The 43,040-nt window shown below is 43.6% G+C and carries 36 protein-coding genes; 27 read left to right on the forward strand and 9 right to left on the reverse strand.

Annotation, left to right across the window (positions count from 1 at the left end; genetic code table 11):
• The first annotated feature begins 150 nt into the window (after positions 1–150).
• From E2L07_RS00785 to E2L07_RS00820, 8 genes are all read left to right on the forward strand, one after another.
• Positions 151–1,803 carry an extracellular solute-binding protein gene (locus tag E2L07_RS00785; protein ID WP_053431693.1) on the forward strand — a complete coding sequence of 551 codons (1,653 nt, stop codon included), beginning with the start codon at positions 151–153 and terminating at the stop codon, positions 1,801–1,803.
• Between the two features lie 101 nt (positions 1,804–1,904).
• Positions 1,905–2,858 carry an ABC transporter permease gene (locus E2L07_RS00790; protein ID WP_053431692.1) on the forward strand — a complete coding sequence of 318 codons (954 nt, stop codon included), beginning with the start codon at positions 1,905–1,907 and terminating at the stop codon, positions 2,856–2,858.
• Positions 2,859–2,870: 12 nt separating this feature from the next.
• Entirely contained in the window at positions 2,871–3,752 is an 882-nt protein-coding gene (locus E2L07_RS00795) for a carbohydrate ABC transporter permease (protein ID WP_010897236.1), read from the forward strand.
• Between the two features lie 12 nt (positions 3,753–3,764).
• A complete protein-coding gene (locus tag E2L07_RS00800; protein ID WP_134228580.1) occupies positions 3,765–4,610 on the forward strand; it encodes an SDR family oxidoreductase in 846 nt (281 codons plus the stop codon).
• A 19-nt stretch (positions 4,611–4,629) separates the two neighbouring features.
• The gene (locus tag E2L07_RS00805) at positions 4,630–6,138 is read left to right on the forward strand and encodes a GH39 family glycosyl hydrolase (protein WP_053431690.1); all 1,509 of its coding nucleotides are present in this window, start codon (positions 4,630–4,632) and stop codon (positions 6,136–6,138) included.
• A gap of 110 nt (positions 6,139–6,248) precedes the next feature.
• The gene (locus E2L07_RS00810; RefSeq protein WP_010897239.1) at positions 6,249–7,145 is read left to right on the forward strand and encodes a manganese catalase family protein; all 897 of its coding nucleotides are present in this window, start codon (positions 6,249–6,251) and stop codon (positions 7,143–7,145) included.
• 357 nt (positions 7,146–7,502) lie between these two features.
• Positions 7,503–8,564 (forward strand): tartrate dehydrogenase, encoded by a 1,062-nt coding sequence (locus tag E2L07_RS00815; RefSeq protein WP_053431689.1) that lies wholly within the window; start codon positions 7,503–7,505, stop codon positions 8,562–8,564.
• An 11-nt stretch (positions 8,565–8,575) separates the two neighbouring features.
• Positions 8,576–9,253 carry a fumarylacetoacetate hydrolase family protein gene (locus E2L07_RS00820; protein WP_134228581.1) on the forward strand — a complete coding sequence of 226 codons (678 nt, stop codon included), beginning with the start codon at positions 8,576–8,578 and terminating at the stop codon, positions 9,251–9,253.
• Positions 9,254–9,369: 116 nt separating this feature from the next.
• Here the strand turns inward: E2L07_RS00820 and E2L07_RS00825 are convergent, their stop codons facing one another.
• The gene (locus E2L07_RS00825) at positions 9,370–10,599 is read right to left on the reverse strand and encodes an IS4 family transposase (RefSeq protein WP_134228582.1); all 1,230 of its coding nucleotides are present in this window, start codon (positions 10,597–10,599) and stop codon (positions 9,370–9,372) included.
• 209 nt (positions 10,600–10,808) lie between these two features.
• On the opposite strand from E2L07_RS00825, the gene E2L07_RS00830 reads away from it, so the two are divergent.
• From E2L07_RS00830 to E2L07_RS00870, 9 genes are all read left to right on the forward strand, one after another.
• Complete coding sequence (locus E2L07_RS00830) at positions 10,809–12,020, forward strand: PucR family transcriptional regulator (RefSeq protein ID WP_134228583.1); 1,212 nt, start codon at positions 10,809–10,811, stop codon at positions 12,018–12,020.
• 139 nt (positions 12,021–12,159) lie between these two features.
• Positions 12,160–12,615: a GNAT family N-acetyltransferase gene (locus E2L07_RS00835; RefSeq protein ID WP_134228584.1), complete on the forward strand. Its 456-nt coding sequence runs from the start codon at positions 12,160–12,162 to the stop codon at positions 12,613–12,615.
• Positions 12,616–12,999: 384 nt separating this feature from the next.
• The gene (locus E2L07_RS00840; protein WP_053431687.1) at positions 13,000–13,812 is read left to right on the forward strand and encodes an HAD-IIA family hydrolase; all 813 of its coding nucleotides are present in this window, start codon (positions 13,000–13,002) and stop codon (positions 13,810–13,812) included.
• Complete coding sequence (locus E2L07_RS00845; protein WP_010897245.1) at positions 13,805–14,410, forward strand: glycerol-3-phosphate responsive antiterminator; 606 nt, start codon at positions 13,805–13,807, stop codon at positions 14,408–14,410. The genes E2L07_RS00840 and E2L07_RS00845 overlap by 8 nt, the downstream gene beginning before the upstream one ends.
• Positions 14,370–15,506 carry an ABC transporter ATP-binding protein gene (locus E2L07_RS00850; RefSeq protein ID WP_134228585.1) on the forward strand — a complete coding sequence of 379 codons (1,137 nt, stop codon included), beginning with the start codon at positions 14,370–14,372 and terminating at the stop codon, positions 15,504–15,506. Before E2L07_RS00845 ends, E2L07_RS00850 begins: the two co-directional genes overlap by 41 nt.
• Before the next feature lie 22 nt (positions 15,507–15,528).
• Entirely contained in the window at positions 15,529–16,440 is a 912-nt protein-coding gene (locus tag E2L07_RS00855; RefSeq protein WP_134228632.1) for a carbohydrate ABC transporter permease, read from the forward strand.
• Positions 16,437–17,249 (forward strand): carbohydrate ABC transporter permease, encoded by an 813-nt coding sequence (locus tag E2L07_RS00860; RefSeq protein ID WP_053431686.1) that lies wholly within the window; start codon positions 16,437–16,439, stop codon positions 17,247–17,249. Before E2L07_RS00855 ends, E2L07_RS00860 begins: the two co-directional genes overlap by 4 nt.
• A 29-nt stretch (positions 17,250–17,278) precedes the next feature.
• Positions 17,279–18,658 (forward strand): ABC transporter substrate-binding protein, encoded by a 1,380-nt coding sequence (locus E2L07_RS00865; RefSeq protein ID WP_134228586.1) that lies wholly within the window; start codon positions 17,279–17,281, stop codon positions 18,656–18,658.
• 98 nt (positions 18,659–18,756) lie between these two features.
• Positions 18,757–19,509 (forward strand): glycerophosphodiester phosphodiesterase family protein, encoded by a 753-nt coding sequence (locus tag E2L07_RS00870; protein ID WP_134228587.1) that lies wholly within the window; start codon positions 18,757–18,759, stop codon positions 19,507–19,509.
• Positions 19,510–19,650: 141 nt separating this feature from the next.
• Here the strand turns inward: E2L07_RS00870 and E2L07_RS00875 are convergent, their stop codons facing one another.
• The 7 genes from E2L07_RS00875 to E2L07_RS00905 form a co-directional block, all read right to left on the reverse strand.
• Complete coding sequence (locus E2L07_RS00875; protein ID WP_134228588.1) at positions 19,651–20,475, reverse strand: ABC transporter ATP-binding protein; 825 nt, start codon at positions 20,473–20,475, stop codon at positions 19,651–19,653.
• A gap of 11 nt (positions 20,476–20,486) precedes the next feature.
• Positions 20,487–21,476 (reverse strand): FecCD family ABC transporter permease, encoded by a 990-nt coding sequence (locus tag E2L07_RS00880; protein WP_053432017.1) that lies wholly within the window; start codon positions 21,474–21,476, stop codon positions 20,487–20,489.
• 14 nt (positions 21,477–21,490) lie between these two features.
• Positions 21,491–22,507 (reverse strand): FecCD family ABC transporter permease, encoded by a 1,017-nt coding sequence (locus E2L07_RS00885; protein WP_053431682.1) that lies wholly within the window; start codon positions 22,505–22,507, stop codon positions 21,491–21,493.
• 161 nt (positions 22,508–22,668) lie between these two features.
• Complete coding sequence (locus E2L07_RS00890) at positions 22,669–25,116, reverse strand: glycogen/starch/alpha-glucan phosphorylase (RefSeq protein ID WP_134228589.1); 2,448 nt, start codon at positions 25,114–25,116, stop codon at positions 22,669–22,671.
• Positions 25,113–26,543 carry a glycogen synthase GlgA gene (gene glgA, locus E2L07_RS00895; protein WP_134228590.1) on the reverse strand — a complete coding sequence of 477 codons (1,431 nt, stop codon included), beginning with the start codon at positions 26,541–26,543 and terminating at the stop codon, positions 25,113–25,115. The genes E2L07_RS00890 and glgA overlap by 4 nt, the downstream gene beginning before the upstream one ends.
• A 30-nt stretch (positions 26,544–26,573) precedes the next feature.
• On the reverse strand, positions 26,574–27,680 hold the full coding sequence (gene glgD, locus E2L07_RS00900; RefSeq protein ID WP_134228591.1) for a glucose-1-phosphate adenylyltransferase subunit GlgD: 1,107 nt from the start codon (positions 27,678–27,680) through the stop codon (positions 26,574–26,576).
• Positions 27,681–27,700: 20 nt separating this feature from the next.
• Complete coding sequence (locus tag E2L07_RS00905; protein ID WP_276399871.1) at positions 27,701–28,852, reverse strand: glucose-1-phosphate adenylyltransferase; 1,152 nt, start codon at positions 28,850–28,852, stop codon at positions 27,701–27,703.
• Positions 28,853–29,299: 447 nt separating this feature from the next.
• On the opposite strand from E2L07_RS00905, the gene E2L07_RS00910 reads away from it, so the two are divergent.
• The 8 genes from E2L07_RS00910 (at position 29,300) to E2L07_RS00945 (ending at position 39,229) form a co-directional block, all read left to right on the forward strand.
• Positions 29,300–29,758 carry a chemotaxis protein CheX gene (locus tag E2L07_RS00910; RefSeq protein WP_010897258.1) on the forward strand — a complete coding sequence of 153 codons (459 nt, stop codon included), beginning with the start codon at positions 29,300–29,302 and terminating at the stop codon, positions 29,756–29,758.
• Between the two features lie 470 nt (positions 29,759–30,228).
• Entirely contained in the window at positions 30,229–31,752 is a 1,524-nt protein-coding gene (locus E2L07_RS00915) for a GNAT family N-acetyltransferase (protein WP_041821321.1), read from the forward strand.
• A 557-nt stretch (positions 31,753–32,309) separates the two neighbouring features.
• A complete protein-coding gene (locus E2L07_RS00920) occupies positions 32,310–32,816 on the forward strand; it encodes a FixH family protein (RefSeq protein WP_243854875.1) in 507 nt (168 codons plus the stop codon).
• A gap of 78 nt (positions 32,817–32,894) precedes the next feature.
• Positions 32,895–33,446 (forward strand): glycerol-3-phosphate responsive antiterminator, encoded by a 552-nt coding sequence (locus E2L07_RS00925; protein ID WP_134228595.1) that lies wholly within the window; start codon positions 32,895–32,897, stop codon positions 33,444–33,446.
• A 195-nt stretch (positions 33,447–33,641) separates the two neighbouring features.
• Positions 33,642–34,472 carry an MIP/aquaporin family protein gene (locus E2L07_RS00930; protein WP_134228596.1) on the forward strand — a complete coding sequence of 277 codons (831 nt, stop codon included), beginning with the start codon at positions 33,642–33,644 and terminating at the stop codon, positions 34,470–34,472.
• Positions 34,473–34,500: 28 nt separating this feature from the next.
• Complete coding sequence (gene glpK / locus E2L07_RS00935; RefSeq protein ID WP_134228597.1) at positions 34,501–35,994, forward strand: glycerol kinase GlpK; 1,494 nt, start codon at positions 34,501–34,503, stop codon at positions 35,992–35,994.
• A gap of 163 nt (positions 35,995–36,157) precedes the next feature.
• Complete coding sequence (locus E2L07_RS00940) at positions 36,158–37,381, forward strand: ROK family transcriptional regulator (protein WP_010897264.1); 1,224 nt, start codon at positions 36,158–36,160, stop codon at positions 37,379–37,381.
• A gap of 186 nt (positions 37,382–37,567) precedes the next feature.
• The gene (locus E2L07_RS00945) at positions 37,568–39,229 is read left to right on the forward strand and encodes a glycerol-3-phosphate dehydrogenase/oxidase (RefSeq protein WP_134228598.1); all 1,662 of its coding nucleotides are present in this window, start codon (positions 37,568–37,570) and stop codon (positions 39,227–39,229) included.
• Between the two features lie 53 nt (positions 39,230–39,282).
• On the opposite strand, the gene E2L07_RS00950 is transcribed toward E2L07_RS00945, so the two are convergent.
• Complete coding sequence (locus E2L07_RS00950; RefSeq protein WP_053431673.1) at positions 39,283–39,786, reverse strand: hypothetical protein; 504 nt, start codon at positions 39,784–39,786, stop codon at positions 39,283–39,285.
• A gap of 333 nt (positions 39,787–40,119) precedes the next feature.
• Here E2L07_RS00950 and E2L07_RS00955 point away from each other — a divergent pair, with 333 nt between their 5' ends.
• Both E2L07_RS00955 and E2L07_RS00960 read left to right on the forward strand, forming a co-directional pair.
• Positions 40,120–41,190: a spore germination protein gene (locus E2L07_RS00955; protein WP_243854876.1), complete on the forward strand. Its 1,071-nt coding sequence runs from the start codon at positions 40,120–40,122 to the stop codon at positions 41,188–41,190.
• Positions 41,191–41,418: 228 nt separating this feature from the next.
• On the forward strand, positions 41,419–42,921 hold the full coding sequence (locus tag E2L07_RS00960; RefSeq protein WP_134228599.1) for a transposase: 1,503 nt from the start codon (positions 41,419–41,421) through the stop codon (positions 42,919–42,921).
• Positions 42,922–43,040: the final 119 nt, after the last annotated feature.

Below are 43,040 nucleotides of genomic sequence, written 5' to 3' on the forward strand. Positions count from 1 at the left end.
GGGGATTGATGTCGTGTGGTTACCTCATCAATACCTTAGAATTCAGGGGGGTGGCAAGTTTTTTGCTTATAAAGCCCTCTAATATAGGATTTATTAACCTATTTCTATATAAAGTTTTGACAATACGCAAATTTGAAAAGGGGGAGAAACATGAAAAAGAGGATCGTTCACTCATTTTTAGTAGGATTATTAGCAGTTGGTATTCTAACAGCTTGTTCGCAAGAAGGATCCACAACGGAAGATGAGACGAATACGAATGAAGACGGAACAGTCACAATTACGACCGCACGTACTCTTGATGATGGCACCGTTTTTAAAGATGGTGAAGATGTTCATGATAACGTCGTCACGAGATGGGCTGAAGAGGAGTTGGGAATTAAATTCGTGACAGAGTGGACGCAGCCAAATGATGAACAATTCAATACACAATTGCGTCTAATGATGTCTTCAGGTGAGAAGCTGCCAGATGTATTTCAAGTCAATGACACGGCCATTAAGGCTGATTTGCTTGCCTCTGGTCTCGTGATGCCGGTTGATGAAGCGATTGAGACATATGCTTCTCCGAGGTTAAAACAATTATTTGAGCAATTCCCACAAGCGTTTTATCCGTCAACAAAAGACGGGGTTCGCTACGGAATTCCTCGATTTTCAGGCGGGAACGGGTCTGACACTCTTCTCTGGATTCGCCAAGATTGGCTAGATAAATTTGACCTAGAACCGCCAACAACATTGGAAGAATTAGAACACATCATGGATGTATTTGTAAACGAAGATCCGAATGAAACAGGAAAAAACGATACGATCGGAATTACTTTTGCTGCTGGTGATTATGGGTTTCGAGGTGGAAACATTGCCGATAGTAGCTGGGTTTTTGGAGCGTTTGGCGACTTTGTTCCAGGGGCATGGAGTAAAGGAGACGACGGCTCACTCGTATATGGATCTATTCAGCCATCGGTGAAAGATGGGTTGGCGAAGATTCATGAATGGTATGAAAAAGGGTACCTTGCAACTGACTTTGCCATTTTAAGTGCTGGCGATGCACAGGAAAGCTTTATTTCCGGTCGATCTGGTATTATGGCTGCCCCTCCTTGGGCCCACGGATATCCAATCGGTGAAATGGCTCAAGTCGTTCCAGATGCGATTGTGAAGCCTTTCCCTCATGTAAGTGGGCCTAACGGTCAAGCGGGACGAAGAGGAGAAGGATATGTTGTCGGATCGTTTTTGTTCAACAAAGATTTTGAGCACATGGATAAATTTTTTGAGTATTGGGATGCCATTTATGGTTATACGTTCGGGGAATCAGACTATTTTGAATACGGATTGTTTGAAGGCTATGACTATGTAATGGAGGACGGAGAGCCTGTATATGATCATGCTCAATTTGAAGAGATCACTGGTGAAGAAGTAGTCGACCCAGGGCGTTATTTCTTACCAACGAACGTTCCGACCATTCCGTTTGAAATGTATAGCCTGCTGGAAGAGTTTCATGAGACAGGAAGGGAGCCTAAGACAGGGTATGAGGCAGGACTTGCTGGTCGGGATCCAGACTACATTGAAGCTGCTGCGATCGTCAATCGGCAAAACGACCTTCGGATCATTAATGAGTTTAACGGACCACCGACACCAACCATGGTTTCAAGATCTGAGCATCTAGAGCGAATGGAGGACGAGTTGTTCGTCGATATTATTTATGGCAACAAGCCGCTGGATGCTTTCGATCAATTCGTTGAAGAATGGCGTCAATCAGGTGGAGAGGCGATAACAGAAGAAGTTAATGAGTGGTATGAATCTGTGCAACAGTAGTACCGGATTTTGTTATGGAACAAAAAGGTGCAGCCCCATTTCCGCTGTTTGCTGGGAGGCACCTTCTGTTCCATTCATTTCTTCGTAAAGGAGGGAACGCGTTGGAAAGCCAAGCTGTAACTAGCAACGCGAAAACGGTAGAACGGAAGCTAAAGAAACAAAAGTGGAATTTTCGTAGGACGTGGCAGCTCCATGTGTTGTTAATCCCTGCCCTCATACTTGCCTTGATCTTTCAGTACGGTCCGATGTTTGGCATCGTGATGGCTTTCCAAGATTACAAGCCGTGGCTCGGGTTTACTGGGTCGGAGTGGGTTGGACTCCAACATTTCATTACGATGTTTGAGTATGATTACGCGAAGCAGGTCATTTGGAATACGCTTGTCATTTCTGTGTTAAAAATGATCTTCGGCCTCATCGTCCCAATCATTGTCGCTTTACTATTAAATGAAATGTACCAGATGGTCGTCAAGCGAACGGTGCAAACGATCATCTACTTACCTTATTTTCTTTCATGGGTTATTTTAGGTGGAATCTTAATTGATGTTTTGTCTCCAGATGGAGGAATTGTCAATCAAGCGCTAGGTTTATTCGGAATCGATCCAATCTTTTTCTTAGGGAGCAACGACTGGTTTCGGACGACGGTCGTGATTAGCGATCTTTGGAAGGAAACAGGCTTTAATACCATCGTCTTTTTAGCAGCTATTACAGCGGTTAACCCTAATTTATATGAAGCAGCCGTGGTCGACGGGGCGAATCGATGGAAGCAGACGCTTCACATCACGTTGCCAGCGATGCTGCCAATTATTATTGTTGTCGCGACCTTGTCGTTAGGAAACATTTTAAACGCTGGGTTTGATCAAATTTTTAACCTTTATAACCCTCTTGTGTATCAAACGGGAGACATTATCGATACGTATGTTTACCGAGTCTCGCTCGTAAACGGTGACTTTAGTTATGGAACAGCGGTAGGGCTCTTTAAATCACTCATCAGCTTAGTGTTAATCATCATCGGTTACCGTCTCGCTTACAAATATGCGAATTGGAGAATTTTCTAGGGGGAATTTTCGATGCGTGTCTACAAAACGAAGGGTTATAAAGTGTTTACAGCTTTTAACTATACTTTTTTGCTATTATTTGCTGTTCTTTGCATTTTGCCGCTCGTGCATATTTTTGCTGTTTCTTTAAGTGGCAGCGGTGCCGCGGCAGCTAATCTCGTGATGTTTTTGCCGGTAGATTTCACTTTGGATGCGTACGAGCGGACGATTGCCAACGATAATTTTATTCGCTCTTTTTTGATCTCGGTGGTCCGTGTCGTTCTTGGGACTGTCATTTCCATGGGCGCGATGCTCTGTGCGGCTTATGCCTTATCAAAAGAGGATCGTGACTTCAAGGGACGAAAATTTTACATTTGGTTTTTTGTTATTACGATGTTGTTTAATGGAGGTCTCGTTCCGACGTATATGGTCGTGACAGGATTAGGATTAACGAATACGATTTGGGCACTCGTATTACCACCGGCGATTAATGCCTTCAATCTCATCCTGCTACTCAACTTCTTTCGTACAGCGGTCCCTAAATCATTGGAAGAGTCGGCTTTCATTGATGGAGCCAATCACTTTCAAATCTTTCTCAAAATCTATTTACCGATTTCTGTCCCAGCGATTGCGACGGTTTCATTGTTTACGATGGTGTTCCATTGGAACTCATGGTTTGATGGAATGATATACAACAACGATGCTCGCAACTACCCGCTACAAACCTTTTTGCAAACGATCGTTGTCCAGCAAGATTTCAGCCAAATTACAGATGCGGAAACGCTTCGAAATCTATCACAGCGAACGGTTCAAGCGGCGCAAATCTTTATTGCTGCTCTGCCGATGCTGATCGTCTACCCATTTATCCAAAAATATTTCGTCAAAGGGATTGTATTGGGCGCGGAAAAAGAATAGGAGGGATCACATTTGCTACCAATCAATGAAAATTTAAAAGGAAAAGTAGCTGTCATTACAGGTGGAAGTGGGGTGCTCTGCCGGGCGATGGCTTATGAATTAGGGAGACAAGGTGTGAAGGTAGCCATTCTCAATCGAAATCGTGATACAGGAAACGAAGTAGCTGAAACGATTCGAGAAGCAGGGGGAGATGCGCTTGCCATCTCTTGCGATGTGTTAGAGGTAGACCAAGTGAAAGCAGCTGAAAAACAGATCAGAAAGGAATTTGGTGCTTGCGACATTCTCATTAACGGGGCAGGAGGCAATCACCCTGATGGGACAACAGACGAAGAGACTGTTCGTATGGAAAACGTGGCAAAAGAAACGAAGACGTTTTTTGATTTGACGGTCGAAGGGTTTCAGCGCGTGTTTGAACTGAATTTAATTAGCGCGATGGTAAGCTCACAAGTGTTTGCAAAAGGAATGGCCCATCGGAAAGGGGCTGTCATCATCAACATGTCCTCGATGAGTGGGCCCACTCCGATGACAAAGGTTCCTGCCTACAGTGCAGCAAAAGCAGGAATTGATAATTTTACGAAGTGGTTAGCGGTGCATATGGTGGAGGTTGGCATTCGCGTGAACGCGATCGCGCCTGGTTTTTTTCTCACAGACCAAAACAAAAAACTGCTGCTTCAGGATGACGGCTCATGGACAGAGCGTTCAAAAAAAATCTTTTCTCATACGCCAATGAGGCGATTTGGAAAGCCTGAAGATTTACTAGGTACGGTCATTTGGCTAGCAGATGAGACGATGTCTGGATTTGTAACTGGTGTAACCGTACCAGTCGATGGTGGGTTTATGGCGTATTCGGGCGTGTAGAGAAAGGAGGAAGGATAAGATGAAAACAGTAGTTGTAAATGATCATTCATTTGCTTATTTTCCAAAGAAATGGAAGTGTTGCATCGGCACGGGAAGGTTAGGCTTAGCGTTGCAAAAAGAATACGTGGATCATCTCGCGCGATTGCAAAAGGAGCTGAACTTTCAATACATACGAGGACATGGGCTTCTTCATGATGACATTGGTATTTATCGCGAGCGAAAGCGGGCCGATGGCACAGTTGAGCCGTTTTATAATTTTACGTACATTGACCGAATTTTCGATACGTTTCTTGAATTGAACATTCGTCCGTTTGTTGAGATTGGCTTTATGCCAAAGCTATTGGCTTCTGGGGAACAAACGATTTTCGATTGGCAAGGGAATGTGACCCCGCCAAAAGACTATGACCAGTGGAAACAACTTATTCAAGCGGTTATTTCCCACTTTATTGACCGATATGGGGTAGAGGAAGTGACAAAATGGCCGTTCGAAATATGGAATGAGCCGAATTTAATCAACTTTTGGCAGCATGCCGATAAGAAAGAGTATTTTAAATTGTACAAAATAACCGCCCGTGCGATCAAAGAGGTTCACCCGTACATTCAAGTGGGTGGCCCGGCTATATGCGGCGGTTCAGATGAATGGATCACAGACTTTTTACAATTTTGTCATAAGGAAGAGGTTCCTGTAGACTTTGTTTCAAGGCATGCGTATACGTCGGCAAAACCGCACAAAGTAACACCTGACTATTATTATCAAGAGCTTTATGAAAATACCCATATGCTAGATGAGTTAAAGAACGTAAAGGAGCTCATTCAACAATCACCATTTCCTAATTTGCCTTTTCATATTACGGAGTATAATACATCCTACAGTCCGATTAACCCGGTTCACGATACGGTTCTTAACGCCGCTTATTTAGCGCGAATTTTAAGCGAGGCAGGTGACATTGTTGATTCATTCTCCTATTGGACGTTCAGCGACGTATTTGAAGAAGCAGGAGTCCCTACTGCACCTTTCCACGGAGGCTTTGGGTTAATCGCTCTTCATGGGATCGCGAAGCCGACCTACCACTTGTTTTCGTTTTTTAACCAGCTTGGAGAACAGTTGCTTTACCGTGACTCACAAATGGTAGTGACGAAGAAACAAGATGGTTCAATCCAACTCGTCGTCTGGAATCTTATCATGGAGAAAGGTGAAGGGTTAGAGCAAACCGTGCAAATCGAATTGCCAACTCAATCAGACGCTGTTTTCATTAAGCGAAAAACGATTGATGAAACGAATGGGAACCCTTGGCGTGTATGGAAGGAGATGGGGCGTCCTAGGTTTCCGAAAAAGAATGAAATTGACACGCTTCAGGAAGTCGCTCAGCCTCTTATCCGTACCGAGAGAAGGGATGGATTAAGTCGAACGCTCAAGCTAGAGCTAACGCTATCGAAAAACGAAGTAAGTTTGGTCGAAGTTTTTCCAATCATAGATGAAACGAACACGTATCCTGGTCTGGATGATCGGCTGATTCCTTCGTATTAACGAACGGAAGCAGATATGGATTTTCGTCATCGGTAAACGATTTTAGCATAAGACAATCTATTTTCCTCATAAATGGTAGAGAAGGCTAAAACCCATTGGAGGGAATTGTTTTGTTTAAACGGATCGATAAGTTGTTAATTGACCTGCCGAAGCCTGATCATCCAGATGCAAATGCAGCCGCCGCCGTTCAAGAGCTGCTTGGTGGTCGATTCGGAGAAATGTCGACCTTGAATAATTACATGTATCAATCGTTTAACTTTCGCCAAAAACACAAGCTTCGTCCGTTTTATGAATTGGTAGCGAGCATTACGGCGGAAGAGTTTGGGCACGTGGAGCTCGTATCGAATACGATCAACCTGATGATTGAAGGAACCACCTTTCCCGGAGATCCTGACATTACCCCGATGCAAGATGCAAAGGATAAGCGAAACACGTATCATTTTATTTCAACAGCACAAACGTCCTATCCGATGGACTCGATGGGGGCTTCATGGCGCGGTGACTACGTCGTCAACAGCGGGAACCTAATCTTTGATCTTCTGCATAACTATTTTCTTGAAATCGGGGCAAGAACGCATAAGATGCGCGTGTATGAAATGACCGATCACCCGGTTGCTCGAGAAATGATCGGTTACTTGCTCGTTCGTGGCGGCGTTCATATTATCGCCTATGCGAAAGCACTTGAGATTGCAACAGGGGTCGATTTAACGAAAATGTTACCAGTTCCAAACTTAAGCAACCGTCAATTTGATTACGCGCGAAAGTTTGAAGATCAAGGAGTCCACCGTAAGCTCTATACGTGGAGCGACATGGATTATCGGACGATTTCGCAAATTTGGAAGGGAGAGCATCCAACAGAAGGTGGTCCGCTCGAAGTGGTAAAAGGAACACCAGAGGGTGCACCGATTCCTGATTTGGAGGAATTGCCTGAGGAGTTTGCGCCAGGTATTTCGCGCGACGACTTTCTTGAAATCGCCAAGCGACTCAAACGAAATGCAGGGTTGTAAGAACGGGATCTAACGGTAATAAAAAGGTTCGGAATCATTTTAGTTTGATGTTCCGAACCTTTTTTCTGTTGATTCATAGGGTTGCCTATTGTTTGATCGGCGTTCATGGCCGTGGACTTACGTAAGTTCACAGCTATAAAAGGCAAATTCTCATTCATTTTTCACATTCACGTTGCCCCTTATGGACATTCAAGTGAGCCTTCAAGATAACCAAAAGCTGGTTCTAAGTCCCCCTTAGCTGTCAATAGATTTCCCACGTTTTCCCGTCTCCCAATGAAAAGAGATCGCTTTCAGGAATGAATGAAATCCGTTATCATAGAAAGGAAGGTTAGAAGACGGAACGAGGAGATGGAGCGGATGAAGAAAATTACCTTATCGGTCATTCCTGGAGATGGCGTTGGTAAAGAAATTATGCCCCATGCCCTTCGTGTGCTAGATGCGGTCGCCGAGGTTCATGGTGGTCTTACCTTTGAAAAGGTCGAATACCCGTGGAGCTGCGAGTATTATTTGGAACATGGTGAGATGATGCCAGAGGACGGACTTGTCCAGCTTACTGAAAGTGATGCTGTATTCCTAGGCGCGGTCGGTAACCCACAACTCGTGCCCGACCATGTTTCATTATGGGGGCTGTTAATCGCGATACGCCGCGGCTTTCAACAGTCGTTGAATATTCGCCATGCGAAGCAAATTCGTGGAATTGATCCACCGATTAAACATGCTAATCAGTTTGATTTGCTCGTTGTACGAGAAAATAGTGAGGGAGAATATAGCGAGGTGGGGGGACGGATTCATCAAGGGGACGATGAAGTTGTCGTTCAAAATGCAATCTTTACAAAGAAAGCGACGAAACGAGCGATTGACTATGCGTTTCAGCTAGCGGCCACCCGGGGAAAACGAGTGACGAGTGCGACAAAATCGAACGGAATCGTCTTTTCGATGCCTTTTTGGGATAACGTCTTTCAAGAGGTAGGAAAGCAATACCCAGATATCGAGCAACAGTCGGTTCATATTGATGCGTTAACCGCTTTTCTCGTCACAAAGCCTGCTGAATTTGATGTGATTGTAGCGAGTAATCTTTTTGGTGATATCTTGACCGATGTGAGCGCAGCGATAATGGGGAGTATTGGAATTGGACCTGCTGCGAATTTAAATGTGGAAGGAACATACCCGTCTATGTTTGAGCCTGTACACGGATCAGCACCAGATATTGTCGGAAAAGGAATGGCCAATCCGATCGGACAAATATGGGCGGGGAAAATGATGCTCGATCACTTTGGTGAAGAAGAGCTTGGGAAAACGTTATTAGACATTGTTGAAGATGTAACGGAAGCGGGAATTAAGACCCCTGATATTGGTGGGCGAGCAACAACAGGAGAAGTTGCTGACGCGATCATTGAACGGGTAAAATCATTAACGTAGGAGAGTGCAAAATGGACATTCGTAACATTTATTGCATTGGCCGAAACTATGCAGACCATGCGAGGGAGCTTGGCAATGCAATACCGGACAAACCAATCTTATTTTCAAAACCGACCCATTCCCTTACGATTGCCAATGGACAGATGCTAGAATTTCCGAGTAACCGTGGAGAGATCCATCATGAACTAGAAATAGTTTTGCATATTGGTAAGCCCTACGAAAAAGGAATTTCGCTCGAGGAACTCGTTGATGTCATGGCGCTAGGAATCGATTTTACGCTTCGGGATGAACAAAACGAATTAAAGAAAAAAGGCCACCCATGGCTGCGAGCGAAAGGATTTAAGCATGCGGCAGTGGTGACCGACTTTTGGTCATTTCCTGGAGAAGAAACGTGCAAGGCTACCGACTTTTCTTTATTGATTCATGATCAGGTCGTTCAGAAAGGAAACATACAGCAGATGCTCTTTTCTTTTGAACAAATGGTTGAAGAAGTGGGTGAAGCCTTTGGATTAGGAGAGGGAGACCTCTTGTTTACAGGAACGCCAGAAGGGGTTGGACCGATCCAATCAGGAGACCAGCTTTCGCTTTTTTGGGGGACGGAACGAAAAGGGCATTTTTCTGTTCGTATCACTAGCGTTGCACAAAAAAGTGAAGACAAAGTCAAGGGTACAGAAATGGAATATTATTGATAATTATTACATTTTATAACTTTACGAAATATTCAGTTTTATTTTTTTCTTGGTAATCAAGTCAAAAGGATAAGGGGGGTCTGTTTGAAGGTAGTCCTTATCCAATTTTTTACAAATTAGTAGATAGGGTCATAACTTAGGTCGTTTAAATGTTGGGTATCACCATCTTCAAATTGTGCTAAGGTTTCGTTGAAAATCCGGTCATGATCAAGTCGCCTTCGACCCTTTGATGATCGCTTGGGCTTTTTAAATAGCTCCTTTAGAAAAACAGAGAAGCTTCTCCACCAATATTCTTTTATAAACTCAAGCATCTCAAGGAGAGTTCCTTGATAACGCACTTTCTTCTTCATTAATAAAGTTAAACAGAAAGTAATCATGGCGATATAGACTTGGTTGTAAACGGCATTGGCGCTCTTTCCATAACATTTTTTCAGAACCATATGCTGCTTCATCCATTTGAAGAACAACTCGATTTGCCAGCGGCTTCGATAAAGATCACTGATTTCCTCTGCGCTCATCTTTGCATCATTTATGATAATCGAGATCTTGTTTCCTTGACTGTCCAGCGTTTCAATCAATCGTAGAGGGTATTTCATTTTTCCTAGCTTGACCACCGCCTCACGAAGAATATCGGAAGATGGGTCCACAGGCAGTTCTTCAATAACCTTGATGACCGTGTTATCTTTTATTCGAGTACAAAACCGAACGTTATTTTTACAGTAATCGTCAAACTTATCGAAATCGAAATATCCCCGATCAAATACGTGAAGGGCATCCTTTTCGATGACCATCAAGGCATCCAGTTGTGTGGAATCTGCCCGCCTGGCAGGGGTGATGATGATCTTATCCGGGGAAATCTCCCCTTCATGAATAACGACACGGGTATGTATTTTCACTCCCGCTTTTGTATTTCGGAAATGAGCCCATCGATACTGGCTAAGACAAAAAGAGATGGTAGTAGAATCAATGAGATGGATTTTGCCTAATAAAGCATTTCCCTTTTCCTTCCCGAATTCCCGGTGGATCTGTTGGACTAAATGATGAAGGATGGATTCAAAAATCTCTGGTGGCAAATCAGAAAGTTTACGGGATAATTGGGATTTACTGATGCTTTTTAATCCAAGTTCTTTTTGTAATTTTTTCTTATGCCGCACTTTAAAACTAATTTCCTTTAGACTTGATAACTGTTTCAATTGAGCATAAATAAAGAGTTTGATAAAGGTGAGGCTATCTAGTTTTTTAACATATTTATCCACTTGCATTTGATCAATGATTTTAGAAATGACTTTCATGTCTGTCGGTTGAATGTATTCCTTAAAAACCGTTTTTGTGTTATTCTTGTCCATAGGTTTACTCCTTATAATTAGGATATGGACAGGACTTCGTACCTTCTGTCATCTAATTATAAGGATTTTTTTATGAAGTTGAAGACTAGTATTTACCATAAATTCAATAAAATTGAATTTAATTACACCTTGACAAATCTTTTTTTATTTAATGCAACGCTAGTGTGTTCGTATGTAGAAATTATCTTGTGGATAAGAGAGGGGCAAGCATGAAGGACCGTTCGTTTGACACGTTGCAAGAAGCGGTGGATGTATTAAGCTTGACGTTAAATGGTCCGGTGACATTAGAAGACCGAGAACATCGTTTGCTTGCATATAGTAAACATTCACATGAGACGGATTCGGCAAGGATTGAGACGATTATGAATCGACAAGTGCCAGATCGTGTCATTGAAGGGCTGTGGTCCAGCGGATTACTTCAAAAATTAAATCAAACAGATGAGCCCATTCGCATACCTGGGATCCCTGCTGTCGGATTAGGGAATCGAGTGGCTATCAGCATTCGCCAACAGCAGTTCGTTCTCGGCTACATATGGGTGCTAGAATTAGAGGAACCGTTGACAGATGAGCAGTTAAACGATTTAAAGGACATGGTGAGCTTAATTCGAGCGATGCTCATTAAACAACAGGAAACACGATTTCGTAGACGGTTGGAGCGTGAGGAGAGATGGCGTCATCTCTATCAAGGAACGGAAACAGTAGCTGAAGTAAAAAGACGCTTTCAAGCCGAGGGAGAGCCTTTGCCTGAACGAGGGGTTGTCGTCCAATTTTTTTGCGAACGGACCATTAAGGAGGAACATGAGCAGGCTCTTTCCTTCATATCGGAAAAAGTGAAGAGCCGAATTCTCGTCACATTTGCGATGCTGATCGACGGGAAATGGACGGTCTACTTAACCGATTCGTTAAAAAAACCTCTAGATGAGCAAGTGGTCAAACATTTTATTGACCAGTGGATTCGCTCGTGGAATGATCAATTCTCTTATGCGAACGTACTTGCTGGAGTTGGGCAGCACTGCTCCCAGCTAACCGACGTCTCAGAAAGCTTTCATCAGGCTGAAAAAGTGATTGAACTAAAAGGTGAGTTCGCGTATGAACTGGACAAAGTCTATTATTTTCATGAATTAGGATTTTATCGGATAATAGTTGATTCGGTTCCGATACTAGAAAGTGAGACGGTACAAACGCTCGCTGCCTATGACCAGAAGCAAGGAACAGAGCTATTGCAAACGCTAGAGGCCTTCTTAGATGTGGATGAACGGAATCAAGCAGCGGCTGCCTTGCTCCATGTTCACCCAAACACGCTGAACTACCGAATGAAGCGAATTTATGAGTTAACCGGTCTTGATGTAAAGAACATGAAAGATAAAGTCAGTCTTTATCTTGAGTTGAAACTAAGAAGGTGGAGAAATCGGGTTGAGTAGAGCTTTTACTAATACTGGAATAATAGGGTTTTTGCTGATTTTAGTATCAGATCGTCATAAAATCTAACAAACAGCTGGCTTGTGATGAGGGTGAGCCGTATACTATGATCAAGCTTAACATAGCCGAGGAGCGATTTTGATGAAAATAAAAATTGATGATTTGCGTAGTAATCAAGTAGTCGAACTCATAAGGGAACATCTTCACGGTATGACGCTACACTCCTCGCCAGAAAGTATCCATGCGCTAGATTTAAGTTCGCTTCAACAACCTGAAATCACGGTTTGGAGTGTATGGGAGGGGGAAGACTTGGCTGGCATTGGTGCCTTGAAACAGCTTGATGATCATCACGGTGAGATCAAATCGATGCGAACATCGAAGGCATATTTAAGAAAAGGAGTAGCGAAAAGACTCTTAAATCATCTCATTGAAGAAGCAAACAGCCGTGGCTACAAACAGATTAGTTTAGAGACCGGTTCAATGGAAGCTTTTGAGCCAGCTAGGAAATTGTATGAAGCATTCGGTTTCCAGTATTGTGAGCCGTTTGCCGATTATACGGAAGACCCGAATAGTTTGTATATGACAAAGGCATTATAGGCCAAAATAGTTCTTAAAAGGAAACAGATGAAAGCCTCTTTTTAAATAAGGGGCTTTTTTGCACTGAGTAGGCTTCCCTTTTACTAGAAAACATCGTAATGTGTATTTGCCAACTTGTCAGGGACGTGATAAAAACAGGTGTCAGCCTTTCCGTGGCTAGGGTCTTAACATTTCTTTTGCAAAACATTCACCCTAGCTTCATATCAGTTTTACAAAAACAGCGTAAGGTAGAAATCAAAGAAATACATTAGCGACACGATCGGGTGGAGACGTGATGAGAGAACCCTAATGGTTGCAAAAAGGATACAGACATGTCAGTTGTATTCTTCTTGTAGCGATTAGGGTTTTGTCGTGTTTACCGATTGACTTAGGATGGTGAAGCGCGTGAAAGAATATCGAACGTACTTTTTTGATCTGGATGGAACGCTAGTCAACGGGAAAACGCTCTTTCCTTATGCGAAAGAGATCATTGCCGAACTGACGGCCCAAAAGAAACAACTTTATTTTTTAACGAATCATCCGATCCGGTCGCGAAAAGAATTAAAGCAGCATTTGCAGCAAATGGGTTTAACAGTTTCCATGCAGCAGCTATTGACACCGACGTTAGCGATTTTGGAATATTTCGGGGAAAAGCAGGGACCTGTTAGTCTATACATCGTCGGGTCTCCAATGATTAAGGAAGAAATTTCAAGAGAGGGGTTGCACCTTCTTCATTCGTCGCGAGATCCTGTGTGTGGCGAAGTGTACGTCATTTTAGGGATGGCGCCGAATATCGGTTATAACCAACTGCAAGAAGCGTTTTTTCTTCTACAACAAGGGGCGAGGCTCGTACTGTTAAATCCTGATTTGTTTTGCCCGACTCCCAATGGATTGCTCCTTGACACAGGGTCCATTGCAAGGGTGCTCATGAATGAAAAAATGGACATTCACCAAGCGGAGACTGTGGGGAAGCCGTCGATTTGGATGCAGCAAGTACTTTTGAAAAAAATTCGCCATGCGCGCAGCAGGTCAGTGATGATTGGAGATTCGCTCACTAGTGATATTGCGATTGGACAAGCTGTCGGAATCGATACCGTTCTGCTGTATAGCGGTGTGACGAAGAAAAGTTCGTTGGAGTTTGTCAAGCAGAAGCCTACATATGAATATGATTCTCTTAAACAACTGTATGAAGCGCTAAAGGAGGTACGTTATGTTTGAACAGCCTTATATCTTTGCCCTTACCGATTGGGAGATGGCAGACCGTTGCTTGGAATCAAACGTCCAAACCGTCTTTTTACTAACCGGTACGATGCTCGACTTACCTGAAAAAGTGTATGCCTTACAGCAAAGGGGGAAAACCGTCTATCTTCACGTCGATCTGATTACGGGGGTTCAAGCAAACACTCATGAAGGAATGCGCTACATTGCAGAAGTGATTGCCCCTGACGGAATTATTAGCACGAAGGGGCAGGCAATTATGCAAGGAAAAAAACTTGGACTTAAGACGATCCAACGCATCTTTCTTATCGACCGCCACGCATTAAACAAAGCGATTGATACGTGTTTAAAGATTGAACCAGATGCAGTTGAGGCGATGCCGGGGCTTATTATGCCTCGCATAATCGAAGAATTGGTTGCCAGGCTCCCGTTTCATATCGTCTCAGGTGGACTTTTTCAAGAAAAGGAAGAGATGGATCTCGCCTTACGTGCAGGCGCTGCCGCGGTATCAGGAAGTCATGTGCTCGATTGCTTTATAGAGAGGGAGGAGACAACGAATGAGTCATGTCGAGTTATTGAACCTATGCAAAAGCTATGATCAAACGACGTTTGCTGTTGAGGATATTAACGTATCGATCAAGGAAGGGGAATTTTTTATCCTTGTTGGACCTTCTGGTTGTGGTAAGAGCACTATGCTACGGATGATTGCTGGGTTAGAAGATATCAGTGCTGGTGAATTAAAAATTCACGGAGCGACAGCCAACCATTTACCACCAAGCAAACGGAACTTATCGATGGTGTTTCAAAACTATGCCCTTTATCCCCATTTAACGGTGGAAGAAAACATTTTATTCGGCCTTAAAGTCCGAAAAGTAAAAAAAGCAGAGCGGTCAGAGCGCTGCCAACGAGCGGCTGCCATGCTTGGCTTAACCGACTATTTAAAGCGAAAGCCGCGGGAGTTATCTGGTGGACAGCGGCAACGGGTGGCACTTGCGCGGGCGGTCGTTAGTGAAGCCCCTCTCTGTCTAATGGATGAGCCTCTATCCAACCTAGATGCGAAGCTGAGGGGGCATATGCGCACAGAGATTCGTCAATTGCAACGACAGTTAGGAATGACCATGATCTATGTGACCCACGATCAAGTGGAGGCGATGACGATGGGGGACCGGATCATGGTACTAAAAGACGGTCAAGTTCAGCAAGTCGGGTCACCGCTCGACATTTATAATGCACCTGCGAATTTGTTTGTGGCCACCTTTATTGGAGCACCACCGATGAATATTGCCAAGGCGACGGTGGATCGAATGAATCGAGAGCTTGCCATAGGCTCCTTGCGTTTACCAATCGAAGAACAGCTGCTAATGCGCATCAGTAGCGATACCGTACAGCTTGGCATTCGTCCTGAGCAAATAGCGAGGGCAGATGCACCAACCCCTGAGCACGTCCAATGGCACGTGACAGTTACAAATGTTGAAGTATTAGGGAATGAAACGTTGCTCGCGTTTAAGGTTGGTGAGCATGAATGGAAAGCGAAATGGCTCGGACAGTGGCCTTATCAACTCCATGAAACCATTGCGATTTCTTTTGCAAAGGAGCATCTTTACCTTTTTGATGGAGAAACGGGAAAAACGCTCGTATCACCTGATCAGAATCAACCATACCTAAGGGGGGCGGTATCCCTTGAATCCAGCTGAAGCGACTCGCGTACAAGAAAAAATGAAGCAGCACGTCATCCAAGAAAAAGCGTCATTTTGGAAACGAACCGCGAATGTTCGGATAGCGGCGCTCTACTTATTCCCATCGCTTTTACTATTTTCTATCTTTTTGTTTTTTCCAATGATCCGAACGGTCTATCTTAGCTTCTTTCTCACAGATGCGCAAGGAAACGCTGCTCTGTTTGTCGGGTTGGAGAACTACCTGTATCTTTTTCAATCCGATCCGTTTCGAAAGAGTGCGTCAGCGACGTTTTTATTCGTTCTTTATACTGTACCAACCGGCGTTCTACTTGCACTATTTCTCGCCTTAATTGCCAATGAAAAGCTACGAGGGATTGGTCTATTCCGGACGATCTTTTCTTCCACGATGGGCATGTCGGTTGCAGCATCTGCGGTCATTTGGTTGTTTTTGTTCCATCCGACCGTTGGCATTTTGAATTCAATTTTAGGGTTCATTGGTATCGACAGCATTCCGTGGCTACTCGACCCAAAATGGGCGTTAATCTCGATTGCCATCACTACGATTTGGATGAATACAGGATTTTCTTTTTTGGTCCTACTAGGCGGGTTGCAAAACATTGATCAGCATTTATACGAAAGTGCTCGGATAGATGGAGCGGGCTATTTTTATCAACTGTTCCGGATTACGGTACCGATGCTGTCACCAACGTTGTTTTTCATTATTACCATCACATTTATTCACTCGTTTCAATCGTTCGGCCAGGTCGACATTTTAACAGGTGGTGGACCAGCAGAAGCGACTAATCTCATCGTCTATTCGATCTATCAAGATGCGTTTATCAACTATCAATTTGGCACGGCTAGTGCGCAAGCGGTGATTTTATTTTTACTCGTTTTGCTGTTAACCCTTGTGCAGTTTAAGTTTGGCGAGAAGAAGGTGCACTATCAATGAAAACGACGAGACCTTATATCGTATATCCGCTCCTATGTCTCTCGGCATTGCTTATCTTTTTTCCGATTGTTTACGCGTTTTTTGTAAGCTTTATGAGCGGTGCTGAAGTGTTGAGCCGGGCATTTTTTCCGTCGTCCGTTAACTTTGACAACTATGAAAAAGTTTTTTCAACGGTCCCGCTTCTTCACTATTTGCAAAATAGTTTCATTGTCTCAATCACAGTTATGATCGGTCAGCTCATCGTTTGTTCGTTATCTGCATATGTCTTTGCCTTTATCCCTTTTAAAGGGCGGACGTTCGTGTTTCTCTTGTTCATCTCTACGCTCATGATTCCGTGGGAAGCGGCCATGATCCCGAATTTTCTCACGATCCAAAAACTAGGCTGGCTAAACTCCTATTTAGGGATGACCGTTCCATTTTTCGCCCTCGCCTTTGGGACGTTTTTGCTTCGCCAGCATTTTAAGACGATTCCGAAGGAGCTTCATGAAGCAGCGCAAGTCGAGGGACTTTCTCCGTTTCAATTTTTTTATAAAGTGTGCCTTCCTTATGCGAAGACGAGTCTAGTGACTCTTGGAATCTACGGATTTTTAACGACGTGGAACATGTACTTGTGGCCGCTTCTCGTCACGACAAATGATCGTAAGCGAACGGTCCAAATCGGGCTTAAACAATTACAAACGGTTGAAGTTGCGACCGAATGGGGGGTGGTTATGGCAGGAGTCGTCGTTGTCATTATTCCTACCTTATTGCTTCTGTTTCTCGGGCAGAAGCAGCTGCAAAAAGGGTTAACGCAAGGAGCAATTAAGTAACGCATATTTTAAAAAGGAGTGAAGTTAAGGTGAAAAAATTCGTATTCATGCTTATGGTCATTTTTTGTTCTTTTTGGTTAGCTGCGTGTTCGGGAGGCTCCGAACAAACAGGAAGCGAGGAAGAATCTGCAGAAGCGGATAATGAATCGAGCGAGGAAGCCGGAGAAGGTGTGGCTAATGCTGAAAAGCTCCAAGTCGAATTTTGGCACGGGATGAGTGGTGGTTTAGGGGAAACCCTCGACGAGCTTGTGGCCACTTACAATGAATCACAAGACGAAGTAGAGATTGTACCTGAATATCAAGGTTCCTATGAGGAGCTACTGACAAAATTCCGCAGCGTGGGCGGGACAAGTGATTCACCTGGCCTCGTACAAGTGTTTGAAATTGGGACAAAATATATGATCGAAAGTGGCTTTATTACTCCGGTTCAAGAATGGATTGATAAGGACAATTACGACGTGTCCCAATTAGAAGAAAACATTTTAACGTACTATTCCGTAGATGGGGATTTATATTCGATGCCGTTTAACTCCTCGACACCAGCCCTTTACTACAATAAAGATGCGTTCGAAGAAGTGGGACTGGATCCAGAAAATCCACCACGCTCTTTCTCAGAAATCAAAGAGGCTGCTGAAAAGTTAACGACAGATGATCGATACGGGTTCTCAATTCTAGGTTATGGCTGGTTCTTTGAGCAGCTACTTGCAACGCAAGGGGCCGATTATGTGAACAATGACAACGGTCGTACGGATGAAGCAACAGAAGCTGTATTCAACGGAGAAGAGGGATTGCGGGTTTTTGAATGGATTTATGACATGAACAACGATGGCACGTTCGGGTACTTTGGAACGAACTGGGACGATCTTCGCGCTGCATTCCAAGCAGAGCAAGTCGCGATGATTCTCGACTCAACGGCGGGTATTAAAGGAACCGTGGAGGCTGCTCCATTTGAAGTTGGTGTCGGCTTCATTCCTCATGCAGATGATGTGGAGCCAAATGGTGTCATTATCGGGGGTGGCTCGATCTGGATGGCGAATGGCATTTCTGAAGAAGAGCAGGCGGCAGCGTTTGATTTCTTAAAGTATTTGCAAACCCCAGAGGTGCAAGCGGAATGGCATATCAACACGGGCTATTTTGCCATCAATCCCGATGCTTATGAGGAGCCAATTGTTGAACAAGAGCATGAGAACATTCCACAGCTTCGCGTACCGATTGAACAGCTGCAACAGACGGTTCCATCGACAGCAACGCAAGGGGCGCTCATCCCTGTCTTCCCAGAGTCAAGACAGCACGTCGTCACGGCCCTGGAAAATATGCTGCAAGGAACGGACCCGAAAACAGCGCTTGACCAGGCGGCAGAAGGAACAAATCGGGCGATTGAGGTGTACAACCGGACAGCAGGGGAATAACATATAAAGAGGACGTGTTGGAGGTCTTGGGGGCGTGTCCCTTAAGGCCTTCCCGCTTTGTCGCTGGAGCATGGTACATAAAAAAGGAGTGTCGGAGTATGTCCCAGAAGCAACGAACACACATTTATGCCCATCGCGGGGTGTCGTGCAAATATCCTGAAAATACGCTGAGCGCTTTTCGTGCAGCAGAAGGAGTCGGTGCTGACGGTATTGAGCTTGACGTTCAACTGACGAAAGATGATCAACTGATCGTCATTCATGATTTGCATTTAAACCGAACGACATCGGGAAGCGGCTTAGTACGTGCCCATACATTGAGCGAACTGAAGCGGTTAGATGCAGGGAGCTGGTTCGACGAACGTTTTACAGGGGAGACGCTTCCAACGTTAGATGAAGTGTTTGCATGGGCCCAATCGAATGAGCTCATCTTTAACGTTGAATTAAAGGGAGTAGTGGAAGATCGGGATCGTTTGTTTACCGCGATCTCCGCTTGTATCGACACGTTCAAAATGAGAGATCGAGTGATCCTCTCCTCCTTTGATCATGTGTTGATCAAGAAACTGTCGGGTTCATTTACGCGAAATCAATTAGCAGTCATTGTGATGGCGGCCCTATATGACCCAGGAGGCTATGTACAAAAAGTTGGCGCGACTGGCTATCATTTTTATTACCCGGCGATGACGGAAGCAGAGGTTTACCACTTGCTCCAGAAAGGCCTGAAGCTTCGTCCTTTTACATTAAATCAAGAAGAGGACATCCGTCGTTATATGCAGCTCGGGGTTAATGGGATTTTCACTGATGATCCTGAGCTTGCCATAAGAGTTGCCCTTGAGCTTTCTACAACAAAGTAACAACAGAGCCCCGTCCAGTGTAAGAACGGGGCTTTTATGCAATTTACGGAAGGTTCACTTATCATCATTCAGATTAGGGGAAGACAAGTTTCGCTAATACGGCTAGAAAGTGTAAAGTGCTGACAATGAAGATCGTTCAACTTAAACAACAACCGCCTCTCGCGTTTCGTTTTCTATGGTTTCCCTGAGGGTATCATAGGAAAGACAGACAGGCTTCCCACTTGTCGGGTCATTGACAATCGTCGCTTCAATTTGGAAAACGTCACGTAAAACATCTGAACACATGACATCCTCTGGCGTGCCCTCTTTTACGACCGTTCCTTTTCGCAAAGCAATTAAATAATCGGAAAAACGAGCGGCATGGTTTAAATCATGAAGAACCATCACGATCGTGCGCCCTTCTTGTTCGTTGAGCTTTTTTAGAAGCAACAACACTTCTAGTTGATGGGCCATATCTAAATACGTTGTTGGCTCATCAAGAAGGAGGAGCGGTGTTTGTTGTGCAAGCGCCATCGCAATCCATACCCGTTGCCGCTGCCCACCTGATAACGCCTGAATCGGGCGATGACGGAACTCTTCAAGTCCAGTAGAGTGTAGTGCTTTTTCGACGATTTGATGGTCGGCTTCAGTTAAACGTCCGAACCCCTTTTGATGGGGAAAACGGCCATATGAGACGAGCTCATATACAGTAAGTTCTCCAGGAGATTCCGGTGTTTGCGGGAGAATCGCCATTTTTTTAGCGATGTCCCTTGTTTTTTGTTTGTGAATCGCCTTCCCATCTAAATAAGCTACGCCGGATTGTGGAGCATGGATCCGTGAGATCGTTTTGAGAATCGTCGATTTCCCGCAGCCATTTGCGCCGATGATCGTCGTGATTTTCCCTTCTGGAATGGCAATGTTGAGATCCTCTACAATTTTTGTATCGCCGTAACCGATCGACAATGACTCCGTATAAATGATGGACATGGTTTTCCTCCTTACGGTGTTTTAATGAGTAAATAGATGAAATAAGGGGCGCCAAAAAAGGCAACCACGATGCCAACAGGAATTTCATTTGGTGCCAGCAAATGACGAGCAACAAAATCGGCAAACAATAGGAGCAATGAGCCGGTTAATGCGGCCGCAGGAAGGAGGACGTAATGGTTCGGTCCTACCACGCGGCGGGCAAGGTGAGGGGCGATTAAGCCTAAAAAGGAAATCGCACCGCCGACAGCGACGCACGAACCGGCAAGGGCCACGGCTGCAAATAAGAGCCAGCGCCGCTCGCTTTCAACTTGTGTGCCAAGCCCAACCGCAACCGGATCGCCTAAGTTCAAGACATTTAAATAACGAGCCTTATATAAAACGAGTGGAAGGAACAGAACAATCCATGGAAGTAAGCTTAAAACATAGCTCCAATTCGCTCCCCATATGGCACCGGTTAACCAAATCGTTGCACTCATAAAATCGCGCGGTTCCATTCGCAATTGAAAAATGAGAATCGCGGCTGAAAATAAACCGGCAATTCCGATCCCTACAAGGATAAGGCGCGTCGGTGTCACTTCCCCTTTCTTTAACGCGAAAAGGTAGATTAAGACGGCGGCTGTTGCTGCTCCCATTAGGGCAAACAGCGGCATAAGAAAAATGTTAAAGGTAGATAGGCCGGTTATGCTTCCTTGCACAAAGGAAATAAATAAGACGACGGCAAGCCCAGCTCCGGCGTTAATCCCGATAATGCCTGGATCTGCTAAAGCATTTCTCGTAATCCCCTGCAAGATTGTACCAGCAACCGCCAGTCCGGCACCGATCAGCAATGCTAGCACCATTCGCGGCAAGCGAAAGCTGAACAGGACGAGCTCTTGCCGTTCGGACCCCATCCCAATCAATGTTTTCAATACATCTGAAGGAGGAATTCGAACAGCTCCCGTATTGAGACTAACAATGAACGTAATAAAAATAAGAACAGAAACGATAATAAAGTATGTCATGTTGCGACGGTTCACTATAAACCCCTCCGATCTCGGCGTGCTAGATAGAGAAAGAATGGGACACCGACAAGGGCGGTGATGGCCCCAATCGGAGTTTCAAATGGAGGATTCACCATTCGAGACCCAATGTCTGCGAGCACAAGTAGGAGGGCGCCAAAAACCGCCGAACATGGTAGCACGACCCGATAGTCAACTCCGACAAGAAAGCGCGTCACGTGGGGGATGATTAACCCGACAAACCCGACCGCTCCTGCTACTGAAACGGCGGCTCCGGTTAATAGGAGGACGGCAAGAATGGCCACAATCCGGACAAAGAACGTTCGTTGTCCTAATCCTACCGCCACTTCATCTCCTAAACTAAGAACGGTAATGGAACGGGCAATGAACAAGGATAAAAAGAGACCGAGCAAAAAGACAGGTACGAGAAATTGAATCTGTGTCCAGTTTGTTCCAGCAACGCCGCCCGCATACCAAAAGCTTACATGTTGCGCAACTTGAAAATGGATAGCAATCCCTGTCGCAAGCGAGTCAAGGAGGGCACCGATTGCGACGCCTGCCAACGCTAACTTCACAGGAGAGAGCTGTCCCTTTGCTAGAAAGACAATTGAGAAAACGAGTGCTGCTGCAACTCCCGCTCCTGCAAACGACATTAACATCGTTTGTAAAAATGAAATCCCAGGAATGAAAGCAAACGCAATGGCGATCGCAAGGGTTGAGCCGTCCGTTAATCCTAAAATGGAAGGAGAGGCGAGCGGGTTGCGTGTCATTCCTTGCATGATCGCGCCTGAAATGGCGAGACATGCGCCCACAAGTGCCGCGGCAACGGAACGAGGGATCCGCAATTCTTGGATAATTTGGTGTTCGGTTAACGTCGGGTCAAAAGCAAATACTGCTTGCCAGACGGTTTTAAAGCCCACGTCGGCCGCTCCTAAGGAAATCGAAGCTGCCATAGCTACGGCCAATAATACCAGACCAATGATCGCCGCGATGGCACCAATAATCGGTCTGGATATGTATTCATTTTTTCGCACAGGGTGTCACCTTCTAGAAATATACAATTAATATTGATAATCATTATCACTCAAATAAGTATATAACGGAAAGAAGAAAGATTCAATGAAAAAACAGAAGGAGGACTGAATTTGAAAACGCCCTAAGCATGACGATAGATGCTTAAGGCGTTTAGAAGAGGTTACCGCGATTGGGTGGTCGAGGAAATCGTGACAGGGTGAATGTCCCAAATCTCACTTGCATATTCAGAGATCGTTCGATCACTTGAAAATTTTCCGGAATGAGCGATGTTCGTAATGCTCTTTTTCAACCACTCTGTCGGTTGACGATAGGCTTGCTCAAGCAAGTCTTGAGCTTCCACGTATGAATCAAAATCTTTCAGCACGAAATACTCATCATTATTTGAAAGGAGGGTATAGTAAATGTCTTTAAACTCCACGTCGTCATTGGATAACGAGCCGTTGACGAGCTGATCCATCACGCGGCGAATCCGTTGATCACCGTTGTATACATCCCGTGAGCGATACATGCGTGAAAGCTGATAGGCGAGCACATCTTCAGCCGTTAATCCGAATGTGAAAATATTATCCGGCCCGACCATTTCACGAATTTCTACATTCGCACCATCTAATGTCCCAATCGTGATCGCGCCATTCATCATGAATTTCATGTTACCTGTGCCAGAAGCTTCTTTGCTCGCCGTTGAAATTTGCTCACTTACATCTGTAGCAGGGATAATCTGTTCCGCTAATGATACGTTATAGTTTTCGAGAAATACCACTCTGATCTTCTCTCTAACGATTGGATCTGCTGCGATTTTTGCGGCAGTCGTCGTAATCAGCTTAATGACCTTTTTCGCAAAGTGGTACCCTGGAGCAGCTTTGGCACCGAAAATAAACGTCCGTGGAACCATATCCATGTTCGGATTATCGCGGATCATTTCATACAAATGAAGAATGTGAAAAACATTTAACAGCTGCCTTTTATAGCCATGAAGCCGTTTAATGTGCACATCAAAGATTGAGCGATCATCGACGCGGATGCCTGTTCTCTCTTGAATGTATTTGGCCAATGCTGTTTTATTTGCCTGTTTCACTCCAGCAATTTTCTCTTGAAATGCCGCGTCACCGGCATATTTAAGCAAGGTGATCAATTGCTTCGGTTCACGGACCCACGTTTCTCCGATCGCTTCGGTAATAAGTGACGCGAGGGGTGGATTGGCCATCAATAGCCAACGCCGGTGGGTGATTCCGTTCGTTTTATTGTTGAATTTTTCCGGGAAGACCGTATAGAACGGCTTCATCACACTATTTTTTAAAATGTCTGTGTGAAGTTTGGCGACGCCGTTTACGCTATAGCTACCGACAATAGCTAAATGAGCCATATGAATTTGCCCGTAAGAAATGATCGCCATATGTTTAATTTCGTCCCGTAGCGTCGGATGGGCAAGCCAAAGATGGCGACAAAAGCGCTCGTTAATCTCGTGAATGATCATGTAAATCCGTGGCAATAACGTTTTAACCATATCAACTGGCCATGTTTCTAACGCTTCGCTCATCGTTGTATGATTCGTATAAGCAACCGTGCGTGTCGTAAGCTCCCATGCTTTTTCCCACGAAAGTTGTTCTTGATCCAAAAGCAATCGCATGAGCTCAGGGATGACAAGACTCGGGTGGGTATCATTGATTTGAATCGCTATTTTTTCAGGTAAAAGATCGACCGATGGATAAGAGTTTTTAAATTCCCGCAAAATGCACTGCAAGCCAGCCGACACGAGAAAGTATTGCTGTTTCAAGCGAAGCAGGCGGCCTTCGTACGAAGAGTCATCTGGATAGAGAAACTCGGAAATCTGTTCAACCGAACGCTTATAATCTAAGTAGTGGTAATAGTCTTTTCGATCAATTGAATAAAAGTGAAAGTCATTGGTTGTCGATTCTGCGCTCCAAAGCCTAAGGGTGTTCACCGTATTGTTTTGATACCCTGATACCGGAATATCATACGGGACCGCTAGTACTTTTTCATAGTGATGATGTTTAAACGTCAGGCGGCCACTCTCTTCCACGGTTTCGATTTCACCACCAAAATGAACCTCCACTGTTTGGTCCAGCCTTTTTGTCTCCCACACATATTCATTTTTAAGCCAATAATCTGGTAATTCCACTTGGTTGCCGTCGACGATTTTTTGTTGAAATAGGCCGTATTTATAGCGAATCCCGCAGCCGTGGCCCGGCAGCTCCAAAGAGGCTAGGGAATCAAGAAAGCAAGCGGCTAACCGACCGAGGCCACCATTGCCTAATCCAGGATCCTGCTCTTGGCCGAGAACTTCTTCCAAGTTAAAACCAAGCTCTTCAAGCCCTTGTTTGCAAGTTTCCAACAGGCCTGAGTTCAAAAGGTTGGTTGTCATTAAGCGTCCGAGTAAAAATTCCATTGAGAAGTAATACACTTGTTTTTGTGAGTTGCTTCGGTACGTTCCTTTCGTATCCTGCCATTTTCGATTAAGGAGCTCTCGCAAAATGAGGCCCACTGTTTGAAAGGCCTCAAAAGGGGTGGCCTTCTCAACCTTTTTCCCAAAGGTCGTCATTAATTTATCGCTGAATTGCTGGCGGAACTCGTGAACGAATAGACTCATGCCTCCACCTTCCTTTTCCCTAGTATTTCTTCATAAAGCGCTGTATATTGTTTGGCGGAAACGTCCCATCCTACTTCCGAGTTGTAGATGTTAAGCAAAAGGTTTTCCCACTCTTTTTCCGTACGATAAAAACGGAGGGCTCGCTTGATTGTATACAAGAAATCATGGGCGTTATAGTGAGTAAAACTGAATCCATTTCCTTTGCCTATTTCTTCATTATAGGATTGAATCGTGTCATATAACCCTCCTGTTTCACGAACGATTGGAACCGTTTCGTAGCGAAGGGAAATCATTTGGCTAAGTCCGCACGGTTCGAATCGGGACGGCATGATGAATAAATCAGCCCCTGCATAAAGCTTACGTGCGAGCGGCTCCGCAAACACACATTTAAATGAAATTTGATGTGGATGCAAAGAAGCTAGATGATGCAGTTGGTCCTCTAAAGAAGGATCGCCTGTACCGAGAATGGCGAGCTGCACATTTTCCGTTGTCACAAGTTCACCTGCAATTTGGGTGAGAAGAGGGACCCCTTTCTCTTCTACGAGACGGTTGACCATCGCAATAAGAGGAATGTCCTTGCGCTCTGGCAATTCAAACAGACGTTGGATGACCTGTTTGTTTTTCCGTTTTTCCATTTGATTGTGCTTATAAGGATACGTAACATGCGGATCGGTTTTTGGATCGAAATCCTCCAGGTCAATCCCATTTAAAATACCTCTTGTTTTTCCTCGTTCTTGATGAAGCAATCCGTGCAAGCCTTCGCCAAAGGCAGGGGTTTGTATTTCCTGAGCATATGTTGGGCTTACCGTTGTAACCCGGTCAGAATGGACGAGTGCTCCCTTCAAAAAATTGATCGCACCGTCCATCTCTAATCCAGCAAAGTGCTCTGGCGCAAAGTGAAGCAATTCGCGAAAAACATCAAGGGGAAAGGCTCCTTGATAGCGAAGGTTATGGATTGTGAACACCGTTGGTACGGGATTTTCGACGGAACCCGTTTTCATATAGGCAGGAATAAGACCTGACTGCCAATCATGGCAATGAATTAAATCAGGTGATTCATCAAGGAACGGTAAAGAGCTAAGAACAGCATGATTAAAAAATGTGAACCGTTCAGCCTCATCGAGATAGCCGTAAAGGCGTTCCCGCTTAAAGTAATATTCGTTATCGATGAAGTAGTAGGTCACTCCTTGATCTACAAACTGCTCCAGTCCACAATATTGATTTCGCCATGTGACGGAGACCGTGAACGATTTTTTTAACGTTAATTGGTTCTGCCATTCGTCAGAGAGGTGTCCATATTTTGGTAGGATGACGGAAACATTGATCCCTTGTTTTATAAGAGCTTTTGGGAGCGAACCGAGAACGTCGGCAAGTCCCCCTGTTTTGAAAAAAGGGCTGCATTCTGAAGCGACGTGTAACACATTCACTGTTGTTCTCTCCTTTTACGTGAGCTTAATTTACATGGCTTTACGTTTGGCAATGACAAACGGCTGTTCAGGGGCTCCAGCAAATTGTCGGTTCGGTGATATAAGGATATCTTTATCAAGGATGACATGGTCTAGGTGGGTATCCTCATGAATGTAACAACGCTGCATAATGATCGAGTTTTTAATCGATACCCCTTTAGCCACATACACGCCGCGAAACAAGATCGAGTTTTCAACATGACCTTCAATGACGCAGCCGTTTGCAACTAAAGAGTTCGATACTTCTGAGCCGTTCACATACTTTGCTGGCGGTTCATCTTTAATTTTTGTATAGATAGGGGAACCAGCTAAAAAGAGCGATTGGTAGATTTCTGGCTTTAAAAGGTCCATGCTATGTTTGTAGTAGCTAGCAACAGAAGAAATGATTGAGAGATAGCCTTTATATTCATACGCGCGAATTGCGAGCTCATTAAGATTGCTCATAATACCGTCTACAAACAGATCTTGCTTGTGGTACCCTATGCAGTGATTTAAAAGCTCCAAGAGTAATTCTTTGCGAATAATGTACATTTGCATATAAAGATTCGAATTCATTTCGTCATTGGTGATACTTTTCACATTTCCAAACGAATCAAACTCAAGCTTCATTCGATACCGATCCTCTGGTTCAAGCTGATCCACTTTTTTATATAAAACGGTCACATCCGCTTTCGTTTCTTGGTGTCTTTTGAAGGCATCCTCGTAATCAACCTTCGAGATGAATTGACTTCCACTAACAAGGACGTGATCGGCGTTTCCGCGATGAAAGAAATCACGATGGTTATGAAAGTGACGTAAATCTCCTTTCGAAATGTCGGTAGGATCATTCCAATCAGGAGGAAGGATAAATAATCCACCTCGTTTTCGATTTAAATCCCATGGAGCACCTGTTCCTAAGTGATCCATAAGGGAGCGATATTTATTTCGGGCAAACACGGCGATATCTTGGATACCGTTATTCACCATATTGGAAAGAACAAAATCAATCATCCGGTAGCGTCCGCCAAACGGGACACCTGCTACGCTGCGAAAATACGTAAGCTCGTGCAACAGGTCTTGATCGTGATCGAGGTTAACAACACCCATAAGTGATTTCATTTGATCCAGCTCCTTTATCATCATTGATTTGCTGCAATTGAAGGGGAAAATTCAGTATCTTTATCGATGACGAGAATATCATCTGGATCGCTTGGAGCTAAGTGAGTACCTGATGGGATGCACGCTCCTTCCATAATAATTGTTCGCCGAAGAACGACATTTTCTCCCACTTTTACATTTGGCATTAACACAGATTCGAAGACTGAGGAGTTTGCACCGATATGGACACCAGGAAACAAAATGGATTGCTCTACATTTCCATGGACGACGCACCCTTCATTCACGAGTGAGCATCTAACGTAGGCTCTCGTCGAAATATATTGAGGTGGCTGGTTACGATTGACCGAGTAAATCCGCCAAGACGGATCATTTAACATCAGAGAAGAATGTTCATCCAGTAAGTCCATATTAGCTTCCCAATAACTTTTGATTGTTCCAACATCTTTCCAATAACCTTCAAACGGGTAGGCGACAAGCTTTAAATCTTTTGCGAGCATTTTCGGTATAATATCTTTTCCAAAGTCATGGCTCGAGTTTGCTTGCTTCGCATCTTGGATCAGATAGGATTTTAGTACAGACCAATTAAAAATATAAATGCCCATTGAAGCGAGGTTGCTTATCGGTGTGGTCGGTTTTTCTTCAAATTGGGTAATCGTCATTTCCTCATTTGTATTCATAATGCCAAAACGACTCGCTTCTTCCCATGGGACTTCAATGACTGAAATCGTAGCATCAGCCCCGAGTTTTTTATGATGGCTAAGCATGCGGTCGTAGTCCATTTTGTAAATGTGATCCCCTGATAAAATGAGGACATATTCAGGATCATACTGCTCAATGTAGTATCTGTTTTGGTAGATGGCGTCAGCGGTACCTTTGTACCAAGAGCCTCCTTGTTTTTCGATGTAGGGAGGGAGAACGATCACTCCTCCGTGACGTCGATCTAAATCCCAAGGACTCCCGATTCCAATGTGACCGTTTAAGGCGAGCGGTTCGTATTGGGTAAGAACACCAACCGTATCGATACCTGAGTTCGTGCAATTGCTCAATGGGAAATCGATAATTCGATATTTCCCCCCAAAATAGACAGCTGGCTTTGCTAACTTTCTAGTCAGTTGACCAAGCCTCTTTCCTTCTCCTCCTGCAAGGAGCATTCCTACAATTTCTTTTTTCATTCGCATCCACCTCGCCCTGTTTAATCGATGTAAAGAATAGATAGTTGAAATATATAAAAATGAAACATTCATCTCTATGTAAGAGAGAACGGTTTCAATTCCTAGTTTTTTCAGAAATTGCCTTCGTCCATAAAGATACAGAAAAATCGGAATATTTCGCACAAAACTTGTCGATTTTTGAAAAGAAATGATAGATAATTTAGATCGAATATACTAAAATAAAAGAGGACTAAAGTTTTAGGTTGTTTGATTGATCGACATGACTTGAAAACCGATTAAATGATAATGTATTCCTAATTTAAAGAGGTTGTCCAAGCCATTGTCAGTCATCTCGTTATAAATTTAAAATGAAAATAGGTAGAATTTATTGGTAAAAAAGTCATTTGACTCAAATTGAACACATATCGAATCAGAGTCAATGTAATTTGCATAATTGGAGGTCGATCAATGAATCACAAACATGTAAATGCTATTTGTCGTGCTACAAGAGGAATTTTAACCAATCATTTCGGTGTGGAAGCTACACCGAAAAACCCTAGTGCTGGATCTGGAAATATCCCATCAAATGATGTGGCCGTGATCTTAGGTGTTAAAGGAGAGTTACGTGGACAAATTATCTGTTCGTTTTCAGATAGAACCGCCAAAAAACTCGTCAGCATTATGATGGGGGGGATGGAAATCCATCAGCTAGATCAAATTGGTTGGAGCGCCGTTCAAGAATTCGGCAATTGGGTAGCAGGAAACACAGCAACTGAACTTTCAAAGGAAGCCTGTATTATTGATGTTACGCCACCAGTTGTCAACGAGGGTAATTCTACATTTCGCTCTGCGGCACCGTTCATTACGGTTCCCTTAACGAGTCAAATTGGAGATATACAAGTGCATATTTCGGTAAAAAACGATTAGAAGTATTAAACGTAAAAGGCTCATTGGATGTTCAATGGGCTTTTTTTCACTTAAATAAGTTAAAGCGAGTGTTCTGTGTGGTTATAATTGGAATGAATCTTATTGTTCTTTTGAAGATCAAGTGTGTTCGCCAAAAGAAAGATTAAGAGAGTATGATATATGCAAGATATCTGTTGTATGTTGTGCACAATTAATGAAATGTGTCTCACATATTCAATTCAATTATAAATCACGAAAGAAGAGAGAGTCTACAGAAAAAATGGACTTTTACGGGAAATTCATGTAACAAAAACTGACGTAAGTCGAGGGATTTTTCTTAGGCTTTATGACTGTTCAACAATGAAAAAACAGGGTAAACTCTCTATGGAAACCTTTAAATAAAGATGTTTCTTTGGTTATTTTTATAAGTGGGAAATCAGCTTTAGATAAATGATCGATGCGAGGGGTGTAGAATATTGTCAAAAATCGATATGTCGAAGTTCGAAAAGAAAATGATCTTGCGCAACATCCACGAGGACGACTTTGATGCCATCATAGCGATGCAACAAATTTGTTTTCCTAATATGGAGCCATGGAAACGCGAGCATTTAGAAAGTCATTTGAAAATATTCCCTGAAGGGCAATTTTGTGTTGAGTACGATGGTAAGGTGATTGGCTCTTGTGCAAGCTTAATCATAAATTTTGATGAATACGACGACCAACATACGTGGGACGAAATTACAGACAATGGTTTTATCACGAATCATGATCCAGAAGGGTACAACCTGTATGGAATCGAAGTGATGGTTCATCCTGAATATCGGCGGATGAAAATCGGTCGACGGCTATACGAAGCGAGAAAAGATTTAGCTAGACAGCTTAATCTAAAAAGCATCATTATTGGGGGGCGTATTCCAAACTACTACAAACATGCAGATCAAATGACGCCCAGACAGTATGTAGAAGAAGTGATGATGCATAACATTTATGATCCCGTACTTACCTTTCAAGTAATGAATGGCTTTACTTTAAAACGAGTGAACAATAACTATTTACAAGATGACAAAGCTTCGATGAAATACGCGACGTTAATGGAGTGGAACAATATTGACTATCGTCCCAGTTCGCCGAAGCGTCAATTTAAGACTGCGTTCCCAGTACGAATTACCACCATTCAGTACGAGATGAAAAAGATTTCATCATTTGAGGATTTTGCTATCCAATGTGAATATTACACGGATGTGGCTGCTAGCTATCAATCAGACTTTGCCGTTTTCCCAGAAATCTTTACACTACAGCTCCTTTCGTTTTTACCGGAAAAAAGCCCGAGCTTGGCGATTCGCCGATTAACCGAATTTACCGAAGATTATATTGAACTATTTACGAACTTAGCGATCAAATACAACATTAACATCATCGGTGGTTCTCATTTCGTTGAAGAGGATGGGAAAATTTACAACATTGCCTACCTCTTCAGACGGGATGGGACGATTGAGAAACAATATAAACTCCACATTACACCAAACGAACGCAAATTTTGGGGGATTACTGGTGGCGATGAAGTACGGGTGTTTGATACAGATTGTGGAAAAATCGCGATTCAAATATGCTACGACATTGAGTTTCCAGAACTTGCTCGAATTGCCGTCGATAAAGGAGCCAACATTATTTTCACGCCGTTTTGTACGGACGACAGGCAAGGGTATTTGCGCGTTCGTTACTGCTCACAAGCTCGTGCCATTGAAAATCAAGTCTATACGGTCTTATCTGGTACGGTCGGAAATCTCCCTGACGTGGAAAACATGGATATTCAATATGCTCAGTCTGGGATTTTCAGCCCTTCGGATTTCACTTTTGCCCGAGATGGTGTTGTTGGGGAATGCAGCCCGAATATTGAAACCGTCGTGGTAGGTGATGTGGACTTGGAAATTCTCCGCCGTCACCGAAGAGCAGGAAGTGTGAACCAGCTTCGAGATCGTCGCCATGATATATATGGCATACAATACAAAAAATAAAGGGGGAAGAGACTGGGACAACACTAGCTAAACGTAATAAAAAAGGTTCGGATCATTTTATTTCGATGATCTGAACCTTTTTTCTGTTTTATTTATGGGATCGTCTGTTGTTTGCTTGGCGTTTAGTGCCGTGATCTTTCGTAAGTTCACAGCTATGAAGGCAAACCCTCATTCATTTCTGACATTTTCGTTGCCCCTTACGGCCAATCGAGTGAAACGTATAAAAACTTTATCATATTCCCAACAGGTTGAAATCCTTACTTGTCAAAATCACGAGACGCCTGCAACAAAAGCAAGAGTTGAAGATCCATTGGGGCATTTTCCCCGTCATAGCTGAAGCCTAATCCCGCGCAACAATCAATCCCATATAAAAAACACTCTTATTAACTGTGTTTTGTCCCGACCTCCTCCTTTGCAAGGCCTACACAGAGGTAGGCAGAACGGCAAAACCGACGCTTTGCGCTTTTTAATGATTTGATTAATTGCGTATCAGACGCATGAAATTAAAAAAGATTGGAAAGGATGATGAGCGAGAAACTATTAAGGAGCGGGAGCGATTGAAATACGAACGCCAGCACATTCCAGTCAATCACATAAATCTAGTTTTCATCATTGCTCTTATGGCTGTCATTGTTTCTAGTATGTTGATGACCGTTATGACAAAGGAGCAGCTGATCACCGATTGGGAAAAAGAAGTAGTCGGCCTGGAAGAAGGAGTTATGAGCGGTAAAGCAACAGATATTCACGTCTTTTTGTACGATGAAAACCGTGAACCAATCAAAGATGCCAATGTAAGTGTTACGTTCGATAAACCTGGGGCCGTTCATCAATTAAATAAAATTATGCACCATGTAGAAGATGGGCTTTATGAGACGGAAGTCATCTTTTCGGATGGAGGTCATTGGATTGGAGAACTAGCGGCTCAAAGGGGGCAAGAGATTTTTTACGATCAATTTCTTTTTGATGTACACGGTTCAGCCATTAGTGAGCAACATCGAGACCCTGACGATCACTTTCACTTAGGGGTAGATACACCAGAGCAATTGAACAATATGTCCCCTTAACCTTCTGTTGACAGAATGCCGACAGACTGGTTAAATCGTTTAAAGCAAGATGTCAAAGAGAAAATAAGGGGATAAGGAATGAGCGGATTTTTCGAACAACAACAAATTCTACCAGCTGCTAGAACAACGAAGGAACTGGAGCGCTTTTTGGAGACGGAATACAAATACATCGTGTTATTAAATAGCCATGTGGCTCAGCTCCGCAGTTTAATGAGGTTAGTCAAAGCGAAAAAGAAACTTCTGTTCCTTCATGCTGATCTTGTCCAAGGATTGAAAACGGATGAGTTCGCTGCGCAATTTTTAGCCCAAGAGATCCGTCCCTATGGGCTGATTTCTACAAGGAAAAATGTTGTATTGACAGCGAAAAAGCACAAGTTAGTTGCCGTGCAACGGCTTTTTTTACTAGATTCTCAAGCCCTTGAGTCCAGCTACAAGCTCCTTGAGATTACCCAGCCAGATTTTATTGAAGTGTTACCAGGCGTTATGCCCCATATTATTAAAGAGGTCTATGAACATACGAAAATCCCGATCATCGCCGGCGGGCTTGTTCGCACAAGGGATGAAGTGGATGCTGCGCTTAGTTCTGGGGCGGTTGCCGTGTCCACTTCGAAAAAGGAATTGTGGAGATAATGTAGAAGAATGCAAAAATTTTGCAAAAAACTTTTGTTGACAGCGTTTACAAACATGTGATTAAATAAAGGCAAGTTAATAATCCTGTGACGGAGATTTGGAGATCAACAATCATTCTAACGAGCAAGCTTGTTAGAACATTTGTTGATCTCTTTTTTTCGTCATCATTTTTTAAGAAAAAGGGGGAAATGAGAGATGTCACCGTTTTTAGGAGAAGTAATTGGCACGATGATTTTGATTATTTTAGGGGGCGGTGTTGTAGCTGGCGTTGTTCTAAAAGGAACAAAGTCAGAAAATGGTGGATGGATTGTCATCACCGCTGCTTGGGGATTAGCGGTAGCAACTGCTGTCTATTGTGTAGGTCAAATTAGCGGGGCCCATTTAAATCCTGCAGTAACGATTGGATTGGCACTTGTCGGGGCGTTTGAATGGAGCCAAGTGGCAGGATATATTGTCGCACAAATGCTCGGTGCGATGATTGGGGCAACACTCGTCTTTTTACACTATTATCCTCATTTTAAAGCAACCGAGGATCAAGGTGCTAAACTGGCTGTTTTCTCAACAGATCCAGCGATCAAACATTTACCTGCGAATTTTTTTAGTGAAGTGCTAGGAACGTTTGTATTAGTACTTGGTATTCTAGCAATCGGCGCCAATGAGTTTACCGAAGGATTGAACCCACTTATTGTCGGCTTACTTATCGTCGTCATTGGTTTATCTCTCGGTGGTACAACTGGCTATGCGATCAACCCGGCCCGTGACCTAGGTCCGCGAATTGCCCATTTCTTGCTGCCGATTCCAGGTAAAGGTTCATCCAATTGGAGTTACGCCTGGATTCCAATCGTCGGTCCGATTATCGGAGGGGGCATTGGGGCTCTAACATATGCAGCGCTGTTCGAAGGCATCGTCTACTCGGCTCTTTGGTTATTTTTAGCTGCGTTTGCTCTCGTTCTCCTATATGCTAGCTTCATAGAGAAGAAGCACGAGGCAAAAGGAAAAGGTCAACCGGTTGCAATGGCGAAATAAATTTTAAGAAAAATTGGGGGAATGTAGTATGACAAAAAAATACATTTTAGCGCTGGATCAAGGAACAACAAGTTCACGGGCGATCTTATTTAATGAAGCGGGGGAAATTATCGGGATTGAACAGAAAGAATTTCAGCAAATTTTCCCTAAGCCTGGCTGGGTCGAGCATGATGCAAACGAAATTTGGGCATCGGTCCTGTCGGTCATCGCCGGTGTTTTATTAAAAACAAATGTAGAAGCGAAAGAAATTGCCGCCATTGGCATTACCAACCAACGGGAAACGGCAGTAGTATGGGAAAAAGAGTCCGGACGTCCAATTTACAATGCCCTTGTATGGCAATCTAGACAAACGGCTGATATTTGCGAACGCCTAAGAGCGGAAGGGTTTAGTGAAATGGTCACGGAAAAGACAGGTCTTCTCATCGATCCGTATTTCTCAGGTACGAAAGTGCGGTGGATTCTCGATCATGTGGACGGAGCACAAGAACGAGCTGAACGAGGAGAGTTGTTGTTCGGTACGATTGATACGTGGCTCATTTGGAAGTTGAGCGGAGGAAAGGCTCATGTGACCGATTATTCCAATGCGTCGCGAACGTTGCTCTACAATATTTATGAGCAGTGCTGGGATGACGAACTGTTAAAGATGCTAAATGTACCACGGGCGATGCTTCCTGATGTACGTCCTTCATCGGAGGTGTATGCCGAGACGGTATCCTACCATTTCTTCGGGGAGGAAATACCGATTGCTGGCGCCGCAGGAGACCAGCAAGCTGCATTGTTTGGGCAGGCGTGCTTTGAAAAGGGAATGGCGAAAAATACGTATGGTACAGGATGCTTCATGCTAATGAATACTGGAGACCAAGGGGTGAAGTCAAAGCATGGGTTGTTGACGACCATCGCCTGGGGCCTCGACGGAAAAGTGGAGTATGCCTTGGAGGGAAGTATTTTTGTCGCTGGCTCCGCGATCCAATGGCTGCGAGACGGTCTCAGAATGATGAAATCGGCGAAGGAATCGGAAGGCTATGCAACGAAGGTCACATCCGCTGATGGGGTCTATGTTGTGCCAGCATTTGTAGGCCTTGGAACACCGTATTGGGATTCGGATGTAAGAGGCGCCGTCTTCGGTCTGACAAGAGGAACGTCAAAAGAGCATTTCATTCGTGCCACACTGGAGTCTTTAGCGTATCAAACAAAAGATGTCTTGCAGGCAATGGAAGCTGATTCAGGTATTTCGTTAAAAACGCTTCGTGTCGATGGTGGAGCGGTGGCTAATAACTTCCTTATGCAGTTCCAAAGTGATCTGCTAGGGGTGTCGGTGGAACGACCGATGGTTCAAGAAACAACAGCACTCGGGGCAGCTTATTTAGCCGGTTTGGCTGTCGGTTTCTGGACATCAAAAGAAGAAATTACGAACAACTGGAACCTAGAACAGAAATTCGCTGCCGAAATGGAAGAAGCTGATCGAGCAAAACTATATGAAGGTTGGCAAAAGGCTGTTCGCGCCGCACAAGCCTTTAAATAAATATCAGATGTCCCTTAGAGCTTACTAGGTTCTGAGGGATCTTTTTTTCGTTCAAGATGTTCAGTGAACATGGAATCTATTTGTCTCCAATGACACGTTCAGGTACAATCATGATGATGATGATGAATCCTTATGTGTGGAATAAATGAAGGAGAGGGCCAGCATGCCAGTAGCAGGAAGCTTTCAATTAATGAAGTCTATGAATCGCTCGCTCATATTAAATACGATTCGTTTAGATGGGCCGATTTCTCGGGCTGATATTGCGAAAAAAACGAAGCTGACACCTCCAACAGTAACGAATATTGTTGCTGAATTGATCGAGGAAAAGCTTGTTCGTGAGAGCAAAATGGGAGAGTCTAGAGGCGGAAGAAAGCCTATTTTATTAACGATTGACGCGAAAAACTCCTTTGTGATTGGCCTTGATGTAGGAGGGTACCGCGTCCGTGCAGTGCTTACAGATTTAAATGGAGAAGTGGAAGGGCAAACAACGGTTGAGCTATCTTCTGACTTAACGGAAGAAACGTTGATCGATCAGTTGATAAAAATAACTGTAACGCTTTTTGAACAGTGTAAGATGCAAAAAGATAAAGTAATCGGTATCGGAATTGGTATGCATGGGATCGTCGATCATCAAAGTGGTATGGCCGTGTTCGCTCCCAATTTCCAATTGACGAACATCGACCTGAAAACACCGTTTGAGAGCACATTTGATGTCCCTGTGTTTGTGGAAAATGACGCTCGTGCTCTTGCACTTGGAGAAACGTGGTTTGGTAATGGGCAAGGGATTGATCATGTCATTTGTGTAAATGTAGGTGTCGGAATTGGTGCGGGGATCGTATTAAATAAGCGTCTTTTTCACGGTGTCCACGGAATTGCAGGAGAGATTGGCCATACAACGGTTGATATTCATGGGAAAAAGTGCACATGCGGTAATTATGGCTGTCTGCAAACAGTCGCTGGTGGGAATATGTTAAAAGAACGGGCGATCCACGACATCGCTTCAGGACGAAAAACGATGCTTTTGGAAAAAGTAGAAGGCGACATGGACCGCATTTCAGGAGAGATCATCCATCAATGTGCCTTAGCCGGAGATCCTTTATCGATCGAAATTCTTGAGGAGGCAGGAAAATACCTTGGGATTGGCATTACGAACATCATCAATTTTATTAATCCAGATCGAATCATTGTCGGTGGAGGTGTTTCAAAAGCAGGTGATTTTGTCTTAGAGCCGTTACGAAAAATGGTAAAAGAGCGAGCGTTAACAGCAAAGGCGAGGGAAACCGAAGTAGTCACAGCCGAGCTCGGAGAATGGGGGACGGCGATCGGAGCTGTTACTCTTGTGTTAGAGGATTTATTTGCACCGATTTATCAAAACAGAGAAGCATAAACCGTAATAAAGTAAGCGGTTTCCCCTTGCATTTTTTCCGATGAGCCAGTATACTATAGGTAAGTTAATGAATTGGTCGGAGATTAGGAGAGGCCACAACACTTGGTGATTGCACCAAGATGTTGTGGTCTCTTTTTTTCGATCCATTGGTAAAAAACGACATCGTTTCAAGAGGAGGAGCGCACAATGTTTTCAGCAAAGAAAAGAGATAAATGTATTGGCGAGATGAGTGAAAAGCAACTGGACCTTCTAGTCATTGGAGGGGGGATTACAGGTGCAGGAATTGCCCTTGATGCGCAAGTGCGAGGAATTCAGACCGGTCTTGTGGAAATGAATGATTTCGCATCTGGAACTTCAAGCCGTTCAACAAAACTTGTCCATGGCGGTTTACGCTATTTGAAGCAATTTGAAATTAAGCTTGTGGCTGAGGTGGGGAAAGAGCGTGCAATTGTTTATGAAAATGCCCCACATGTAACGACTCCCGAGTGGATGTTACTGCCGATTTTTAAAGATGGTACGTTCGGCAAATTTTCCACATCGTTAGGGTTGAAAGTCTATGATTATTTAGCCGATGTGCGAAAAGATGAGCGGAGATACATGCTAAATGAAAAGCAAACACTTGAAAAAGAGCCGCTTCTCAGAAAAGAAAATTTAAAAGGTGGCGGAATCTATGTCGAGTATCGAACAGATGACGCGCGTTTAACGTTAGAGATTATGAAAGAAGCTGTTGCAAGAGGGGCAGTCGCCCTTAACTATATGAAAGTGGAATCATTCATATATGACCAAGGCAAAGTGGTAGGCGTTGTTGCGAAAGATCGATTAACAGATACCGCTCATACAATTTATGCGAAAAAAGTAGTCAACGCAGCAGGTCCATGGGTGGATACGCTAAGAGAAAAGGACCGTTCAAAGCATGGGAAATATTTAAAACTATCAAAAGGTGTCCACCTTGTCGTAGATCAATCTCGTTTTCCATTACGACAAGCCGTCTATTTTGATACGGAATCGGATGGGCGAATGATTTTTGCCATTCCTAGAGAAGGAAAGACTTACATTGGCACGACCGATACGTTTTATGATAAAGATATCGCTTCCCCGCGTATGACCGTGGAGGATCGTGACTATATTCTTGCTGCGGCGAACTACATGTTTCCTAGCTTAAACCTTACAGCTGACGATGTAGAGTCTAGCTGGGCAGGATTACGTCCTCTCATCCACGAAGAAGGAAAAAAGGCATCTGAAATTTCTCGTAAAGATGAAATCTTCTTTTCCGATAGCGGACTCATTTCCATTGCAGGCGGAAAGCTAACCGGCTATCGAAAAATGGCGGAGCGAACTGTAGATGCCGTTGCACAGGGATTAAATGTGAACGAACCATGCACGACAGCAGCTATCCGTTTATCAGGTGGGCTAGCGGAAGGTGCGCAAGGATTCCCGCGCTTTTTAGACGAAGCGAGCCGGAAAGGGGCAAAACTGGGCTTTGACGCTGATGAAGTGAGACGTCTTGCAAAGCTGTACGGTTCAAATGTTGATCATGTGCTTAACTATGCTCATGAAGGAAAAGAAGAGGCAGAACATTATGGACTTCCAGCGTTGTTGCTTGGGCAACTACAGTATGGAGTGGAACAAGAAATGGTCGCCACCCCTTTAGACTTTTTTGTCCGGCGTACAGGTGCCCTGTTCTTTAATATCTCGCTGGTTCATCAATGGAAAGAGGCTGTTCTTCGTTGGATGGCGGAAGAGTTTTCTTGGACGGAAGAAGAGAAGACTCGATTTCAAAAAGAATTAGAGACTGAGCTAAAAATGGCTGTCGATCCACTGTTTCAAGTAGAGCCAACAACGGTGTAAACATAAGAATCAAAAAAAGTGACTCTATGTAAATAGGGTCACTTTTTTGTCGTTTATTCACTTTCAGCTTCGAGATCTAATTCTTCCCATGTAATGGTGACGCCCCACTCATTCGCCAACGCCTCAAGTTCATTAGTATATTGATCATACAAAGTAACATATTCATCCATTAATTGATAGGCCCCTTCATCCTCGTGATCCGCTAACCATAATTCGTTTCCTTCAATTAAGGCTTCGTATGATGCAATAAGGAGGTCATGAACTTCCAAGAGCTCCTCATCGTCAAATTGCTCGCGCACGTCGACTGCTTGATTCAAGAAGTCTCTCATCCCAGGTAAAAGTTTATTTTCAGTAAAGTTCAAGAGTTCCTCTTCAGACAGGATGGTTTCTTCCTCCATCAATAATAGGAGGTGGGCACTATCCATATCATTGGTTGACTCTAGATACTCCATCATCGTATCAGATTTACCTGAAAAAAGGCCGACTAACGTGCTACACCCACTGAATATGAAAAGTAGGGCAGTAAATAAGCTAATAACTGCAAGTTTTTTCCCCATACTTGATCTTCTTCCTCTCTTTTCTTTATCATTTTTTCGTTTTGTCAAACAGTCGAATGATGGTTTCCCTTGACCATCTTACAGAACTGTAGGGTGGAGGTCAATAAATTTGTTGGAAATTGTTGGAAAATGTAGATTTACTACCATTTTCCTTTGTGGGTCTAAAGATCTATCTGGTATGAAAGAGTCCGGTGTAGTGTATTTTCATTTGTTGCATCATTTTAACAGATTCATACATATTTTGCATTTGCTTTCTAATACTAATGGCAATGCGAATCGCGTGATTCAATCTATGGTTAATTGTTAAGTCATGAATAGGAAAGGGGTGCAGCTATGAGCTTTTTCAAGAGGAAAGGTTTTCGAAGGCTTAATCACCAAGTAACAGAAAAAATCGAGGAGCGCCTCGAACAACAACCTAAGCATATTTCAACAGATCTAATCGAAAACCTTCAACAGGTAAAGAATATTTTTACTCATTGTGAAGACTTAGTTGTGCTCCATTGGCGATACGGATCGGAAATGGCTCATACGGCTTTTTCCGTTTATTTTGACTCCCTTGTTCAGCGTAAAATGGTGAACTATATGAAGGCTTCGTTGCAAGATTTGGTCCCCTATGAAGTTGGTCCAGGGGAGGAAGTGACCCCAGACGACATCATTTCCCATTTTGAACAAAACATTGCGTCAGCTCATTCTCATCGTCTTGTTAAAGATTTTGATGACGTAATTGAAAAAATAACAAATGGTCACATTGTCATTTTTTTTAATCAGTGGGACAAAGCCCTTGCGTATAAGGCGATTAGTGTCGAAACAAGGCAAGTTGACGAACCGCCTACTGAACCGGTCATTAAGGGACCACGAGAAGGGACGATTGAGAATTTAGATAAAAACATTGGCCTAATAAGAGGGCGGTTGAAGTCAGCAAACTTTAAAATTGAAATGTTTACATGTAAAGGTGAGACCCGTACGAGAGTAGCTTACGGATACGTCGATGGGTTAGTGGATCCAAAAGTCCTTGCCGAGTTTAAACAGCGAGTCAAATCGATTCCTGAGGGGGATATTTTGGAAACATCCTACATTGAAGAGTTGATCGAGGATTCGACCTATTCTCCATTCCCCCAATATCGTTATACAGAACGGCCAGATACTGCCGTTGCAGCACTACTGGATGGGAAAATAATCGTCATGGTCGACGGAACGGGATCGATCCTCATTTGTCCGAGCTTGTTTGTAGAATTGATGCAATCAAGTGAAGATTACTACCAGCGAGCGGTGTTTGCGAGCAGCATTCGATTTTTACGAGTAATCGCTCTTATGATCGCGTTAACCCTACCGGCTCTTTATATCGCATTAACGACGTTCCACCCTGAACTAATACCGACCGTTCTCCTCCTTGCGATTATATAGACTCTCGGCATTCGCCGAGCTTTGTGGTTCAAGGATTTTCCTCAAACCAATTTATTTCATCCCTCCTATTTTAGGTGGGATTTTTTAATGTTCATTTTTTAAAACCGGAAATTAATTATCAAAATATTTTCTCGAATTCGACAAGAAACACTTGACTTTTCAAAAACACCACAATAATCGCCGGTGAAGGGATTATTTTCCCTTACTACTTGTGATTGAGGTGCCAAAATGAAACCAACGTTTATTGCACACGAAACTTATCAAAACTTCGTTCTAAATCAGTTAAATGCCCATTATTCTGGCGGCATTCTTACCCTTGTTAATAAGGATTGGCCAGTAATTAAAAAGCTTTGGATAACTGATCTCTCTTCGGTAACTACATGGCTTGGTGATTCCTATTCCAAAAAGGGACCAAAGCCTCGTGACCCTGCTTCTATGATGCGTTCTTATCTGCTTTCATTATTTGTTCAACCTACAAAAGGTATTACTCATTGGGTTGATCAACTTCGTCGCGTTCCGTTGTATGCAATTCTTAGCGGTTTTGAACCCGGTGACACACCAGGTGTTGGAACATTTGAAGACTTTTTCAAACGTTTATGGGCCTTCGAAAGCCCGAATGTTATGCCGAAGGTCAAACCTAAAAAGAAAAAGTCAAAAAAGAAAAAGAAGCCTAAAAAGGGTGAAAAAGCTGAACCTAAGAATCCCGGAATTGTTCGTAAACTCGTTGATCGGGCAATGCGTTATGGTTCCAAACAAAAACAACTGCCAGGAGACCGATTATTTGAGTTTTTTCAATCCCAATTTTTAGCGGTTTCTACGAAACTTGGTCTTCTTGGGGATCCCGAAGCTCTAGGTGTAGTTGGAGATGGGACACCAATTGAAACAGCTAGGTACCCGAGAAGTAAATCAACCTGTAATTGTAGTGCCCAAGGACTAACGAACTGTACTCACCCACGCCAGTATTCACAACCCGACATCGACTCAGGCTGGGATAGTTCTAAGGAAAAGTACTTCAACGGATATCATCTCTACATGATATCCACTAGCGATAGCCAATACGACTTACCGCTATATCCACGGCTGCATCCTGCTTCCCGGCATGATTCAGTCAGCCTAGTGGTTAGTTCAATTGAATTTTCGCAACGGTACACCTTGGGCACGATTGATAAAATTCTTCTTGATGCAGCGCACGATGCTGAGGCCATTTATGAGCTACTTGAACATCAAAATGTGGAACCCTTCATCGATTTAAATGTTCGAACAAAGAAGAACTTTAGTACAGAAAGTGATATTCAAATATCTCCAACAGGTGTTCCAATCTGTCCGATTGGGAAGGAGATGAAGCCCAACGGGTTTGACAAATCTCAAAATCGGCAAAAATGGCGTTGTCCACTTGCTTGCGGTACCAAAAATACATGCTCATCACCGTGTTCAAAAGCAAAATATGGTCGGACATTCCATACATTCAGAGAGGATAATCTACGATTATTTACCAAAACACCAAGGTCCTCTGAAAAGTGGAAACTTATATACAAACGAAGAACCTCTGTTGAACGTTCTAATAAAAGAGAAAAAATAGATTATCACTTGGAATCTGGACGCCACCGGTCAACAAAAATGTGGTACATTCGCCTATACGCCATAATGATGTGTCAGCACATCGATGCTTGGTACAGCAGTCAGAAAGAGCAGTTAAATATTGAAGAAATCATCTTTCCTAAAGCCGCCTAGTCAATTTTTAAAAAAATAATGGCAATAGGTTTCTTTGTCATGCACATTTTTGAAAATACAATGAAAATAATGAGTGTGCAGGCCATTCCAATCCAATTTCCAGTAATTTTGGTTCATTT

The sequence above is a fragment of the Halalkalibacterium halodurans genome (assembly GCF_004376175.1).
Lineage (GTDB): Bacteria > Bacillota > Bacilli > Bacillales > Bacillaceae_D > Halalkalibacterium > Halalkalibacterium halodurans.

Bases quoted from the DNA above. Each gene is read 5' to 3' on its own strand.
- E2L07_RS00880 (WP_053432017.1), bottom strand. From the start codon at position 21,476: ATGACATACTTTATTATCGTTTCTGTTCTTATTTTTATTACGTTCATT.
- E2L07_RS00950 (WP_053431673.1), bottom strand. From the start codon at position 39,786: ATGGGGAAAAAACTTGCAGTTATTAGCTTATTTACTGCCCTACTTTTC.
- E2L07_RS00855 (WP_134228632.1), top strand. From the start codon at position 15,529: ATGAAGCAGCACGTCATCCAAGAAAAAGCGTCATTTTGGAAACGAACC.
- E2L07_RS00795 (WP_010897236.1), top strand. From the start codon at position 2,871: ATGCGTGTCTACAAAACGAAGGGTTATAAAGTGTTTACAGCTTTTAAC.
- E2L07_RS00860 (WP_053431686.1), top strand. From the start codon at position 16,437: ATGAAAACGACGAGACCTTATATCGTATATCCGCTCCTATGTCTCTCG.
- E2L07_RS00930 (WP_134228596.1), top strand. From the start codon at position 33,642: ATGTCACCGTTTTTAGGAGAAGTAATTGGCACGATGATTTTGATTATT.
- E2L07_RS00875 (WP_134228588.1), bottom strand. From the start codon at position 20,475: ATGTCCATCATTTATACGGAGTCATTGTCGATCGGTTACGGCGATACA.
- E2L07_RS00815 (WP_053431689.1), top strand. From the start codon at position 7,503: ATGAAGAAAATTACCTTATCGGTCATTCCTGGAGATGGCGTTGGTAAA.
- E2L07_RS00940 (WP_010897264.1), top strand. From the start codon at position 36,158: ATGCCAGTAGCAGGAAGCTTTCAATTAATGAAGTCTATGAATCGCTCG.
- E2L07_RS00785 (WP_053431693.1), top strand. From the start codon at position 151: ATGAAAAAGAGGATCGTTCACTCATTTTTAGTAGGATTATTAGCAGTT.
- E2L07_RS00905 (WP_276399871.1), bottom strand. From the start codon at position 28,852: ATGAAAAAAGAAATTGTAGGAATGCTCCTTGCAGGAGGAGAAGGAAAG.
- E2L07_RS00845 (WP_010897245.1), top strand. From the start codon at position 13,805: ATGTTTGAACAGCCTTATATCTTTGCCCTTACCGATTGGGAGATGGCA.
- E2L07_RS00825 (WP_134228582.1), bottom strand. From the start codon at position 10,599: ATGGACAAGAATAACACAAAAACGGTTTTTAAGGAATACATTCAACCG.
- E2L07_RS00890 (WP_134228589.1), bottom strand. From the start codon at position 25,116: ATGAGTCTATTCGTTCACGAGTTCCGCCAGCAATTCAGCGATAAATTA.
- E2L07_RS00820 (WP_134228581.1), top strand. From the start codon at position 8,576: ATGGACATTCGTAACATTTATTGCATTGGCCGAAACTATGCAGACCAT.
- E2L07_RS00870 (WP_134228587.1), top strand. From the start codon at position 18,757: ATGTCCCAGAAGCAACGAACACACATTTATGCCCATCGCGGGGTGTCG.
- glgD (WP_134228591.1), bottom strand. From the start codon at position 27,680: ATGAAATCACTTATGGGTGTTGTTAACCTCGATCACGATCAAGACCTG.
- E2L07_RS00910 (WP_010897258.1), top strand. From the start codon at position 29,300: ATGAATCACAAACATGTAAATGCTATTTGTCGTGCTACAAGAGGAATT.
- E2L07_RS00830 (WP_134228583.1), top strand. From the start codon at position 10,809: ATGAAGGACCGTTCGTTTGACACGTTGCAAGAAGCGGTGGATGTATTA.
- E2L07_RS00925 (WP_134228595.1), top strand. From the start codon at position 32,895: ATGAGCGGATTTTTCGAACAACAACAAATTCTACCAGCTGCTAGAACA.
- E2L07_RS00960 (WP_134228599.1), top strand. From the start codon at position 41,419: ATGAAACCAACGTTTATTGCACACGAAACTTATCAAAACTTCGTTCTA.
- E2L07_RS00915 (WP_041821321.1), top strand. From the start codon at position 30,229: ATGTCGAAGTTCGAAAAGAAAATGATCTTGCGCAACATCCACGAGGAC.
- E2L07_RS00945 (WP_134228598.1), top strand. From the start codon at position 37,568: ATGTTTTCAGCAAAGAAAAGAGATAAATGTATTGGCGAGATGAGTGAA.
- E2L07_RS00805 (WP_053431690.1), top strand. From the start codon at position 4,630: ATGAAAACAGTAGTTGTAAATGATCATTCATTTGCTTATTTTCCAAAG.
- E2L07_RS00850 (WP_134228585.1), top strand. From the start codon at position 14,370: ATGAGTCATGTCGAGTTATTGAACCTATGCAAAAGCTATGATCAAACG.
- E2L07_RS00955 (WP_243854876.1), top strand. From the start codon at position 40,120: ATGAGCTTTTTCAAGAGGAAAGGTTTTCGAAGGCTTAATCACCAAGTA.
- glpK (WP_134228597.1), top strand. From the start codon at position 34,501: ATGACAAAAAAATACATTTTAGCGCTGGATCAAGGAACAACAAGTTCA.
- E2L07_RS00835 (WP_134228584.1), top strand. From the start codon at position 12,160: ATGAAAATAAAAATTGATGATTTGCGTAGTAATCAAGTAGTCGAACTC.